Here is a 57,671-nt window from a genome sequence, read left to right as displayed (position 1 = left end):
GGCCCAGATGAATGACCTCCGCTCCGCTGGCCTGCAATATCCGGCGCATCACGTTAATCGAGACGTCATGACCGTCAAACAAAGCGGAAGCGGTAACAAACCTGGCCTTGTGCTTTGTTCGATACACTCGTGCAGTTTCCAAACAAATCTCTCCTCATAGCGAAAAATCGAAGCACGTAAGCGGAAAACGAAGCAATCCGTTCGCTTCATTCGGGGCTGTACATAACACAAGATGTAAGGTTAGTTACAGGCAGCATGCGCCCCTCCGCTCCAGAACGATCAAAATCCCCTCATTGATTCTGCCTATAAAAATTATTTTCATTATATATTAGACCAATAGAATGAAATGCCATATCATGGATTCATCCTAAATACCGTAATTAAAGGAGGAACGATCCGGTGTCTGTTTATGATTTCAAGGTGAACTCAATGGATGGCAAGCCTGTTGATTTGTCTATTTACCGCGGAAAAGTTCTCCTTATTGTCAACACGGCGAGCAAGTGCAGTTATTCTCGGCAATTCGCGGGTCTTCAAGAACTTTACGAAAGCTACCGTCAAGAAGGGTTTGAAATTCTCGGATTTCCTTGCAACCAATTCAACGACAAAGAGCCGGGCAGCAGCTCGGAAATAAAAGAATACTGCGAAAGCAGCTTTGGAGTGATGTTTCCTTTGTTTGAAAAAATAGAAGTCAGAGGGCCGTCCGCTCATCCTTTATTTGAATATCTGACGCAGCAAGCACCCTTTCAAGGCTTCGATACGCATACCCCGAACGGCCAGTGGATACAGGATTTTTTGCAGCAAAAGTATCCGGAAATCTACGCCGGCGACGGCATCAAGTGGAATTTCTCGAAGTTTCTGATCGATCGTAGCGGCCATATCTACGCCAGATACGAAACGACGACGGAACCATTCGATATCGAATCCGTTGTTAGATCGCTGCTTTCGACGGAGCCGGTCTAGGACTTTATTTTTACCAGACAACTTCCGCCGCTTACGACTTCAACAGCTCGTTGGAAATGACGATCCGGTGAATCTGGTTGGTCCCCTCGTAAATTTGCGTCACTTTCGCATCGCGGAACAATCGCTCCAACGGATGCTCGTTCGTCCATCCGCTGCCGCCGAGCAGTTGCAGCGCTTCCGTCGTGACCGACATCGCGGTATCGCTCGCGAACATTTTAGCCATGGAAGCTTCCTTCGTACAAGGCTTGCCGTTCTGCCGCAGCCATGCAGCCCGGTATACGAGCAGGCTTGCGGCTTCGACCCGGGCCGCCAGCTCCGTCAGCACGGGCTCTACCGCACGCTGCCGCTCTTTTGCATACCGCGCTTTCACCAAAAGCTCGGTATGCTCCAAGGCCGCTCCGGCAATGCCGAGCGCCTGTGCGCCGATGCCGATCCTGCCCCCGTCCAGAATCGACTTGGCCAAGACGAACCCCTGTCCTTCCTGCCCCAGCCGCTGTGCGGCAGGAAGACGGACCTGGTCAAAGGTCAGCTCGCAAGTATTGGAGCCGCGCAGCCCCATCTTCTTTTCCTTCTTCTCTACGCGGAAGCCGGGCGCAGCTTTGTCGGCAATAAAGGCGCTAACCCCGGAAGACCCTTGTCCCGGACCGGTCACGGCAAAAACGATATACACGTCCGCTTCGCCCGCGTTCGTAATGAACACTTTCGATCCGTTCAGGATGTAGTCTGTGCCGTCCCAAACAGCAGACGTCCTGATTCTGGCCGCATCGGAGCCGGCATGCGGTTCCGTCAGGGCAAACGCCCCGAGCCATTCCCCCGAGGCCAATCTTGGAAGGTATTTCTTTTTTTGCTCCTCCGTCCCGTAATACAGAATAGGCAAGGTTGCAACCGAAGTGTGGACGGACAGAATAACGCCAACGGTGGCGCTCGCTTTGGATATTTCCTCAATGGCGATCATATATGAAATCAAATCCGCGCCGCTTCCGCCCCATTCCCGGGGAATCGGCAGCCCCAGAAGACCGCAGCCGCCCATTTCGTTGACGAGCACACGCGGAAAAGCATCGGTTTTCTCCATAGCCGGGACGGACGGAGCGATCCGGCTAACGGCGTATTCGCGCACCTTGCTCCGGAAGCGCTCCTGTTCGTCCGTGAAGCACAGCTCCATCAGGCGTCAACTCCCCCTTATTCGTCCACCCGAAGCAAAATCGCATCCCCTTGTCCGCCTCCGCTGCAAATGGCCGCGATTCCGAGTCCGCCCCCGCGGCGTCTCAGCGCATGAATCAGGGTCAGAACGATTCTTGCCCCGCTGGCCCCGATCGGATGCCCGAACGCGATCGCCCCGCCGTTGACATTGACCTTCTCCTCGTCCCAGCCGACGAGGCCGCCGCTGGCAAGAACGACCGCTGCGAACGCTTCGTTGACTTCGAACAAATCGATCTCCCGCAACGATTTGCCGGTTTTTTGTAGCAGCTTTTGAATGACGAGTCCGGGCGTTATCGTATAATAAGGCGCTTCGGCGGCAACGGTCGTGTGCCCGATAATGGACGCAAGCGGCGAGTAGCGCTCGCGGACCGCTTTTTCCTCGGACATCACCACCAGCGCGGCGGCGCCGTCGCTAATGCCCGAAGCATTGCCTGCGGTCACGGTACCTCCCTGCACAAAGGCGGACGGCAGCTTGGCGAGTTTCTCCGCACTCGTATCGGCGCGCGGAGCTTCATCCGTATCGACATCCGCGTAAGAGCCTGCCCCGCAAGCAACGGGCACGATCTCGTCCTTGAATAGCCCTTGCCGGATGGCCTCCATGGCACGTTTATGGCTCCGCAGCGCCCATTCGTCCTGAAGCTGGCGGCTGATGCCTTTCTCAGCAACGATTCTTTCGGCGTACTCTCCCATATGGACATGCTGAAAAGCACAGTGCAGCCCGTCTCGCAACATCAGGTCCGTCACTTTCTTGTCCCCAAGGCGGCAGCCCCAGCGCGCATCCGCCGCCGCGTACGGCGCGTTGCTCATGCTTTCCATCCCGCCGGCTACGATCGTTTCGGCATCGCCGGCCCGGATGATTTGATCGGCCAGCGTAATGCTGCGCATGCCGGAGGCGCATACTTTGTTGATCGTCTCCGTCTGCACGCGCCAGTCCAATCCGGCCAGCCGCGCCGCCTGACGCGACGGGATTTGTCCGGCGCCGCCCTGCAGCACCATACCCATAATGACCTCATCGACTTCGGAGGGAACCACCTTTGCTTTGTCCAAAGCCCCTTCGATGGCGATGCCCCCAAGCTCGACGGCCTGCTTGCTTTTCAATGCGCCGCCGAATTTCCCGAAAGCCGTGCGGGCTCCCCCGACAATCACAGATTCTCTCATCGCTTCTCCTTCCGGGCTTTCCGCAAGAAAGCCGCGTGATCATAAAAAATGGCTGCTCCCTAGTTCCACTCTTCCCGCCTTCCAGCTTCGAAGGTCATCCGCTTCCGGCCCATACGTCCATGCCTTTGAGCATGTGCAGCGCTTTGGCATCGCGCATGTACCGTTCGACGCGGTACTCCTTCATATAGCCGTAGCCCCCAAGAATCTGCACCGCATTCGTCGTCGAACCCATGGCGGCATCGGCCGCATAAGCGAGCGCCCGGGCGGACGGCTCGGCATAGGCCAACCCCTTGTCCTCATTCCACGCGGCCTTGCGGGCAAGCAGACTCGAAGCCTCGGCAGCCGCGCACATCTCGGCCAGCATGAACGCCACCGCCTGATGCCGAGCAATCGGCTTGCCGAACTGCGTCCGCTCCTTGGCGTAAGCCACCGAAGCCTTCAAAGCGCCTTGGGTAATCCCCGCCGCCAGCGCAGCCAAGCCGTACCGAGCGCTGGCCCATGTCTCCCCGGCGATGGCGGCCCCTTGTCCGACACTGCCGATCAGCTGTCCCCCGGAAATGCGGCAGCGATCGAAGGCCAGATGGGCCATGCCGGAGGAGCGTAGGCCAAGGGCTTGGGTGACGGGCCGTACCTGCAAACCGGCCATCCCCCGCTCAACGAGAAATGCAGCGGCCCGCTCGGATCCCCCCTCGCCTTCGCCTTCCACATTCGCATAAACCAGGAACAGATCGGCTTCTTTGCCATTGAAAACGAACTCCTGCCTCCCGTCGAGAACGTACCCGTCCCCATCCGGCTTCGCCTCCACCGTGAAGGCAAGCGGAGAAAGCCCTCCCGGTCGCGGGGGAAGCGCCCCGGCCCCCAGCTTCCGGCCCTCGATCAACGCCCGCAAATGCCTCGCTCCGCCATTTTGCCCGAACCTGTACACCGGCCACGTCACAAGCTGAACATGCGTCCACAGCGCTGCCCCTAGCGAAGCGCTCCCTCCGGCCAACTGCTCCAGCAGCAGGACGTAGCTTGCGAAGCCTCCCCCGGCCCCGCCGTCCGATTCGGGCCAAGGCAAGCCGGTAAAGCCCAGCGCCCCCATTCGGTCGAACAGTTCGCGGTCAAACGCTTCCGCTTCGTCCAACTGCTCAGCCTTCGTTTCCACTTCCCTGGCAACAAAATCGCGCACCACGTCACAGATCATTTCCTGCTCTTCCGTCAACTCGAACCTCATGAAATCTCTCCTTTGCACATACAAAGGGACTTACGGCAAAACGGCATTCTACCTCCATGGTATGAAATATTTGGGATAAATATGATGTCATAATGGAAATAAAACGTTGGATTGAGACAAGCACACTGAATCTGCGCAACAAAAAAAAAGAAATTATGCGAGGCGGCCGCCTGCATAATTTCTTTTTTTAAAACATCCAGCTCCAGAGTTATTGGGACTTGTCCGCTTGTTTTTGCTTTTCGATCTCCCTCAACATAAATATGGTTTCCATAATCGTATATAGGTCATGATGGCCGAAATTCGGGTACCGCCGTTCTTCATGTATTCCAATTGGTTTATGGTGCATATGATCAGGTTCGGTTACAGTTTGATGCTGCGTCTTATCGTGAGGTTCATTGTGCCATTTCCATAACTTCCCGCGCTGATACTCCCAATCATACTGGTACTTTTTCTTCTTGCCAGTCCTAGTTTCGATTAACTCAAACACCGTCATGTAAGTTCCATCCAAGAACTTTATCGTTTTACGCACAAAGGGTCCCTTACTAGGCTCATCACCAAAAAAACCGTCCTCAATCGAATCGATCAGATCAGGGAAGGCACGCTTCAAAAACTCAAAATTCGTACCGTGAAGATCGTCATTTTTTCGCTTCATTCATTTCCCTCAACTCGTCAAGCAGCGCAAGCCAAATCGACGCATCCCGATCCTCTTGGATTGTCCGTTTTGGTTTTGTACCAAGTGTCATTTCGTATGTTCCGCCGTATTTTTTCATCAACCGAGAAATTTCATCTAGTACGGCATCCCTGTGCTGATCCGGTGTTAGTTCCACTGCTTCTTGTTCATGATTCTGTCGGTGGTACATGCCAACAACCTCTTGTACCGTAACCATCTCTCCTGTTCTCATGACAAAAGAGATCGTTTCAGGAATCCTGTTATGCCGTTTGTTCCCCTCCCGCTTGTACCCCAGAAAACGTCCTTCATCGATCCACTTATTGATGGCTTGCACCGAAACACCGAAAACTCTAGCCAACTCACCTGTCGTATATGCTCTAACAGGCTGGGCATGGTTTACAACTTCCGCCATCATACGGATTAAGTCCCCCAGGTCCTTGCGGTATTCTATATTCTTGCGGGGATTAGTCACTACAATGTAATCATGCAGCATGTTACTCAGTGCATGATAGAACTCTGGATCCATTTGCTTAATTGTACGTTCAAGTATTTGCTCGCTCTTCTCGACAACCAATTGGCGTTCTTGTTTTGTAGACATGAGCATCACCTCTTACCTCCATCCTACCAAACTTAAACTTCAACTTCAACTAAACTTAAACCAAAAATTAAACTTATTTTATGCACAAGTGTTTCCCCGAAACACCAAAATATTCATTTTGGCATAAAAAAAAGCGCCTGAATCAGGCGCCACTGTTACTAGCTATTTCAAGTTGTTCAAATCCGCCGCTTTTTCGTTCATCAAATAAACAACGATCTCCTCCTGCGGCACTCCTTCTCCCTTGAAGACGACTTGGAAGCAGACATCGCCCTCTTTCCAGTAATAGCTGACGAAATCAATCTCATCCGGTCTGCTTAGTTCCCCGTCGATCTTGTATTTCGCCGTTTTGAGCACCTCTCGTCCACCCAAAACCATCGGACTGACCGGCGCCGTATGCTTCTTTCCGTCGATACGGTAAAAAACGGCGTTCCCGTTCTTCTTCATATCCTCGTAAATTGTTCCGTTTTTGATCTGCATGAAAGTAAAACTTTGTATGCTATCCTTGTCATCCGTCCGAATAAACCTCATATGCAAGAGCCTGCTCTTCCGATCTTCGTCGTTGTCGGGATAACCGAAATTGAGCTTTTGTACGATAGAAGCGTTGGTCGCTTTAAACTGCCCCGGCGTCTGCAACGGAAACTTGGGCGTAGACCCGATGATTTCTGTGGCCCGCCACAAATCACCGGTATCATAGATTCCCACACTTAGCAGATCATGGTTCACATGAGTTTTATACATCTCTTGATCGGGATATTTCATAGAAGCGATTATGGCCAAAAGATCTTGATCCGAAAGATCCCCGTCCAACCGATAGAGAAGACCGTTGTCCAACCAGAAATAGTACAGCTTCTCATAGGTATTCTTGGTGAATTTCGTACTGTAGACTACTTTATAGGCTGGCATTCCATGAAGGGTAAGGGGTTCTTTCCTAATCTCGGTTTCGCCTTCTGTCGTCTTTTTTTCCGACTTTTCTAACGCCGCAAAAACTTCGTCCAAATAGGTGCTGTTCGAATCAATGCGCAGAATGAAGTTGCCATAGCTCTTGTCTCCCATACGAAGAACATAACTTATATCTGCTTTGGTTACTTTGGCTTCATCCTTGGTTTGTGAAGCAAGCGAGATCTCTTCGAACTTATAGCCCTCCGGCAAAACCGCCGGGATTTTGAATTTGAAGTCGGCCACCTTGGCCGCTTTTTCCAAGTTGTCATAGCTCCGATAAGAAGAATGAAACAAAATCCGGTCCTCTGTCTTGGCTATGGCGATGACAGGAGCTTGTTCCACACCGTCTGTCGCCGGCGCAGCCGCATTGGTCAGTGTCGCTGCGCTCAGAAGAACGACGCCCAGGACGGCAACCGCAGACAATTTATAGGAGCCTGCTCTGAACGATTTGATCATTTCAATCCTCCTTGCGAGTTGATTCGTATTCGTCGCCCCGTCAAAATACAGCAAATTCGGCTGGTGGCGCCGGGAAGAAAAGCGCTGTATAAAACCTATAATCGTCATGCCGTACGGTATGGCCTCGGCTTCGCCCAGAACCTCCAATACACAGGCGTCGCACGCCAGCTCTCTGTCGGCTTTCATTCTCTTGATGCTCATCCATACCACCGGATTGATCCAGTGGACCGCCAGAACGAAGCTTCCCAGCAGGTTCCAGGCCACATCCTTCCGTTTATGGTGAGCCAGCTCGTGCGAGAACACATGAGTAAGCTGCGATGCGTTTAACTCCTTGTTGATGCCTTCGGGAAAATAAATCCACGGGCGAAACAGCCCGGAAATATAAGGACTTCTCGCATAGCTCCCCGTGTATACCGGGATCGGCCGCTTGATGCCGAATTTCCTGCGGCAATCGTCGACGACGGACAAGATCCGGGGATCGGTAACGAGCGTAAGCGTCCTGAACCTTCTGCGCATCTTCAGCATGTAGACGAACAAGTAGATTAAGAGCGCAACCGTTCCGGCAAGCCAGACGGCTGCAACGATTTTTAATCCCAAGGGATGGGAAAAATGCGCCGAATCTTCCACCCCAGCCGGCAACTGGGCATCCGGAACGGTGTCCTTCTCCCGACGAAGCATGCTATAATCGTTCTGAACATATTCATTCTCCTGGCTGTTCCAGGATCGTTCCGCAGACGGGTTGTTCTCTTTCTCCGTTAATGGGATGATCAGGGAAACAGCTTTTTTTATGTCTGTGCCGAAGTGCAGCATATGAAACAAGCTGACAGGACTATCCGGAAAAACTGGCAGCAGCAAGCGCACCAGCACGATGAGCCACAGCGCATGCCGGATGCGGGCGCTAATACGGTGGCGAAACAGCGCCTGAATCGCCATAACCAACAGCGCAACCGCGCTCGCCGCCAAGGTGGAATACCACAGTCCTATAAAAATCTCGCATAGTATCTCCATGTTTTACCTCAATGAAATGATTTTCGGCGGCTCCGTCACATCTTGGGGCGGCGATCCTTGTTCTCCTGTTTTTCCGTAAGAATCCGCTGAAGCCGCTCGATCTCTTTGTCCGACAATTGGGCCTCCTCCAAAAAATTGGTAACCATAAGGTCTGCGGCCCCGCCGAACACCCTTTTCAAGAACGACTGACTCTCTGCGCGAACGCATTCCTGCTCGGACACCAACGGGTAGTAGTGATAGCTCCTTCCGGATTTTTCGAACCCGATCGCGTTCTTCTTCAACAGCCGATTAATAAAGGTCCGAACCGTCTGGTCGCTCCACTCGATGTCGGCAGGCAATTGAAGCGCGATTTGCTCGGCGGTTATGGGATTGCTCCTCCAGATCACCTTCATGATTTCCCACTCCGATTCGGAAATTTTCGGAATACGCGGCATACGTTTCACCTCCTCTGCATTCGTGGAATTACACTTGTAAAAGAAACCGACTGTCCATTAATATTACGAGTGTAAATATAAAATGTCAAATTGTGGTCCTACAACCTCCTTCCGCCTAAAAAAAGAAAGGGCCCGGAAGCCCGCCGCACCGCGTTCGGCACAGCAAGCCCGTTCCCCCTTCTGCCGGTCCCGGCAGTCTGCCCCGGCCATCGTTACTCGGCTTGTTCCAACAAAGCGAAGAGATGATTTTTCGTGAAATCGTAGGCAGGTTTGTCTCCCTTCTTCGCGTAAAACCGCAAGCCGTCCAAGCCTTTGAAGAGCTGGTACCCGAGCAGTCTTTCTTCGAAGTAGGGGATGGAACGCCCTTCTTCCGCCCATGCCTCGCGGACTCTGTGCGGAAATTGCGCTTTCGGCGCCCACAGATGCAGGACGGCCAGGTCAAACATGAAATCTCCGTACATCGCCATCTCCCAATCGACAATGCCGGTTACGACATGATTCTGCGATAACATATTCCCGAAGTGGAAATCCCCATGAACCAGGTAACGCTCCTCAGGCGCATAGCCGATTCGTTTCATCATCGCGTCATAGATTCGTTCGAACACGTCTTTCTCCAAAAAGCTGCTTTCAAAAAGAGAAGTCCAGCCATGATAAAACCCTTCCTGCTCCTCATCGAAAGACGAAGCCAGAAATTCCGTCCATGTCCTAGACGAAGCCTCTCCCGTAGGCGTGATCCATCCGAAGCCTGAAAATGGCTCCACCCGGATCTGATTCATCCGTGTAAACTGGCGGACCAGATCGGGCAGAACGCCGCGGATATCCGGTCCGGCCTGGGAGATGATCGGGATCCCCGCCGCTTTTTCCGCAATTGAATAATGGGCGCTACCGCAGGTCCCAACTTCGAAGATCCGGGGCATCAGTACCCCGCAAGAGGCATATTGGTCCGAAATAAATTTGACCTTCTTCAGCGTCTCTGGGTCGTTCTTAAAATGAATGACCAATTCCTTGCCATTCTTCGTGTAGCTGTACACCTTGCTCAGCTCTCCCATGTCAATCGGGGTTACATCGGAAACGCCCTCCCCTTCGATTTGCCGCAAATAGCCGAGAGCCTCTTCCGTATTCATTTCCGGTTTGAATGAACGCATTAGTCATTCCGCCTTTCTCACTTGTGTTATTGGATTATGGTACGAAAACCAAAAAAAGCCGCAGATGAACATTGTCCATCCACAGCTTCCTATGCGTAAGAATACGGAAACAAAGCACGCCAAAGCGGCCTTGGTTCATCGATTCATGCATAGACGGTGATGATCGGGTTCATAACAGGAGTACACAAGCGGACACACGGCAAAGCAGCCCTGCCAAATCCGGCAGAGGGCCCGGTCACGCTTATGGTATTCGGTTAGGACTTAACCGTTCACTTCTGTCAAGAACACAGCCATCATCATCACTGCACGTATCCCACCATTTCTACGATTTCCTTTTATTATAAAATAACGATTCGGAAGGAAGCAAGGCCGAAATGAAGTTCCGGGCTTCCGCTTCAACAAGACTCTCGCAGCAGCTCCTGCAGCTGCCGATCCGTTCCGGCGGGTTCGACCGGCGTGTACACCCGCATCAGAAAGTCGCTATTTTCCGAGAGGGGGAACGTATTGTAACGAAAGGTCAGCAGGCCTGCTTTTGGATGCCGGATCATTTTGTCCCCTTCCAGACTTCCGGAAACCTCATGGCGTCCCCACAACAGCCTGAACTCCTCACTCCGGTCCCATAACCTGCAAACCAATTCTTGGTACCACGGATCGTTCATATAGATGGCGTAACGGCTTCGGAAATGGGCCAGCATCGAGGTGGCGACGTTTTCCCAGTTGACAATGCGTTTCTTTTCATGGTCCATCGTGAAGACGCGCCAAAGAATATTGCGCTCGATCTCTGCCATCCGGTTAAAGTCTCCACAAAGAGAACTGGTAATTTTGTTCCAAGCGAGAACGTTCCAGTGCTTGTCGATGATATACGCCGGGTAAGTTCCCAGCCTGTCGAGTATCTGTTGAAGGGAAGGAGACAAGGTTTCATTTTCCGTACCCTTGGACACGGCGGAATGGTTAGCCAAGACGAGAAGGTGGTTGCGCTCGTCCTTGCTCAGCCGCAGCGTCCGCACCAAGCTTTCCAGCACTTGCTCCGACACTTGAATATCCCGCCCTTGCTCCAGCGCGGTGTACCATGGCAAGGAAATGCCGGATAAACTTGCCACTTCTTCCCGTCTCAGCCCCGGCGTGCGGCGGCGCGAGGTGTTCACCTGCAGCCCCAATTCCTGCGGGGATAAACGCAAGCGGCGAGTCCGGAGGAAATCGGCCAACTCTTTCCGTCTTCTTTCGTTATTCATCACGATGATACCACTCCATATCCTGATACAATTTATAGCAGTATCCGTACGATTAGTACTCCGAATAGTACTACAAATGCAGACCTATTTGCCAGTGATAAAACTAATTATAATCGACTCATCGGCCGCAGTGAAGGAGAAAAGGCGTATAGCAGCTATTCCGCAAGTCCCGGGCAGCCATTACTTAATCCAAAACAAAGGAGATCAAAACATTATGATAAAACCGGAACAAAACGAACGCCGAAGTACATTAAGAGGAAAACGTGTGATTGTCCTCGGAGGAACGTCCGGAATGGGATTTGCGACAGCCGAAGCCGCAGCGCACGAAGGGGCGTCCGTCGTCGTCGTATCCAGTCGTAAAGAGAAAGTGAACGCGGCGGTCTCGCGTCTGCCCCAAGGCGCCGAAGGGCACGCGGCCGACCTGACGAACGAGGCGCAGGCACGCGACTTTTTCAGCCAAATCGGCGAATTCGATCACCTGGTGTTCACGGCCGGCGATCCGCTGCAGCTCGCCAATCTCGGCGAAGTGGATCTGGATGCGGCGCGTCAAATGTTCAACCTGCGTTACTGGGGCGCGCTCATGGCCGCAAAATACGGCAGCGTGAACATCCGGCCAGGCGGCTCGATCACGCTCGCTTCCGGTACGGCCGGCGTCCGGCCGCAGAAGGGCTGCACGGTCGCAGGCAGTGTCTGCGGCGCAGTCGAAGCGCTGACCAAAGCGCTCGCCGTCGAGCTCAGCCCGCTTCGGGTCAACGCCGTGTGCTTCGGGCTGATGCGTACCGAGATGTGGAGCGGCATTCCCGAAGCAGACCGCAATGCGATGTTTGAAGCCGCCGGAAAGTCCCTGCCGCTTGGCCGGATAGGCGAACCGGAAGATGCAGCAGAGGCGTTCCTGTATTTGATGCGCGAGAGACATTCCACCGGACAGATCGTTGTCGTGGACGGCGGGACGACATTGGTGTAACGAATATGGAATGCCAACGGCCCCGTGCCATTATTCCGAAGCTTTCTTTTCATGCATGGCCTCCCGGTATTTGCCGGGGGGCATTCCTATTTTCCGGGAAAATGACCTTGTGAAGTAATGAATGCTGGAAAATCCGGATTTCTCGGCAATTTCGATCAAGGATAAATCGGTGTGCTTCAATAAATACACGGACCGGCGAATTTTTTCTTGTTGAACGAAGTGGATATAGCTCATTCCGAGCTCCTGTTGAAACAACCGGGACAAATGGCGGCTGGAAAGATGAAGATAAGCGGCCACTTCCGCCAACGTCATCGAGTGCGAAAGATTGTCTTTCACGAACCGGATCGCCCGATTCAACGCGTAGGCGGCTGGCTTATAGCCGGAAGTGCCAAGGCCCGAAGACGGTGCTTCGGCTTGAAAGGTGGAACAGAACGAGAATAACAGCGACAGGGCAGCGCTCTTCACGTAGTGCTCCGTGATGGGGACCGGTTCTTGTAAATGCTTCAGAAGCGCGGTCCAGATTAGTGTCGTGGGATTCGCATATGCATCGGTGATCACAATACGATCGGCAACCGCAAGCTGCCGAAAGTGCCGGACAATATCAGGGTCCGTGTTCTCTTCGTCGACTTCGAAAGCGACGTACAGGAGAAACATGCCTTTCGCACTGCGAATTTGGTGGCGGATGCCAGGCCGCGATAAAAATAACGTTTCCTTGCGCAGGGGAAAGAGATCGTCACCGTCCATATACAGCCCCTCTCCTTCCCGGACATAGCAGATTTCAAAAAAGGAATGCTGATGCACGGGGTTGTCAAAATGAGCGGGGTCGATTCCCCAATAATGGATAGTGAAGGAGGCGGATTGGTTCTGGAGACGCGGGACGCTTTCGTTTAAATAGGCTTGAATTTTATGCGGATGATCGAACATGATCCGGCGTCCCCCTTGGCATGGATGTCCGAAATGTGCAACGACTTGACTGATTTGATCAAATACAACCAGCCGGTTTCTCTCTACAATAACATCATGGATAGCGATCCATCAATGTAGGGGAGGCTGACAGGATGATTACCCAGGAGCAAGTTGATTTTTATCATGAAAACGGATATTTGCTAGTGAAAGGCGTATTCAACAGTGAGGAAGTAGAAGCGATGCGAACCGCCACGGATGCGATTATCGACCGCGCGGCCAAATCGAAGTTCGATCGAAGCGATACGTGGCAAGGCGATTATTTGCCGCCGGAGCAGTTGAAGAAGCTCGTATTAAAGGGCTTCCACGATGTACATTATCATGACGCGGTATTTACCCGGGCGCTGTGCCATCCTAATATGGCGGCCGTCCTATCCAGCTTGATTGGCCCAAATGTGCAAGTTCACCATTCGAAGATGCTGGTCAAGCCCCCGGAAAAAGGCGCAGCGTTCCCGATGCATCAGGATTACCCGTATTTCCCGCATGCGAATCATTCGATGATTGCGGCAAGTATCCACTTGGACGATTCCGATATGGAAAACGGCTGTCTGTGCGTCATTCCCGGAACGCACAAAAATGGCCCGATGCCGCACGTAGGAGCCCACTATCTGAATCATAAAGAGTACCCGATCTCGGCGGGCACGCCTTGCCCGGCAAGTGCGGGAGATGTTCTGTTCTTCAATTACTTGACGATTCACGGCTCCGACTTCAATCGAAGCACACGGCCGAGAAGAAACGTGTTGGTCCAATACCGCGATCCCGAGGATTTGCCGACGGAAGAAGTTCACGTGAACTGGGGGCAGGGACTTATGGTTTGCGGTCATAATCCGATATTCAAGGAGTATAAAGGGGCTCATTAGATTAGCTTTTGCAAGCAGAGCAAGAGGCTGTCCCATCAGCCTCAAAGTGTTGAAAAAGAGCTTTTTGATTGAATAGAGAAACATACGGTGGTGGGGTATCTACTGGAGGAGCGGTAGCGTTCGCCTTTGTCTGCGGGAAATACCCGCTGCTAAGCGGATTCCAATAAAAATTTCCTGCAGACAAGAGCGACCGGAAGTAGATACCCCACCCCCTCGTACACCTCTATTACTTCAGCTGACCACTTTCACAACACTCTAGGGCTGTCCCATCTGGACAGCCCCTTTGCGCGACACCTTCACAGAGAAGCCGAAGCTTGACCTAACAGCGAAGCTAATTGATCGTAATCCACGTCTTGGCCGCTGCGGAGCTTGATCGTTTTTCGCTCGGGAGGGCCGTCGAACTGGCTTTCGGGGAATTCAATAACGCCGGGATTAAAAATCGTAAAGCTGACCGCATCCTTTGACGTCGAGATCACGGCAGCGTACTTGCCGTTTTTCAAGAAGTGAGGCTTCTTGTATTGGATACGCTCTTGAACGTCCGGTATCGTTTGAAGGACCATCTCGCGGAGACGCGTAGACATTTCCGCCTGCCACGGTTCTTTGATTGCGTTAATAAATTCGATAACTTCTTGACTCATCATATATTCCTCCTTTATTGTCCTTGCTTTACAATCTGCCAAGTGATCCCGAACTTGTCAACGACCTCGCCGTAATACGCGCCCCAAGGCTGCAAAGCGAACGGATATTTGTCCGTGCCGCCCTTTCCTAAATTGGCGTAGGCTTCCCGCGCTTCGGCTTCATCGCCGAACGACAGCGCCATCGCGATTCCGCCGTTCTTGCTTACCGGTCCGAAGGAGTCGGACATGAACAAAACATTCCCTCCGGCCACCGTCATCGCCATGTACATCACTTTGTCTTTATGCTCCTCCGGCGTGCCGGGGATTTCGCCGAACGTGATCGTGGATTGAATCTCCCCGCCAAGCGCCTGCGAATAAAATTCGGCTTGCGTTCTTGCGTCCTCCGAAGAGATGAATGGGGTGAGGTTGGCTTTCATATGCAGCATCCTTCCGTTGATTGGTTTGTGCCGGGATTCAAAATGAAATGTTGAAAACCGGCCTTTATTCATACGACGATCGGGATTCGACGAAATCGACACGATCGCAAAATATTTTTTTAAAAATGGACACTCATCTCTAAAGACGGTCTCCCTCCGTACCCGCAGTGCAATCGGAGGCGCGCCCCAGAAGCAGTGCCTGCTCGCGCGCGTTATGGGTCAGCGATGCGGCACGCTTGAACTCCTCGCACGCTTCCTTGAACCGGCCCAGCTTGAACAAGAAATCGCCACGAACGCTCGGCAGAAGATAATAGCCTTTCAACGACGGCTCCGATGCCAGCGCATCGACGATCTCCAGCCCCACCTCCGGGCCAAACGCCATCGCGAGCGCAACGGCGCGGTTCAGCTCGACGACGGGGGATGGCGCTACCTGACACAGCGCTTCGTACAGCGCTGAAATACGCACCCAATCGGTCTCCTCGGGCGTACGGGCCCGCGCATGGCACGCCGCAATCGAAGCCTGCAGCGCGTACGGGCCAAGCATCCCGCCGATCCGTTCGGCGCGCTGCAAGGCGACGAGACCGCGACGGATCAGGAGATGATCCCACAGCGCCCGGTTTTGATCCATCAGGAGGATCGGCTCTCCTGTCGGACTTACCCGCGTCTTCAGCCGCGAAGACTGAATTTCCATAAGCGCCACCAGACCGTGTACCTCCGACTCTCCCGGGACGATTTCCGCGAGAATCCGTCCAAGACGCAGCGCCTCCTCGCAGAGCACCGGGCGAATCCAATTCTCCCCGGAAGTAGCGGAATAACCCTCATTGAACATAAGATAAATGACCTCGTACACCGACTGGAGCCGAGCCTTAAGCTCGGTCCCCTGAGGCACCTCGAAGGGCACGCGCGCGGCCTCAAGGGTCCTTTTGGCCCGGACGATCCGCTGGGCGACGGTTGCCTCCGGAATGAAGAACGCGTGCGCGATTTCTACGGTGGTCAGTCCTCCCAGCAGCCGCAGCGTGAGCGCCACGCGGGCCTCGGACGAAAGCACCGGATGGCAGGTCGTGAAGATCAAGCGCAATAGATCGTCACTGACATCGCCGTCCATAACCGCATCGAAGTCGTCTTCGTGGCGGGACTCCATCTCGCGGCCCAGCTCTTCGTACTTGCGTCCGAGCAATTGGTTCCTACGCAGCATATCCAACGCCCGGCGCTTCGCGGTGGTCATGAGCCAAGCCCCCGGGTTGTCCGGTATTCCCGTCTCCGGCCACTTCTCAAGCGCGATGACGAGCGCATCCTGCGCGAGATCCTCGGCCAGCCCGACATCCCGTACGATTCGTGCGAGGCTCGCGATGATTTTGGCCGATTCGATTCTCCAAATGGCATCGATCGTGCGATGGGTCGAGGACGGCTTCACGATCTCTCCGGCTTCCCTTGCTCGCGGATCATGGCGTGTAAAGCCAGGTTATCCGGGTCCTCGGTCAACTCCATCGTCTCGATTACCTGACGCAGCTCAATGACCCCCTCACCGTTGCCGTGCGGGTCCGGCATACGCATCGCCCACTCAATTGCCTCTTCCCTCGATTTCACCTCGATGAGCGTGAATCCGGCGATCAGCTCCTTCGACTCGGTGAACGGGCCGTCAACGACCCTGGGCTTGCCGCCGGGCTCCGGGTAGGAAATACGAATCCCGTTCGAGCTGGCATGAAGTCCTTCCGCGGCTAGCAGCACGCCGGCCTTCACTAATTCCTCGTTATACTTCATCATCGCGTCAACGAGCTCCTGGCTTGGCATAACGCCTGCTTCGGAGTCTTTCGTAGCCTTTACAATCATCATGAATCTCATGGGTAATTCTCCTCCTTTTTTCGAGCTCAGAGACCTGAATTAGGCCTCCCGAATTTGGTTTCTATTTACACGACGAACGAATCTCGACCCAATCGACACATCCCCAAAAAAATATTTTCAAAGACGGTCGAATGTTCATCCACGACTCCCTATGTAAGATTTACTAAAGCAAACTACATGTTAATTCTATCAAATCATCGTTGGAAGTGTGAAGGGCTGCCCCATTTGTCGACGGAGCTTGATACTTAAGGGAATCTTTAAGATAAATAGTAAATTATATCTATATATAATAGATTTTGTATTTCATATACTAGAAAGTGAAATTAATCCAATCGTAATAGGAGGTTAATTATGAAACCTAAGCTCACCCGCAAGAAGGCGGTGCAAGCAAGCGTCGCCGCGCTGTCCGCCCTGTTGGCGCTCGCACCTTTGGAACCGGTTACAACCATCGCTTCCGCCAATGCCGGACAACAAGCGGCCTTAGCCGCCTCGCCTTGGGTCGCCACCCAAGTGTACGTGGCCGGCAACGAGGTCAGCTACAACGGGAAGATATACCGGGCCAAATGGTGGACGCAAGGCGACACGCCGGGCACAGGCGACCCGTCAAGCTCGCCGTGGCAGCTGGTTGGTCCGGACACAGGTGGCGGCAACGATGCTACCCCGCCGACGGCTCCGACGAATCTTGCATCGACGGGGCAGACTGCGGACGCGATCACGCTGACTTGGACTGCGGCTACGGACAACATCGCTGTAGCCGGTTACGATATTTTCCGCAACGGGACGAAGGTCGGCTCCTCGGCCAACGCTTCCACGCTGACCTACACCGATACAGGGCTGCAGCAGGACACCGAATATACGTATTACGTCTCCGCGAGGGATGGCGCCAACAACACGACGGCAAGCTCCAGCATCAAAGTAAAGACGTCGCTGGGCGGTCTGAACGTCGGCCAAAGCCGCGTCCTGACCGATTCGCAGATTGCGTCGATCTGGGGCGGCATCGATCCGCAATATTCGCCGGCCAATGCCGTTGCCGCCGTACAAAGCGCACTGCCGCAGACCGAGTACGAAGCGCTGTTCCCGATCCGCATCGGCTCGCCGGAGTGGCATACCTTCGCCGCTTCCAAGCCGTATTACAAGCCGGGGCAAGGAGACTATTATTCGTACAATAACCTGATTGCCGCCGTATCCGAGGTAGCGAATATCAAGTACAAGCTCGAATACCGGCAGGGTGCGACTTGGAACCACCGCATATTCCGCTTGGACAAAGCGACGAAGACGGAAACGCTCATCTATCAAAATGCCGATTTCAACGCTTCCTGGAACTTGACGGTGCCGATCGTCTCCAAAACCGTCGATTTCGGATCGTTCCTCAAAGAAGACTCTGCCGTTAACCGCAAGCGCGAGCTGGCGGCCTTCCTCGCCAATATTGCGCATGAAACGGGCGGAGGCTGGGCGACGGCGCCCGGCGGCGAGCTTCGTTGGGGCTTGTTCTGGAACGAGGAAGTGGCGTACATTAACAGCACCAACATCGGCTACGTGCAGACGCATGCCGATTATCCGCCGGTTGCGGGCAAGTCGTATCATGGACGCGGGCCGATCCAACTGAGCTGGAACTACAACTACGGCTTGTTCAGCGGCATTATATACGGCAATAAAAACACGCTGCTCCAGCAGCCGGAACTCATCACCAGCGACGGGAAATTGGGCTTTATGACCGCGATCCTGTTCTGGATGACGCCGCAGCCGCCGAAGCCGTCGGCCCACGACGTCATGGTCGGCAATTGGACGCCTTCGGCGGAGGAAATTGCCAAAGGGCTAACCCCGCCGGGCTTCGGAATTACGATCATGATCATCAACGGTAATCTGGAGGGCAATAAGGACGAAACCGACAACCGGATCGGCCGCCGGGTCGGCCATTATCGCGATATTACGACGAAAATGGGCATCGACATCACGGGCGAGAAGCTGAACACGCTCGGCATGAGTCCTTTCTAGCACGCGCTCCCCTGCACAAGAGGCCAGCCTACACCCGAGTGTACTATATAAAAGAGCCGTCGCTTTTGCGACGGCTACGAGCTTGTTGAGAAAGTGGACTTAAACAAAAATAGAGATGCATACGGCGGTGGGGTATCCAATGGAGAAGCGATAGCGGCCGCCTTTGTCTTCGGGAAATACCCGCCGTTAAGCGGCTTCAATAAAAATTTCCCGATGACAACAGCGGTCGGAAGTGGATACCCCACCCCCTCGTAACCTCTATTATCCCATTTGACCACTTTCTCAACACTCTGAGAGCCGTCGCTTTTGCGACGGCTTTTCCGCTCTTTGTCCCGGTAGTTAACCCAGGGGGACAGCACCTATGATTTACCTCCATTGCCAAGAACGGGCGTTTATACGATATTCTCCACTCGCGCTAATTCAATGGCTTCTTCACGGTTGCTGACACCGAGCTTCGAGTAGAGAGTCGAGCAATAATTGCGTACCGTCCCCTCCGATAAAAACAGCTTGGCGGCGATGGACTTGTAGCGCAGTCCGTTCGACAAATGCTGTAAAATCTCCATCTCCCGTTTCGTAAGCCCGTACGGATAGATTTCTTGCTGCGGGCCGTACTTCTCCAACTGTTCACGCTGACGCTTCATCTCTTCGAATACTCGCGTGGCGATCGACTGATCAATCCACGTTCCTCCGCTATAGATGAGCTTCAAGGCTTCGGTCATCTCTCGCGGATGAATCGACTTCAGCATATAGCCTTCCGCTCCGTGTTCCAGTGCGGTCGCTGCCTGTATGGAATCCTCAAACGTCGTCATGAGCACAACCTTCATGTCAGGCCAGCGTTGTTTCATCTCAAGCAAGGCCTCAAGTCCGTTCATCCCCTGCATCCGAATGTCCATGAGCACGATATCCGGCCGGGACCGCTCGCAATGTTCCAATGCCTCGTACCCATCCCCGGCCGTACCGACGACGATAAAATCAGCATGCTGCTCTAAAATATGCTGCAAGCTATTGGCAATGATCGCCTGATCGTCAACAATCAGCAGGCGGATATGGCCATGCAGAGGCGCTGCCTGCAAAGGAATATTACATATAACGACGGTTCCTTGTCCTAATTGTGAATGAACGGACAGTGTACCGTGAAGCTGATCAAGCCGTTCCTTTATCCCATTTAGACCGAATCCGAACCGGATAGATTCCGCGCCGATGCCGTTATCTTCGATTTGTAACCGGAGCTGGTGACTATCGAAATGCAGCTGAACGGATACCGCACTCGCTTGACCGTGACGAACCGCGTTGGTGAGCGATTCTTGCAGGCAGCGATATAAACAAAAGTTCATTTTCTGCATCACAAGAGCCTCGTTGCCGATCACGCGGAGGTTGACCATTACCCCTGTAGACTTCCTGAATTCTTCGGTTAATTGCAGCAATGATTCACTTAACGAATAGCTCAACGGACCATGCGAAAGCTGGTGCAGATGGTTTCGGATATCATTCAGACTGCGCTGTGCGATGCCGACAAGGGAATCGATCCGTTCGATCTGTGCAGCGGGTACGGATAAGCGGAGCGATTCAACGCCGACGATCAGCGAGGTTAACGCATGGCCAACCGTGTCATGCAGCTCATGTGATAGCCGATGGCGCTCCTCCATCAGCGTAAGCTCCTCGATTTGTGTAATGTGCCGCTCCAGCAATTGCTTCTGCTCTTGAATGATTTGGGCTTGCTTGTGGGACTGAATTAATATACTAAACGCGAAGCCGATGGCGAAACCAAAGCTGCAGCTAAACATAAACTCGTAGGGGAGACGATCGGCAAGCCAACCGTTCAATGCCGGAAAAACGAGGCCGCAAGGGATACCCGTCCACATGTACGTTCGCCGACTGCTGGCCAAGCCGATAATTATCGCGAATAAAACGAAAGACCATAGCAACCCTGGTGCTGCATAAGCCAGATAGAGATGAAAGAAGCCGACCGCCATAACTTCGACTGCCAGATACCAGCTTCTTTTCCGATACTGGACAATTGGCGGGATGAGGTAAACCAAGAGAGCAAGCATCCATACAATCCATAACGGTACAACGATCAGTGACGGGTTGATGAAACCGGAGATGACGATAATGGCCAGCCAAGTGGTCCGTATAGCAAGAACCACCCAATCATACCAAAACCATTTTTTTAGTATCGATAACACGGATCATGTACACCTGCTTGCTTTTTTATAAGTAAGAATAGTTCCGGATAATTCAGACCTATCATGCACCATACCTTCCCGATTCGTCAAGCGACAGAGGGGAGGGAACATTTAGAATTCGGCCGTAGAAAGCACGTCACATGAGATAGTTGACAGTTTGTCATACGGTAAATGTGACAGGGCCAAGTACGATGTCATTAGAAGCTTGGCGGTTTCATCACTGTCCAATTTAACAACCTCGGGGATAAGGTTAGGGGGTGAAGCAACACAACATTCCAAAATAATAGGAGCGATGCGTTATGAAATCATTCATCATTCAAAAAGGGACTGCACTTACATTAACAGCCATATTGGCGGGTACGCTGGTATTCCCTGCTTATGGCTCTCTACACGCGGCAAACGCGGTACACGTGGCACAAGCGACGGTTAAGACGCCAACCCAACAAGCTATCGATAAAGCCGCCAATACCGACAATATTCCAGGCGTTATCGTTACCGTGAAGAAAGGAGATGCGAGCTGGTCCTATGCTTCCGGCGAAGCGAATATCGAAAAGAACCATAAGGTGGACGCCGACTCCACTTTCCGGATCGGAAGTACATCGAAGTCGTTTGTCGCTACGGTTGCCTTGCAGCTTGCCGGCGAGAAGAAGCTAAGTCTCGACGATACGGTGGAGAAATGGCTGCCGGGACTTGTAAAGGGCAATGGGTTCGACGGCAATAACATTAAGATTCGTCAATTATTGAATCATACAAGCGGAATCCCGGACTACTTGACTCCGGAATTCAAGACGAATTTACTCGCAAATCCGGGCGAAAATTATACAGCCGAACAGTTAATTGCCCGCGGCTTGGAGCTGAAGCCAGTAACGGGTTGGCAATATTCGAACACGAATACGGTTATTATGGGGCTCATTATCCAGAAGGTCACCGGAGAAACCTATGCCGAGCAGATTAAGAAACGAATCATTGAACCGCTTCAACTTAAAAGAACGTTCCTCCCCGGCAGCTCGACGGATATTCCGAAAAAACATGCCCGCGGCTACCTGAACACTGGAGATAAATTAGTAGATATTACTGTGCTTAACCCATCATTTACTAACGCCGCCGGGGAAATGATCTCGACAGGAGAAGATATGACGACGTTTTTCCGCGCCTTATTGGGCGGAAAGCTGTTGACACCGGAGATGCAGAAGGAAATGCTGACCAGCACAGCCGACTCCCCATTGGGAAGGTACGGACTTGGCATACACGGAACAAAGCTGCCGGACGGCACCATCGTATGGGGGCATGGCGGAGGTATTCCCGGATTTACCAACTTTGCAGGCGGAACGGAAGACGGTCAACATGTCATCTCGATAAACATCAATGTGTTGAGCGATGCGGAAAAACATATCAACAATATTTTAGCGTCGGAGTTCGCAATAGAACCCCAAAAAGAACTCACGGAGAAGGAAAAGAAAAGCAAGCATCGGGAAGATGTCAAACGCGTCATGGATGAGGTCGTAACCATCAAAAGAGTTCCAAGTGTCATCGCTGGCGGGCTCAAGGATGGGGAACGCTGGTCCTACGCTGCAGGTACAGCCAGCTACGAAGTACCAAGCCCGGTGCAGCCGGATTTTTCATTCCGTATTGGAAGCATCACGAAGACGTTTACCGCTACCGTTGTATTGCAGTTGGCTGAGGAGAAACAATTGAACCTGGACGATACGGTCGAAAAATGGCTGCCGGGAGTCGTAAAGGGAAATGGGTATGACGGCAACAAAATAACGATTCGTCAGTTATTGAACCATACTAGCGGGATTGCGTCCTATACAGATAATGACATGCGAGATATTACCATTCCTCAAAATCCATTCCGTTACTATACCGTCGACGAGCTTATCGGCTTGGGACTTGCAAAGCCGCCTGTATATGCGCCAGGGGAGGGCTGGAACTATTCCAACACCAATACAGTGCTGGCTGGTCAAATTATTCAGAAGGCAACCGGGGATACGTACGCGGAGCAGATCCGGAAACGGTTCATCGAACCGCTCGGGATGACAGAGACATTCGTAATGGAAAGTAGTCACGATATTCCGGGCAACCATGCTACAGGATATAATCTGGACAGATCGGGTCGTTTGTATGATTTAACAGAAATCAATCAATCATGGGCAAATGCAGCCGGAGATATGGTTTCATCAGTCAAAGACTTGACCACCTTCTTCAGTGCGTTGTTGGGCGGAAAGCTTCTAAATGAAGAGATGATGAAGCAGATGACCACAACAGTAGATACGCCTTTAGGTAAATTTGGACTAGGGATTTATGAAGGAAAAACACCGGACGGGCAGTCCTATTGGGGGCATTCTGGCGGTACTTTCGGATTTGAATCGAGAGCCTTCGGATCTCTAGACGGGAAGCATATTATGGTAACGTGCATCAACGCGGTAGGCCCGGATGTGTATCCGGCTCACGATAAAATACTCAATAAGGAGTTTGGCCGTTAAATTTAAAACCGGCATCACGCCCTTTATTCGAGGACGCGATGCCGGTTTCTTGCAACTGTAAGCTTATTAAATCAGATCGGACTTCTGAAGAAGCCGCTGCACAATAACTGCAACTTCCGCTCTTGTGATGAAGGCTTTCGGAGCCAGCTCCGTGCCGCTCCGTCCCGAAAGGAGCCCGGATTGCAAGGCGTCGGAAATTCCGCTCTTCGCCCAATCCGATACCGTCCCCGCGTCGGCGAAGGAGTTCAGCAGCGGTTCCGCGGTTGGGGAAGACTTCGCGCCAAGCCCTGTAATGGTCATCGCTCTTGCCAAGATGGTCATCGCTTGTTCGCGCGTAATCTTCTCATTCGGACGGAAGGTGCCGTCTTCGAAGCCGCCGATCAGGTTGTACGCATATGCCGTCCCAACCGCACCGGCGAACCAATCCTTCCGTTCAACGTCGGAGAAAGGCTGTGCCCCTTCTTTTGCTTTTAACCCTAATCCGCGAATCAGGATAGCCGCGAACTCCGCACGCGTAATATCTTGATCGGGATGGAATGCGCCTTGGCCGACGCCGCTCACGACCAGACGCGATCCCATATCGTTTACGGCTTGCTCCGCCCAGTACCGCTCAACGTCCTTAAACGCAAGCGGATGCCATATGACGGAATAGACGCTATTCGTCAGACTGTTGATCTTGGCATAATACTTGCCGTTCGACAGCACGACCTTCGTCGGCACATGGCGCAGCGTGCCATCCGTCTCTATCGCGACTCCCGTCGTGATTTTGTTCGGATCGACGCCGTCCGGAATAGCCATGGTGCGTTCGACATAAGCTTGGAACTCGGTCACTTCCACGGTTTTGTCTTTATAAGTAGCTCTCACCGCAAAATCAAGCGGCGGAGCGACAATCGCAATCGTTCCTTCAGGCGATGGAACCGGCGTTTTAGGCACGGCGATTTCGATCTGTACCTTAATATCCTGCAGCGCTGGCGCTTTGCCCACCTGATTGGAGATCGATTGGATGTTGATCTGCCGGGCCGGTATACGATAAGCCGCTTTATCCGTTTTTATCTCCAATACCGCTTGCTGCGCTTCCATTCTGCTAACCATCTGCCCGTTAAGCTCTCCGATCACGACATCGGATGCGGTATTCACCGGTATCGTCACCACGGCGGATTTCCCTTCCTTGGCGAGCCTCTCTTCGAGCTTATTCTGGTCAAGCGTGACGGTCGTTACTTTCCGCAAATCGACAGTCGTTACCTTTACCGTTCCTGCATTCACCGATTGGCCGTTCACAAGAACGACGGCACCCGTTTTATCGGATTCCGATGCTGCCGCAGGCGCCGGCTGTGAAGACGTACCTCCCGAGGACGGCGTATTGTCGCTGCTGCCGCTATCGGATGAGCCTTCTGGCCTTACTGCGTTGGAAACGTCGGCAGCGGCGCCGCTGCCGATACTGTTGGTCGCAATCACCGTAAACGTATAGGTTACGCCATTCGTTAAGCCGGTCACCGTGATCGGGCTGCCCGTGCCCGTTGCCGTTCTGCCGCCCGGACTAGCAATGACCGTATAGCTTTCGATCGGACTGCCCCCATGGCTGGCAGGCGGGGTGAAGGTCACGGTCGCTTCCCCGTTGCCCGCAACAGCTTTTACGTTCGTCGGTGCGCCCGGCACGGTCGCAGGCGCGGTCAGCGTCACACGATTGGATGGAACCGAAGAGGCCGAGCTTCCTACGCCATTGATGGCAACCACGGTGAACGTATAAGTGGTGCCATACGTTAAGCCGGTTACGGTGATCGGACTGCCTGTGCCGCTAGCCGTCAACCCTCCCGGACTTGCGGTGACGATGTAACCTGTAATCGTACTGCCTCCGTTGCTGGCAGGCGGGGTAAAGGTCACGGTCGCTTGCGATTGACCGTGCTCTACCACGGCCGTTACAGCCGTCGGCGCGCCGGGTACCGTAGCAGGCGCTGTCGATGCTGTAGGCGTTACGCTGTTCGATGGCAGCGAAGCTTTAGAATTCCCCACGCCGTTCGTGGCAACGACGGTGAATGTATAAGCCGTGCCATACGTTAAGCCCGTCACCGTGATCGGACTGCCCGTACCGCTGGCCGTCAACCCTCCCGGGCTTGAAGTCACGGTATAGCCAGTAATGGGGCTGCCTCCATTGCTGACAGGCGCCGTAAACTTGATGGTCGCTTGCGATTCGCCATTCGCTACCTCTGCCGTTACATGGGTCGGAGCGCCGGGCGCTGTCGATGCCGTAGGCGTTACGCTGTTCGATGGCAGCGAAGCTGTAGAGTTCCCCAAGTCGTTCGTCGCAACGACGGTGAACGTATACGCCGTGCCGTACGTTAAGCCGGTCACCGTGATCGGACTGCCTGTGCCGCTAGCCGTCAACCCTCCCGGGCTCGAAGTCACGGTATAGCCAGTAATGGCGCTGCCTCCGTCGCTAACAGGCGCCGTAAACTTGATGGTCGCTTGCGATTCGCCATTCGCTACCTCCGCCGTTACATTCGTCGGTGCGTCTGGAGGAGTGTTCTCGCCTTCCAGCTTTTGCACCCGATGATTGCTGGAATCGGCCACGTAGACATTCCCGCTGCTACCCACCGCTACGCCTAACGGACTGTAAAACTCGCCTAAGCCGCCTCCTGCGCCGCCGCCTCTTCTCTTCCACTCGCTCCACTTCCCTGTAGCTGCCGTCAGCTTCTGGATGCGATGGTTATTGGAATCGGCTACATAGACATTCCCGTCGCCGTTTACCGCCAAGTGGTACGGCTCAGCAAACTCGCCCAGGCCGTTTCCTGCACCGCCGCCGCTCTTCTTCCACTCGCTCCACCCCCCTGTAGCTACCGTCAGTTTCTGGATGCGATGGTTATTCATATCCGCCACATAGACATTCCCGCTGCGATCTACCGCTACATCGGTAGGATAATCAAACTCGCCCAGGCCGTTTCCTGCGCCGCCGCCGCTCTTCTTCCACTCGCTCCATACGCCTGTAGCCGACGTCAGCCTCTGGATGCGGTTGTTACCGGAATCGGCCACATAGACGTTCCCGTCGCCGTCCACCGCTACACCGCTAGGATAGTTAAACTGTCCAAGGCCGCTTCCTGCCCCTCCGCCGCTCTTTTTCCACTCACTCCATGCGCCTGTAGCAACCGTCAGCTTCTGAACGCGGTGGTTATAAAAATCGGACACATAGACATTCCCGCTGCTGTCCACAGCAACATCGGTTGGCCCGTCGAACTCGCCTAAGCCGCTTCCGAACTGTCCGTTGCTCTTCCCCCACTCGCTCCATACGCGTGTCGATGCATCCAGCTTCTGGATGCGATGGTTACCGTAATCAGCAGCCACGTAGACGTTACCGCTGCTATCCACCGCTACGCCGTTTGGATACTTAAACTCACCCAGGCCTTTGCCAATCACACCTCCAATATATATCCACTCGCTCCATGAATTGGATGAAATATCTAATTTCTGAACGCGCTCATTATTGGAATCGGCCACGTAGACATTGCCGCTGCCGTCTACCGCTACGCCTTTGGGATTATTGAACTCGCCCAGGCCGCTTCCGGCCCCTCCAGCGCTGCGCTTCCACTCGCTCCACACCCCTGTAGCGATCGTCAGTTTTTGGATCCGATGGTTACCCGCGTCGGCCACGTATATGTTCCCGCTGCCATCGATAGCCACTTCGGAGGGATTGCTGAACTCGCCCAGGCCGCTTCCCGATCCTCCCCCGCTGCGCTTCCACTCGCTCCATACGCCTGTAGCTGCCGTCAACTTCTGAATGCGATGGTTACCCGTATCGGCCACGTAGACATTGTCGCTGCTGTCTACCGACACGCGGGCCGGACCGCTAAACTCCCCAAGGCCGCTTCCCGACCCTCCGCCGCTGCTCTTCCACTCGCTCCATACGCCTGTAGCTGCCGTCAACTTCTGAATGCGATGGTTACCCGTATCGGCCACGTAGACATTCCCGCTGCTATCCACAGCCACACCGTTCGGATTTTTAAACTCGCCCAAGCCGCTTCCCGATCTTCCATCGCCGCTCTTCCACTCGCTCCACACCCCGGTGGCTACTGTCAGCTTCTGGACACGATGGTTCTCCCTATCGGCCACATAGACGTTCCCGCTGCGGTCGACCGCCACGCTTGTTGGATTGGAAAACTCACCCAAACTGGTTCCGAATGCTCCGCTGCCCTTTCCCCATTCGCTCCACATGCCTGTAGCCGCCGTCAGCTTCTGGATACGATTGTTACTCGTATCGGCGACATACAAATTCCCGCTGCCGTCTACCGTCAAGCCGCTCGGTCTCGAGAACGCTCCGGCAATATCATTGCTGCCACGCCCTATCTTGGCGTATTGACTCCATTGTTCCACCGCTTGCACGGGATAAGTGAATAAGGTTACAGAGACCATCATGATTGCAATGCCCCATACCCACAACTTCCCTGGAAACGAATTGAAATATCTCCGATTCGTCACTTGTCCTTTCCTCCTCCGAAGCTTACCTCATATGTATAACCCCCCTGCATCTTACCAGACGCTTCTCTCAAAATTCTCACAAGCTCACGATCCATGACTCCGCCGAACCTGGTCAAAAATAAACCGCTGCATGTCGTCAGCCAAAGCTATGGCGCTCGCATCCTTGCCGTTGTGTAAAGTCCAATGAAGCAGCGCCATGGCATTGGCCGCGTACAGCTGCGCCAAATAGTCTATCGGGACGGCAAACGCGGCCGGTTCCTTGTCCAGAAAGGCGAAGCAGGCATCGTATAAAATCGCTTCGAATTCCACACGCAAATCCGCTGCGGACATGTGTACGTTCAGCAGTGCGGCAATCTCCGTTTTATGGGCCGCCGCTTGATTCACGATCGTTTCAATGACTTCCCCCACATTGCCATGCTTTATGGATTCAAAGCGCCGCGCAATTTCTCTCTCGAACGTGTCGGCATGCTTCTTCACCAGCTTTTCCAGCAGGTCGTATTTATCGAGAAAGTGACTGTAAAAAGTCGATTTGCTGGTCAACGAACGGGTACAAATGTCCTTTACCGTAATGTGATTGAAATCTTTTTCGTGCAGCAGCTGGACGAACGCTTCGGAAATGCTTTTTTTGGTTTTATACACTCGAACGTCTTCCTCCATCTCGTCCATTCCTTTCTAAAAGTCGCTTTTCGAACCACGGGTATGCATATCGTCCGATTTCGTACTTCTTGAACTTTTTTGCTTATGGTTAGACCGGGCCGGGCCCTCTACTATAGGTTTTGTAACCCAATCAAGGAGGGATAACGATGTTTAAATCCTATGTTGACAACGAGCAATTCAATTTGCAAATCAACCGTTTCTTGAATGACTTCTATCAGGAGGATGAACGGGCTAATCAGGATTTGCAAGGGATTGTTCCAAGATTGACGGATGCGCAAAGCTGGTATGAGACTTGGCTGGACTATGCGGTCATGCGGGAAGAGCGGCAGGATTACGATCTTGCTTCCGTTTATTATCAGGCCGCCGAATTTTATCTGGCTCCGTCCGATCCGCACAAAGAAAAGATGTATCGCAAGTATCGCGAGACTTTCTACAAAGGCTTTCGTGATTTCGATTATGAATCCTATCAGATCCCCTATGAGAATTCGTATCTTCCAGCGGTAAAGCTAATTACGCCGGGCGCCCGGAAAACGTTGCTCGTCTTCGGCGGCTACGATTCCCACATGGAAGAAATGCTCAAAATGCTGAACTTTTTAAGAGGGATCGATTATCATATTATTGTCTTCGACGGTCCCGGACAAGGCACGGCACTAAAAAACGGCTTGAAATTCATTCCGAACTGGGAAAAGCCGGTGGCCGCCGTCATTGACTATTTCAAGCTTGAGCGTATCGGTATTGTGGGAGGTTCGTGGGGCGGTTATTTGGCGATGCGCGCGGCCGCTTTTGAGAAACGGATCGACAAAGTCATCGCTTTCAATATTTTCTACTGCGGCCTCGATGCGCTGAAAATGAGGATGCCGGACGATGTCTGGAACAAGCTGGCCTCCCTATTGGCTGCCAATGAAGCCGATCAGATCAATGCCATGTTTTACAGCATGATGGCCTCGAATATCGATCTAAACTGGAAAATCACAAAAGGCATGGAAAATACGGGCGAGACCACCCCATTCGGCTTGCTTAAAAATTTCGAGAAGCATACGATGGCCGGGCTCGGTCCGTTGATCAACCAGGACGTATTGCTGCTGGCCGGAGAGGAGGATCAGTACGTTCCGATCAGCCGTCTGCCGCAAATCCAGCAAGAGCTGTGCAATGCGGCGTCTATCACGACAAAGGTCTTTACCAGAGAAACCGGCGGCGAACAGCACTGCCAGGCCGGCCATCGTCATCTCGCTTTTAACGAGATGAAAAAGTTTCTGTAACGTTGGCCAAGCAAAGGGAAACATATTCATGTGCAGCTTCGTCGTAAAACATAGATGTTCATGTTTCATACCATTTTGACGAGGTCATCTCATGAAAATGATGAAGATATGATTATAAGACGGTTTATGAAAAAACTAATGTACAAAGATGGGAGAGTGGATATCTTTGAACAATGTCAAACATATTGTTCATGAAGCGAAGATACTTTATGGTATCAGCCTGAAACACAATTTAAAGGAAGACCAGACAGAGCATATTGTGGATGCCATGAAGGCATATGTTAAGCAGTATATAGAACCGAACTATCTCATTCAAATTTACATTTCAGATGATTTTACCGAAAACACAGATTTCATTACATTTGTGGGAAGCGATCAAGGTGGACATGCCGACTTGAATGTATTGAATATTCCGGAAGGTGAATATCTGGCTTTTGAGCATCCTGGTGATGAGTCGGAAATCGATCTGACTCATGCCGAGATCCATCGTTATCTGAAATCTCAGCATATAACCGTGACTTCAAATTTCGATTTTGAAAAATGGGAACGATCGACAGGCAAAATATTTATATTTATTCCTTTAGAAACTGCCGTAATCGAAATTCCTGATATTATCGATAAAGTGCAGCTATTGGAAATACCGAAAAACAGAAGAGCCAAAACCCACCTGCAGAACAAGACAGATTGAATGACAAATCAACAGTTTTTATTATCGAAGCCGCAAGTTGAACGAAAGGAATAAGCGCAAGTACTGTCGAACTTCTTCGTATGATGCGAATGAAAAATAACACCACGCCTAAGTATATAGCGACCATTATATTATTTCTCGGCATCCTCCTCGGCCTGCGCTGGACTTGGACCGAAATTTTCCCCACATTGGAGCACCCCCGCGCCGTCCATGGCGTGCTCGATTTGCGCGGTGTGGACCTGGATCAATCCCCTACCATCTCCTTGGATGGCGAGTGGCAATTCTACCCTGGAAAATTGGCATTTCACCGGGACGCAGCGTTGGCGGAAAACGAATTCCGCCCTATTCAGGTTCCGGGAGATTGGAGCAGCCAACTGACGAATGGCCCGGACTCCTCGTATGGCTACGGAACGTATCGGCTGCGCATTCTGGTCGATCCGCTGAAGCAGCCTGTCGCTTTTTGGTTGCGAGGCATACAGGCCTCATCCGGTGTGGAAATCAACGAGCAGGTTAAACCCAATATCGGAAAGCCTGCCGAACATGCGAATGAGTATACGCCCGAAAACGTCTCCTACACGGCCTCCTACGATACAATGGGGGCCACAGAGCTTGAATTGCTTATCCGGGTGGCGAATTTCGACGACCCTTATAACGGTGGGATCTTGCGCCCCATTTACTTTGGTTCCCAAGCGGCGATCGACTATGCACGCTGGTATTCCATCGGGTTTCAACTGGTTACGTTTATCGTCCTGATGCTTCACGGTATGTATGCCTTTGTCCTTTATACGTTTAACCCGCATGAACGGACGTTGGTCATTGTCTTTCTGTTGACGCTGGCAACCGGAATTTCCATTACGACCGGTCATGATAACCTGCTTTTGCTATGGCTGCCGATCAACTATACATGGGCGTTGAAGCTCAGACTGATTGCCCTGCTATGGCATTCGTATCTTATGCTTCTACTCTTTAGGAGGTTCTCTTCGGCTCCTCCGAAGAGTGTCGGCTTGCGGGTACTCACCGCGGTGCTCCTTGCTTATACGTGTTTTCTGTTCGCTGCAAATGCGGCATGGGTGAATGGATCGGTTGACCTGGGGATATTTGCTTGCTTCTATTTGCTCCCCTTCGTCTGGTTTGCTTATACGGCGGGAACCATGATCTTCGGGAAAAGAGCCGTCAACGACGGCGTCTTTTTAGTGATGTCCGCAGCCGGCATTATGTCGAGTTTTCTCTGGAGCCTATGGAGCTCCTATAATCCCGTTTACTATCCGATCGATATTATTGCGGCGATTATCGGTTTTTCGGCCTACTGGTTTAAACAATATTTCCGCAACGCCAGGGAAAACGCCATCCTCAACGATCAGTTAAGGAAAGCCGACAAGCTGAAGGATCAATTTCTGGCCAATACATCGCATGAGCTGAGAACGCCGCTGCACGGCATTATCAATATCGCTCAGAGTGTCGTGACCAAAGAGAAAGCGAAGCTGAACGAGCGCAGCCTGAAAGACATGGAGCTGCTTATTACCATCAGCCGCCGCATGTCGCATATGCTCGGCGATCTTCTCGATGTCGCACGGCTTCAGGAGCACCGCATCGTACTGCAGCAAGAGCCTCTGCACATTCAATCCGTCGTGCTCGGCGTCATCGGCATGCTTCAATTTATGCTTGAGGGCAAGCCTGTCCGACTGCATATGGACATCACGGAATCGATGCCGCCGGTTATGGCCGATGAGAAAAGGCTCGTGCAAATTTTATATAACTTGGTGCATAACGCGCTCAAATACACGGAGGAAGGAACCATTTCCGTTTCCGCCGAGACCCGGGAAGGACACGCCGTGATCCATATCTCCGACACCGGGGTCGGCATGGACGAGAAGACCCAAGCGAGGGTGTTTCTCCCTTACGAACAAGGATCTTATGGAATAAGCGACGGACGGGGCATCGGACTTGGGTTAAGCATATGCAAGCAGCTGGTCGAATTGCACGGCGGTGCATTGACCGTCCGCTCCGAACTTGGAAAGGGTTCGGTATTCAGCTTCGACCTTCCGTTAGCTAATGTGCCGCATCTCCCGTCGCTGCCGCAAAATCCGCTTCAGTCTCCACTGATCGCGGATGCAGCGGAAAAAGTGCGCGCCGCGGTAATGGCTTCGGACGCCTCTATCGGCGAATTGGCCGCTTCCATACTTGTCCCGCCGCTTGAGAATGACGGGAAGGCGAATATTTTGGCCGTGGATGACGATCCCGTCAACTTGAATGTGCTTGTTGGCATCCTTTCGTCGGAGCCGTACCGCATCACAACCGCTCATTCCGCCCGCGAGGTGCTGGAGCTGCTGGGTACCCAGCAATGGGATCTGCTGATCGCCGATGTCATGATGCCGCAGATGTCCGGCTACGAGTTGACGCAGAAGGTAAGGGAGCAGTACTCCTTATCTGAGCTTCCGGTGCTGCTGCTGACCGCGCGCAGCCAACCTGCCGACATCTATACCGGCTTCAAGTCGGGAGCCAACGATTACGTGACCAAGCCGGTAGACGCGTTGGAGCTGCAATACCGGATTAGGGCGCTGATCACGCTGAAGCAATCCATCCAAGAACGTTTACGTATGGAAGCCGCCTATCTGCAAGCACAAATTCAGCCTCATTTTCTGTTCAATACGCTGAATTCCATCATGGCCCTGAGCGAGATCGACACGGAGAAAATGCGCGAGCTCGGCGATGCGTTTGCATCCTTTTTGCGGATCAGCTTTGATTTTCTCAATACCGGAAAGCTTGTAGAGCTGTCGCACGAGCTGGAGCTTGTGAAAGCCTATCTGTTTGTTGAACAAGAGCGGTTCGGCAGCAGGCTGTCGGTCTTGTGGGAGGTTGACCCGGGCATCGACCTGCTTCTTCCCCCGCTTTCGATCCAGCCGCTGGTCGAAAATGCCGTCAAGCACGGCCTTCTCAGCCAAATTAAAGGCGGGCGAGGGGGGCATCCATGTTGAAGTCGCGGATGACGGCAAGGGCATGGAGCCGGACAAGGTCAAGCAGCTGTTGAATCCGACGGCCAAAAGCAGACGCGGAATCGGACTTTCCAATACGAACCGGCGCTTGACGCAATTGTATGGTCAAGGCTTGTCCATTCGCAGCAAGCCGAATGAAGGGACTACGGTGTCCTTTGTCATTCCGGACAATATGAACAAAGGTCTTGACCTTTCCCCTGGGGCAATCTTGTAGGATGGGATCAGACCGATGCGAAAGGAGAATCCGCCATGCTTACCGTTGGGCAATTGGCGCGCATTTTTAACGTGTCCGCCAAAACGCTCAGACACTATGATGCCGTTGGCTTGTTCACCCCCGTCAAAGTCGGCGAGGAAAACCAATATCGCTTCTACTCGCCTGAGCAGCTGCCTGAGCTGCGCCGAATTTTGTTTCTGCGCTCCATGGGGCTCGGCATCGAGATCATACGCGAGCTCAAACAAAACGGAACGCTGGGGGATGCCGAAAAGCTGAAGCCGATCCTCTTGGAGCACACAGACAGCATTCGTGACGAAATTGGACGCCAACAAAAGCTTCTGGCTGCGGTTCAGCGCATGGTCGATTATATTTCCATTACGGGAGGAACGAACATGGAACCGAAGCTGGTGAAGAAAGCCGCTTTTACCGTTGTCGGGATGGAGTGGAACAACAAAAGCAGCGAAGGCGGCATTCCCCAATTGTGGGACCGATTCGTACAGCGGGAGGATGAGATTCAGGGGAAATTGCAGCCGGACGTCTCGTATGGCGTCTGCATCCCCGGTTCGAACGGAGATTTCTCGTATATTGCCGGCTATGAGACGGCGGGAGAGCACATTCCGAACGGTATGATGACATTCACGGTGCCGGAACAAACCTATGCCGTGTTTACCCACACCGGTAGTCTGAGCCGTCTTGGAGAGACGATGGAATTAATCTATAGCAAGTGGCTTCCCCTGCACGGCCTCGAGCCGTCGCAAGGCATAGACCTCGAAGTATATGACGATCGGTTTACCGGGCCGGAAGATGAACAAACCCAAATCGATTTGTACATCCCGGTGAAGCCTTAAGCTCTCTCCCCGTCAAACGGCGGTATGGATCGCCATCTATCAAAGGAGGCAAGGATCCCACAATGGTCAATCAAAAGACGCTTTCGCACGTTTCCTACACGGGCTCCGGCCCGTACTGCTACGCGAATTCCTTCGCGATGATGTTCGGCGCAGGCGCGCCCTCTCCGGCCGTGATCGAGTTCGCTACCGGCAGCCCGTTCGGAATGCAGCTGATCGGCGGCACGCTGCCGTTCTTCGATCCGTACGGCTGGGACCCCGAGGCGGGCTTCGACGACGCGCTGACCGCCCTGGGCTGGACATCCGCAGTCGCCAAAGGCGGCGACGCCGACGAGGCCCTCGCCCGCCTCAAGGCGGCCCTGTCGGACGGTCCGGTATGGATCGGTCCGGTAGAGATGGGACATCTGCGGCATCAACCGGAAATGACCGGACCGATCGGCGCCGACCATTACGTCGTCGTCCTTGAGGTGAACGACGAGCGTGTGCTCATGCATGACCCACAGGGTTACCCGTACGCTTCGCTGCCGCTGAGCGACTTCATGACGGCCTGGCGAGCCGAGACGATCAACTACGGCGAACCGTACACGATGCGCACCGGCTTCACCCGGCTCGCGGAAGTCTCTGAGGCAGATGCCATAAGAGCGTCGATCCCCGCCGCGATCCGCTGGCTGTCCATGGACGGCGGCCACAACACGCCGGCAGGCACCCTCGGCAACGGCCAAGCCGCCGAAGGGCTCGCAGCGCTCATCGAGAGTGGCTGCGACAGGGAGCTGCGCGGCCATTTGATTTACTTCGCGGTCCGGGTCGGCGCTCGCCGCGCCGCGGATGCCGCGACCTGCCTGGCGCGCGTCGGATACGCCGAAGCCTCGCGGATCGCGGCCGAGCGGGCGCGGATCATCGGCTCGATGCAGCACCCGCTGGTCATCGGCGACGACGCGGCGGCAGTTACCGCGCTGCGGGCGCTCGCGCCGACGTACGCCCCGCTGCTGGCGGCGCTGGAAAGCGGAAGCTGAGCACAAGCACAACAAAGAAGCAGGCCGATCCTCAGCTCTTGTAGCGCAAAGGATCGGCCTGCTTTATTCTTGCTCAAGGCGCGACATGCGGATGAAACCAAATCTTATGGAAATCAAGCCAGCCTGAAGCGTTAATGGTAACTCCGCGAACCGATTTATGAAACGAAGTATTGCTTTTCTTTTGGATAAGGTACAGGACGGAATATGTCTGCCATATCAGATTTTCCACATCCGCCAGTTTGCACTGGCGTTCTTTCTCGTCGGATTCGCGAAAAACAGATACGGCCGCTTTTTTTACAGCCTCCGTCATGGGCTCGTCAAACGCAGACAAGAAGTAATTTTTTTGCAGATACATCTCCAACTCGCATACCTCGTCATCGCTAAAGATGTTCCCAAACAAGACACAGTCATGCTGCGGCAAAGAAGGGTGTACCGCAAATTCGGACGGATCTGTAATTTCTATTTCCATATGGACTCCAAAAGACTCGCAGCGCTCTCGAATCCAAGCGGCGTCTTCCTCGTGATATTCGGTTGTCAGCAAACGGAACGTTTCCCCCTGGTAGCCGCTTGCCTTCAACAGGGCCAAAATTTCCGAGCGACTTACGCTGGAATTCGCTGCCGTTATCTTATCGGAGACTGGACGGTAAGGACGGAATCCCTGCGCGGGAAAAATCCGGTCGCCCCCCAACTCGGCAATCATCTGTTCTCTATCGATGATATGGTGAAGAGCTTGCCGGAATTTCGGATGGTTTTGCGGACCGCTCTTCCGCTGATTAAATACAAGCAAACTGCAGCAGCAAAAAAACGTTTCCATGTCCAACCACTCGCTGTTCCTTTTTATCAAAGCATCCCGCTGCGCTTTGGAGGCATCCCCGTGCGAAATCATAACCGATGTCCAATCAGGCTCCTTCAAGCGGCCTGTTTCCATTTCGGGGAAGATGAGAATCTCGACGCGATCCAGGTGCGGCCTGCCTTGAAAATGTGCCTGGAATGCCTCCAAAATACAGATGCCCTCATTTAGACGAACCATTCGAAAAGGGCCCGTTCCTACCGGTTTTTTCCCAAATTCCGCTTCGCCTGCCCGTACAATCTCTTCGGGAACAATACTTGCGGGAATGGTAGAAAGAAACCGCAGAAACAAATAGTTCGGTTCTTTCAAAAGGATTCGTACCGTTTTGTGGTCGATTGCCTCGATCCTCTCAATGTCTTGAAACATCCAGCTCGATTCAAATCGTTCAGGGTTCAAGCGAAGCCGATCCAGTGAAAAAACGACATCGTGAGCAGTCAGCTCCCGGCCATGATGGAACATGACGCTTTTTTTCAAATGGAACGTCCATTCTCTGGCGTCGACGCTGCTTTCCCATGAATGCGCGATACAAGGTGTGACGGTTCGACTTTCCTGATCATATTCAACCAACGTATTGAACAACTGGCTTATCATGTGAGCATCGAAATCATAAAAAATCAGTCCGGGGTCAAGCGTTAAAATCGAACGGTACACAGGAAAACGCAGCGTATCCTGCAGCTTATTCGAAACGGCCTGTGTGGAAAAACCCATTCCTTCCGACAGCCAATCCATAAACTGCTCTTTGACAGCGGCCGCCCCGAAACGGTTCATCAGCTCCATCGCTTCCTTTACATTCCCCTGCTCCATCCTAAGCTTAACTTCCCGTAGGAGAATTTCACCCGAATCCGTAAGCAATGTCAAAACGGAAGTATGACCGCGGCCCCGCCCGGCTTTCCACTCAATCCAGCCCAACTCGCAAAGCTTACGGACAATCAGCTTAGCGTATCGGGGCGTGCAGTACCATATCCCGGTAAGCTTGTCGACCGTAACCGAGAAGGGCTTACCGACTTCATGATTGTTAAAATATTGGCGAAGCTCTAAAAAGTGCGGAACCGTCAGCATAGTGAACCTCATTTCTCACTAAAAAAGGTGAAGTGATTTAATCAAATCATACTCTTTTTATCCCTTTTTTGATAGCTATACTGAGGGTTAGGGAAGACGAAACAGCAGAGGTGATGAAGAGGATGAACATGATCTTAAAAAAGCGGTTAAACCTGCCCCGATTTCATCCGGTAGCATGGGGAGTCATTATCGGAACCTTCCTGTCACGCACAGGATTTTTCATGACACTTCCATTTTTAGGTATTTATTTAGGGAAATTCAAGGGTATCGATCCGGCAACCGTTGGAGCCATTTTAGCCGTAAGCTTATTGGCCGGAACCCTAAGCAGTTTTGTCGGAGGAGCATTATCGGATCGTATGGGCAGATATCCGGTTATGATTTCTTCGATGGCCGCCTGGAGTCTTGTCTTGATAGGCTTCGCCTTTGCCGCCGAAACTTGGGCTTTCTTCTTATTGAGTGCGATCAACGGTCTTTGCCGCAGTGTTTTTGAACCGACCGCCAGAGCCCTGTTGGCCGACGTAACTCCTTCCGAACATCGTGCTGACGCCTTTAATGCGAGATATTTTGCCATCAATCTGGGAGGAGCTATAGGGCCATTAGTAGGCTTAAAGCTTGGTGCAGGCAGCTCTTCATCGCTTTTACCGTTTTTCGCAAGTGCTGTGATTTTCTTTATTTACGTCATGGTTTTGGTGTTTTTCATGGTAACGTTCAAGCAAAAGCTTCATGAGAAATCAGCATCGGTCACGATGAACCAAATGGCACGAATTATTTTTACCGACAAAATATTCCTCTATTTTCTTCTGGGTAATGTATTTGTAGCAGGAGCCTATTCACACTTGGATACCACCTTATCGCAATTTATTGGTCATGACCGGGTCGAATCGTATTCGTTTCTTTTCGTTATTAATACGCTTTCTGTATTGGTATTGCAATATCCTCTTGCCAAGCTGATGAAGCGCTTCTCTTCATTAACGGCATTGAAAGCCGGGTGCCTGTTATTTGGATTGGGTCTGTTCGGGTTTGGGATTTTTGACAATATCTTGATGCTTGCCTTATCGATGGTCGTTTTTACAACTGGCGAAATCTTATGTTTTGTCATTGGAGATGTGCTTATCGGTGAAATTGCACCGGAACATTTGAGAGGAGCCTATTATGGCGCCAGCGGATTGGCATTTATCGGACAGAGTGTGTGCGCTTGGATTGGCGGTATTTTACTGAGCGTATTAGGTTTCGGGCAAGGTCCCGTCCTATTCGCCATCCTCATGCTTTTGGCATTTATCGCCTTTCCATTCTTCCATAGGGGGCAACATCTTTGGGAACAACGGCAGGGGATTGAGAAAACAAATGGTTTGATAGCGGGGATCGAGCAGCAGAAGTAACTGTCTCCCTTAAAAAGGCTTCGCAAATGATAAGATCATCTTGCGAAGCCTTTGTAGGTTTGTGCAGTCGGTTACTCGTGAAAATCAAGTCCTGAACGAACTTCTTTCACGTATCCGGCGCGAATCGCGAAGTCGCCGAAATGCTCGCCTTCCTCGCGTTCCTTCGCATAGCGGTTCAAGATGGGTCTTAGCTCCGCAAGAATTTGCGTCTCGTCAATATTTTCGCGGTACATTTTATTCAGACGGTTGCCGGAGAAGCCGCCGCCCAAATACATGTTATATCTCCCCGGGGCCTTGCCGATAAAGGAAATCTCCGCAAGCGCAGGCCGGGCGCATCCGTTCGGACAGCCGGTCATCCGAATGACAATCTCCTCTTCGCGTAATCCCGCCTCGTCCAAGATCGATTCGATCTTGTCCAGCAGCGTAGGTAAATAGCGCTCCGATTCGGCCATCGCCAAACCACAGGTCGGCAAGGCAACACAGGCCATCGAATTTCTGCGCAGCGCGGAATATTGAATGCCGTCGGTCAGCCCGTATGCCTTGATGATTTCCTCGATTTTTTTCTTCTTCTGGGCCGATACGTTGCCGATGATCAGATTCTGATTCGGCGTCAGGCGGAAATCCCCGTTGTGCACCTTGGCAATTTCCCGCAATCCGGACATTAAGGGGTAATTGTCCTCGTCCTTCACCCGGCCGTTCTGAATAAAGAGGGTGAAATGCCATTTGCCGTTGCTTCCCTTTACCCAGCCATAACGATCGCCATTGTGGTCAAAATGATAGGGGCGCGCTTCCTCCAGCTTCCACCCTAAGCGCTGGTGAAGCTCATCGATAAACCATTCCAAGCCGCGGTCGTCGATGGTGTACTTGAACCGGGCATGCTTTCGTACAGAACGGTCCCCATAATCCCTTTGGATCGTGACGGTCTTCTCGGCCACGTCGACGACCTGCTCCGGTGTGACAAAACCGATCACCCGCGCCAGCTGCGGATACGTTTGCGGATCGCCGTGCGTCATCCCCATGCCTCCGCCGACAGCTACGTTGAAGCCCAGCAGCCGTCCTTCCTCATGAATCGCGATGAAGCCAAGATCCTGAGAGAAGACATCGACGTCGTTGGAAGGCGGCACGGCTATGCCGATCTTGAACTTACGCGGCAAGTAAACCGGCCCGTAAATCGGTTCTTGTTCTTCTCCGTCGCGGCTGTCGACAACCTTCTCTTCATCCAGCCAAATTTCGTGATAAGCTCTGGTTCGCGGATCAAGATGATGGCTGATCTTATTGGCCCATTCGTACACTTGCTCGTGGATCTCGGAAACGTACGGGTTCGGATTGCACATCACGTTACGATTGACGTCCCCGCATGCCGCAAGCGTGCTTAACAGCGCTTCGTTGACTTCCTTGATGACCTGTTTCATATTCCACTTGATCACGCCGTGAAGCTGGAACGACTGGCGGGTCGTGAGACGAATCGTTCCGTTCGCATATTGCTGCGCGATCCGATCCATCATCAGCCATTGCTCCGACGTAACGACCCCACCGGCCGCCCTCACGCGCACCATGAACTGATAGGCCGGCTCCAGCTTCTGTTTATTCCGCTCGTTGCGAAGATCCCGGTCATCCTGCATATAGCTTCCGTGAAATTTCATCAAGCGGTTGTCATCCTCGGGAATGGAGCCCGTGATTCTGTCCGTGAGCGTGTCCGCAAGAGATCCCCGCAGGTAGTCGCTTCGCTTCTTGATCTCCTCCACATCGCTATGAGGCGCACTATTTGCTGAAAGTAAATTGTTTTCGCTCATGTCTCTATCCCCTCTCGTTATCTTTGAGCCTGAACTCAGTAGACATCTCGCTGATAACGTTTGTCCTGTTGCAATCGTGCCAAATACTCCGCAGCAGCCTCTGAGCTAAGTCCGCCCTCCCGCTCGATAATGGTGGCGAGAGCGGTATGAACGTCATGCGCCATGTGCTTTTCGTCTCCGCACACGTAGATGCTGGCTCCTTCCTCAAGCCATTGATACAATTCCTTGCCATGTTCAATAATGCGGTGCTGCACATAGACCTTCTCATCCGTATCGCGGGAGAACGCGACATCCATGCGGGTCAGCACGCCATCCTTCAGCCAGCGCTGCCACTCGACTTGGTAAAGGAAATCCGTGGAGAAATGGCGGTCGCCAAAAAACAGCCACGTCTTGCCCTGCGCCCCGGTTTCTTCCCGTTCGCCCAGGAAGGCCCGGAACGGAGCAGCGCCAGTGCCGGGTCCGATCATGATGATCGGCGTATCCGGATTTTGCGGAAGCTTGAAGTTCGGATTGTGCTGGATAAATACCGGCAGCGAATCGCCCAGCTCCAAATGCTCGGCGATATAGGTCGAGCATACCCCGCATCGTTCCCGTCCATGTGCTTCGTATTGTACCTTCCGGATCGTGAGATGCACCTCGTCCGGGTACGCCTTCGGACTGCTCGAAATGGAATAAAGACGCGGCGGCAGCTTACGAAGAATCGATACAAATTGTTTGCCCGATACTCCCTTTAGCTGGTAATCCTGCACCAAATCCAACAAATCCCGATTTTTGATATACGCTCGAAGCTCCTGCTCACGTCCCGGCGCAAGCAGCTCCTGTAGGCCGCTGCCCGGGAACAGAGTTGACGCTTGCTCCAAAAGCGGCTTGGTCAGAACCGTAATTTCGTAATGGCCGGTCAAAGCTTCAAGCAGCGGGCGCTCGGTTCCGTTTTTATCGACCGGAACGAGCTCCTCCCGGTTCCAATCCATCGCCTGGATCAGTTCATCGACAAGTCTTGGATGATTCTTGGGATACACGCCCAAACTATCGCCCGGCTCATACTGGAGATTGGACCCTTCCAGCGAAATCTCCAGGTGACGCGTTTCCCGGTCCGATCCGCGGCCGTTCAAATTCAAATTTTCAAGCACTGCGGCTTGAAACGGATTCGACCTCGAATATTCCGTCTGCTGCGTCTCGCTCCGGACCGCTGCACCGCCGCCGCTTGCCAAGGACGGAGCCGCCGCGGCCTCGTTCAGCGAGGCCAGGACCTGATTCATCCACTCCGCCGCAGCATCCTCAAAATCCACATCGCAGTCGACGCGTGCAGTAAGCCTTTTGCCTCCGAGCTCCTCAAGGCGTTTGTCAAAATCCTTGCCCGTTTGGCAGAAAAATTCATACGAAGTGTCCCCCAAAGCCAATACGGAAAACCGTAAGCTTTCCAATTGAGGCGCTCTCTTGCTGTGCAGAAATTCATAGAAAGACAGCGCATTATCCGGCGGCTCGCCTTCCCCGTGCGTGCTCACCAGAATGAGCAGGTTTTCAACCTTCTTTAACGTATTCGGCTTGAAGTCGCTCATGGAGGAAAGCGTTGGCTGGAGGCCCTGCTCCTTCAGCTTCTCGCCCAGCTTCTTGGCCAGCTTCTGGCTGTTCCCGGTCTGGGACCCGAACAGCACCGTGACCTCCTTGGAGAGGACCGGTTGGTTCACGGCCGGCGCAGCCGCCGAAGCTTCGGTTTTGTGCAGAGCCGTCAAATAACCGCTCAGCCAAATCTTCTGCACCTCTGTCAGCGTAGGCAGCAAGCGGTTGAGAAGCTCCACCTGCTCTTGATTAAAAGGACTGTTCATCACCTGTAATATCAACAATATGCACCTCGCATAGGATGAAAATAATTCCAAGTATTCTTATATACTTAATTTTATCTTATCTCCAAGCTATCACAGCCGGGCTAACGGATCAATTAAAAGGATTTTATAGCTTTTATTAGTTTTGCTGATAAATCGCCGATCGTCGCGGCTCACAAATAAGTATTGCCCAACAAACCAATATCCGATATATTGGTTTTATGAAAAAAGATCAGATTCAACCCATTCAACGTCTGTCGTTTAGAGATGAAGTCTATCAAACTTTAAAAAAGTGGATTATCACCTTGGAATTGCATCCCGGAGAACGCTTGAGCGACAAAGAATTGGCGGAGAAATTCGGCATTAGCCGGACGCCGGTCAGGGAAGCGCTCAAAAGGCTCGAAGATGAAGGCCTGGTCCAATCCCTCCCGGGGTCGTCCACTTACGTAGCGCCATTAAATGTAACGGAGGCGAAGCACGCGTTTACGGTAGTCGCGGTCTTACACGCATTAGCGGCAAGGCTTGCATGTCCTGTTTTGAAGGAAACGGATCTTCAAACGCTAGAGGCGAGCAATAACGCCTTGCAGCTCGCGATTGAACAAGGCGACGTAATTCAGGCCATCGAGGCGGATACACATTTTCATAAGGTGTTCTTGGACGCGGCGGGGAACCCTGAGATTGTGCTGGCATTAGAACGCAGCATTCCCAAAATTCAACGACTGGAGATTTCCCAATTTAATACCTTAAAAGGATTAAATTCCGTGGAGCAGCACAATCACATTATGGCCGCCTGTCGAAATGGGGAGTGTGAAAAGGCTGCCCGTCTTGTCGAAGAAAACTGGCTAAGTCTCGGCGAATTGCTTACCCAACCGACGGAACCGAGGTGAGCCCCGTTGAAGCCCATTTTGATCGGTATAGGTTCGGCCTTCTTTTTTGCTTTTACCTTTGTTCTCAATGCCTCAATGGAGCTGTCCGGCGGGAGTTGGATTTGGAGCGCTTCGCTGCGCTATCTCTTCATGGTTCCGCTGCTCTTGGGCGTAGTACTGGTTAGAAAAAACCTTCGTCCACTCTTCGCGGAAATGAGAAAACAACCCGGAACGTGGTTATTGTGGGGTACGGTGGGATTCGGGTTATTCTATGCTCCCTTATGCTTCTCGGCCGCGTATTCGCCCGGCTGGCTGATTGCCGGCACATGGCAAGTTACGATTATTTCGGGCACTTTGCTTGCGCCGTTATTTTGGGAAACGATCTCTACCGACAAGGGACCCGTGCAAGCCCGGGGGAAAATTCCCGTTAAAGGTCTAATCATGTCGCTCCTCATCCTGCTAGGGATAATTCTGATGCAGATCGAACATGCCAAAAGTCTTTCCTTGGAAAGCCTATTGCTCGGCGTAATCCCTGTGCTGATCGCGTCGTTCGCCTATCCTTTGGGCAATCGGAAAATGATGGAGCTCTGCGAAGGGCGGTTGGATACGTTTCAGAGGGTATTGGGCATGACGATTGCAAGTCTGCCTTTCTGGCTGGTCCTTTCCTTGTATGGCTTGTCTACCGTAGGATTGCCGAGCAAGGAGCAGAGCTTTCAAGCGTTGCTGGTCGCCCTTTTTTCCGGCGTCGTGGCCACAGTCCTCTTCTTCAAAGCAACGGATATGGTGCGGGGAAATATGCGGAAGCTGGCTTCGGTTGAAGCCACGCAGTCGATGGAAGTCCTGTTCGCCTTAGCCGGGGAGCTATTATTTTTATCGATCCCCCTGCCCTCGCTTTTATCCTGGTGCGGGATGATTGTCGTCGTTCTCGGCATGATTTTGCATAGTTACGTGGCGAATAAGCAAGAGGAGAGTCAGTTGAAACCGTCAGCCGCGCTGAACGAAAGAGTATAAAAATATCGCCGTCCAACTCCGACAGAGCGTGTGAACGGCGATATTTTTAATTCATCCCATCGCATAGCTAGGAGGTCATTTCTTCCAGCACCCTGCCTAACCGGTCGAGGTTCTGTTCATTAGCTTCCATACAGAAAGTCTTGACTTGTTCGAATTCCTCGGTTAGCTTGAAAAGCTGACGGAAAGTAACTTTGGTACGGCCTTCCAGGTTCTCGAAAGTACCCGTTAACCGAAATTCGTGACCGGATAGATGGTCAATCACGATCCGTTCAAACGGAACGATCTCAACAAAGACGTTATGGTTCGGGTAATCCGTACCGTCCGGTCCATGCATGGTGAGTCGCCACGTGCCGCCCGGCCGGATATCGCACTCGTGAAATGTATTCGTGAAGCCATTCGGTCCCCACCAACGAGCGAGCAAATCAGGGGTTGTCCAAGCCCGGAATACAAGCTCCTGCGGCACATCGAATTCGCGTGTGGAAATAAGTTCATTTTTCCCCATGATCATGACCATTCCCCTCTTCAAAGACCTTGCCGAGTGCGTCCAGCATGAGATTGGTTCCGTGCTCCCGTATTTCCGGCGTATCGTGCCCGTCAAAGAATGCCCCTTGCTCCGTAAAAATAAGCTTCGTGCCGCCCTCCAGCTTGATCAGCTCGACCGTTGTATTCGAGACGGAGACGCGGGTGCTGCCGGAATCCAGGGTGTACGTATAGACAATGCGCTGCTCCGGAACAATTTCCTGGTAACTGGCGTCGAACGTAAAGACCGGCCCTTCCGGCGGCCCGCCGCTGCTGTACTCGCGCCCGCCAACCCGAAACTCGAAGATCTCCGGCTTCGAAAACCACTTGGCTTTGGCAACCGGATCAGCCCAGGCTTGGTAAACCCGCTCCGGCGAGGCGGCATAAGTCCGCTCGACGACGAAGGTCGCATGCTTAACAAATCGTTCATTCATTGATTTTCCTCCTTAGGTTTCGGCATTGTCTCCTCGGCAAGAAAGTCCCCCAACAGATCCAGGTTTCGCTCCCAAATCGTTTGCCGCTCAATGACCAGCTTCTCAAATGACATTTTCATCGCTTGCAGAAGGCTCGTAAAATCTTCCACCGTTAATTGCGCCTTGCCCTGCATAAGCTTGGATACGTGTTCGAGCTGCTCCAATAGTTTCTGCTGCAGCTTGATCTGCTCTTTGATTCGGTTGATCTGCAGGTTGACGATCTCAAGCGGACTAATTTGCCTGCCGGTCAAGACCGATTTAATCTCTTCGAGAGATAACCCCAGCTCTTTAAGCGATAAAATCTGGTGCAAACGCGACAGGTCCGATTCATTGTACAGCCTGTGGCCGGATTCCGTATGTTCCGACGGAGAGAACAGCCCGATTTGATCATAAAAACGCAAGGTTCGTACGGTAAGCCCCGTCAGATTGGCGAGGTCTCCGATCTTCCAATAGCTCTTCATTCATCATCTCCACTCTTTGGCGCTAGCTTTATACCGGTAGCTTCATTATAAAACCTTACGTTACGTAAGGTGCAAGCATTGCTTTTCCTTGCACAATCTATACATTTCCAAGCTATCGTTCAAATAACTTCATTCGTATGGCCCGCCTAAACGACAAGTCCTTCCTCCTGCGCTTTCCTCACCGCATCTTCCCGGTTATTCACGCCCAGCTTGGCATAAATCATCGTAGTGCAATTACGAACGGTACCTTCGGAAAGAAATATTTTCTCCGCAATCGCTTTTATGCGAAGCCCCTTCACTAGGGATGCCAGAATTCCCCGCTCACGCTCCGTCAACCCGTAAGGGCAAACGCGCCCTTGCAATTTACGCAGTCCATCCAGTTCTTCCTGCTGCACTTTCATCTCTTTGAAGAAGACATCGGCGATGGACTGGGTAATCAGCGTTTCCCCTTGGTGGACGACCCTTATCGCCTCCACTAACTCAATAGGGGAAACGGATTTCAACAAGTAACCGTTGGCGCCGTTCTTGAGCGTATCGGCGGCCTGCGAAGCCTCTTCGATGGTTGTCACCATAATAACGCGTAAGGCGGGCCATCGTTCGCGTATCGCTCGCAGCGTGCTCGGTCCGTCTAATACAGGCATTCGGATGTCCAGCAGCACCACATCGGGATTCACGTTTGGAATCATGTCGAGCGCTTCCTGCCCGTTTCCGGCGAGCCCAACGACTTGCATATCCTGTTGTTGTTGTAAGATCAGCTGCAAGCTTTCTCTGATGATCGGCTGATCGTCAACGAGAAGTATGCGAATGCTTGCTGCTTGTGGAAGAACCGTCTGATGAGGCAGGCAGCAAATAACCGCTACACCTCCTTCATCCAGACAATGAAGAGATAAATGTCCATCAAGGGCTTCAAGCCGCTCTTTCATCGATTGCAACCCGAATCCGAATTCAATATCCTTGTTTCCATTCCCGTTATCTTCAACCTGCATTCGGATTTGGGCTTCTTCAAAGTACAATCCCACCTGTATAAGTGAAGCACCGCCGTGGCGCACGGCATTGGTCAGCGCTTCCTGCAAGCAACGATACAGGGGCAGCTTCCGGGACCGACTTAATTCATACTCCTTGCCGTAGATGCGCAGCTTGACGATCACCCCGGTTGACTGCTGAAATTGCTCGATCAATTCGCGAAACGAGGACTCCAAGGTCGTTAACGATTCCCCGGTGGTTTGCGCCCAATTGTGAACGATCCCCCTGGTTTCATTCAAACCGCGACGCGCCATGTGAAGCAGGGTGTCCAGTCGATTCACTTCGGTATCGGGCAAGCGCGGCCGAAGCGTCTCCATGCCCATAATTAGCGATGTCATCGTGTGTCCGATCGTGTCGTGCAGCTCTCTGGATATCTTGTCTCTCTCCTCAAGCAGCGTTATTTGCTCCACTCGACTCGCATATTGCTCCAAAATTTGGTTCTGTTCCTTAATGATCAGGCTCTGCTTATGCGTACGGACCAACAATTGAAAGCCGAAGCCGAACCCATACATTCCCAAATGGTACAAGATGGCTTGAAAAGCGATACTATCGAAATCCAGACGAGCGGTATTCCATGCGAGAAAGGGGACAAGAAGAATCGTAACAGGCCCCGTCCAACGGTATGTTCGTTCCGTGCTATGGAATCCCACGACAAAAGCGATGATTACAAACTGCCATTGGGTCGCTTCAAAATAGTAGTTTACAGCAATGTAAAGGCTCCCGCTCAGCGCAATCTCAGCAATCAAATAAGCGCTGGTGGAATACCGGTAAAACCAATAAGGAATAACAAACGCAAGAACCGAAACGAATAGCACCGCCTCTACAGGGTACGGCAAACGGTCGTGATATCGAACAAGCCCGATGACAATCGTGATCCACCACATGAAGCGGATCGTGAAAATGATCCAATCGAACCATGCCCATCGGTTGGCAAATGTCAACAGGATGAACACCTCATTTCCGGATTTAACTGTCAACCATTATAGCATGTGCCTCCACGAAGCGATATCACGAATACGAATGACAATGGACAACTTCCCAAAATGACAGGTTCGACCTCATACTCAGCCTTATCGCTACAGCCTGCGATATCCATCGCTCAAAACGAAAGGTGAAGATGATGAATATGTCGGATACACGGAAATGGTTGGCTGCTCTACTCGCTTCTTGCTTGTTATTCATATTGTGCATGCCACGTGCGAATGCGAATGAGGCTTCGCCGTTCTCCGCAGAAGTGTTAGAACAATTGATTGATCCTCTCATGAAGGAGGAAATGAGCAAGCTTCATATTCCCGGCGCAGCGGTTGTCATTACCCAAGGCGAACGCATCATGTATAGCAAAGGGTATGGCTTCGCCGATCTGGAACAACAGGTGCCCGTTAACCCGGCAAGCACGGTGTTTCGGCTAGGCTCCTTAACCAAATCCCTCACCGCTACGGCTGCTATGCAGCTGGTCGAGGAGGGAAAGCTCTCGTTGCATGACGATATCAATACAGCCCTGAAGGATTACCAGGTTAATGGAAATTATGGCCCGATTACACTCCATCACCTGCTCACGCATACGGCAGGTCTGGATGTAATCATGTATGAAAGAGATAATCGACAAGGGTTGATCCCGCAATGGTCGACGGATACGGTTCGGACGTATTTGGAGAGGCAGCCGACGGTGTTTGCCCCGGGAAGTAAATTCCTATACAGCAATTCCGGGATAGGACTTGTGGGAAGTGTGATCGAACAAGTAGCCGGACTTCCCTTGAATGATTACATGCGGGAACGCTTGTTCCAGCCACTCGGCATGAGCAGCGCGAACTTGAATCTCCCGCAGGATCGGACCACGTTGGCCAAGAGCTATGCTTATACGGATAACGGTTATCAAGCGGTTCCTTATTCGGGAATTCATTTTCCCGGAGGAGGAGCCGTCAATATGACGCCGAATGACTTCGCCCCCTACATGATCGCACATTTGTCCAACGGCTATTTCCACGGTCAGTCCTTGCTTAAGCCGGAGACGGTCCGGATGATGCATGCGAAGCAATTCTCTTCTCATGAACGCATGTATGGGATTGGGTATGGTTTTTTTCGGTCGGAGACGGTGAATGGAGTTCCCTACTTGTGGGCGAATGGAGGAATTGACGGATTTAATTCGAAAATGGTGCTCATTCCTTCCCATTCGATCGGTATCTTCATTACCGCCAACACCGGAGGTAGCGGGATGGAAATGCACGGGAAAGTTGTTCACGCCATATCCCAAACGATCAACTCGAAGGTAGCCCGCAAGCCACTTCCTCCCCTTGAAAGTTCAGGGAGTGCGATCAAGGAACTGGAAGGACGATACGAGCTGTATTTGACAGCGGAGCATGGCTGGGCCAAGGGACTTCGCTTGCTAGGCAGCGTACCGTATACGGTTGAAGCAAAAGACGATCGAACATTAGTGGTGACCGGCTTATTCCAGAACGACGGGCAACAGATGATCAGGAAAGAGTTTACCCAAGTAGATGAAAGGTTCTTCCAAGAAGTCGGCGGGGAGGAACAGCTGTACTTTCATAAAGAACAGGGGAGATGGACGCTGACAGGGCCGATGAACTTCTCAATCCCGCGCACGGCTTCGTTTGAGTCAGGGACTGTCTTGTTGGCTCTGTATGTGGTACCCGGCATTTTGTTTACGCTTATTCCGCTCCTATGGATCGTGAGGTACGCGATACGGCAATGGCGCAAGCAATCGCACAGCATCTCTGTAGTTATTCCAATCATCGCTCTCCTTCAGAGCATATTCTTCATTGTCCAGTTCATCTATGGGAATGGAGAGATTCTATACGGATACTCGCAGTTCTATCAGGTCGTCGTGGCTTCGATGCCTCTTATTTCGTCGGCCGCAGCGGTTTATTTCTTGATTCGAATCTTTACTACCAAGGAGCTTGACCGATGGAAGATCGTAAACGTTGGTATCGCCGTGCTTACGCTCCTTTATACGGCTTACTTGTTCTATTGGAACTTTCTTTCCGTACATTACTCTTGGGATTAGGAGGATAGAACGATGTCCCTTAAACGAACGATTGTCTATTATCTGGGGTAACGCTTGGGATTACTTTCATTATGCAAGCGGTGATCGGGGCGGCTTACACCCCCGCAAATATCCTCTTGATGATGTGGGTGCCAGGCTTGGCTGCCGTGGTATTCACCTTGCTGGGCAAGGCGCCGCGGCCCGGAATGCTTGGTTTACGGTTTTGCCGTCCCTATGATTTGATTATGGCAGCTGCAATCCCCGCCCTAACGTTTGTCATTACCACCGCAGGCTCGGCTTCATTATTCGAGGGCAGCATCAGATGGGGGGATTACAAGCTTATAGCTGTAACGGACAGCTTCACGCTGAATCTCCTCGTCACGATCCTCGTGGCCGTAGCTAAATCTTGCCTGTTCGCGTTTGGCGAAGAGTTGGGCTGGAGAGGGTATGCGCAAAGCCGGATGATCGCTTCTTTCGGTTCCGTGAAGGGGATTGTGATTCTGGGTATCGTATGGGGATACTGGCATTTCGGGGTTACCCTTACGGGAGCTACCTTTAAAGGCGCGCCGTTGCTAGGGGCACTTGTCTTGATGCCGCTAGTATGCATCGGCATGTCGTTCATGTTCGCATGGTTGACTCTGAAGTCAGGTTCCGTATGGCCTGCTGCTGTGGCTCATGGAATAACGAATATTCTCTTTGATTTCTCGTTCCTCTTAACCGATTATAAAGGGAGCGCGTCTCTGTACTATACTTGGATTGTCGCGGTGATGTTACTCATGGGAGGCATCTTTATGGGCTTGATCCAAAGAATGCGGCCCCCGGTTACGGAAGGCACGAACAGCGCTGCCTGACGCAAATTAAGGAATATTTTCTTGGGCCCGGGTACGATCGAATAGACACTCGAACGTACTCGGGACTTTTCGGCGCTTCTGGAGGCTGAAATCGATTATTCTTATACTTGGATATTGTGGTAAAATCGATCCCGATTTTTTGGGCTACTTATTCTTCATTGGAAATCATAAAATTGGATATTGAGCTTGACATCGGTAGTGCCAGGGTAGTACATGACATTTGTAACATCGAGACGATAAAACGTTGATGAGTCACTCCCCAAAATTTCACTGCGTACCCCATTTCCCGAAGCATTATATTCCTTTATCGGTTCCCAATTCCCATTTTTGTAAATGTAATGTTGATATTTTAAATATGGAATACCACCGAGTACACCCTGTTGATTCGCTTCATATGTGAGCGTTCTATTGCTAACAGGTGATAACCAGTAAAATGATTGAGTTTCCCACGGTTTAAGAGTATAACTCCCGCTAGGATCACTGGCGAGTGAAATGATATTGCTTGTCTCAGGTGTTTTATCAGCGAAACTTGCCGGAACATTCACATCCACAGCACTAACAGGTACTGCAAAAGCTAAGCATGCAAGTGCCGAAACCATACAAATTTTTTTAAAAATTTTCATTTTAATCACTCCCATGGAATAATAAGGTTATTTTTTCAGTGAAATTATAACATTACATCACTATTAAGTAAATAGTTGGAATTTTTGTAGTTTATCAGAAAATAATAGTACCTGAGCCATATCTCATTCACAATTAACAATCGCCCGATTCGAAACGTCCTTGGATCCTTACTGTACGAATAATTTAGCCGTCACTTGTGGTACGGTTCAGTTTATCGGGTCTATCGGCGGAAAATGCGAAAGGAGCGTGCCTCCGCAGCTCCTTCGTTGTTTGTAATAAACACTTTTTTAATAACGGCATGTCCCGTCAGCTTAACCATCGGTTCAGCCGCTCGCATGCTCGTCGATCAATGGTGAGGAGGAATGCCTCGTTATATGTAGAATATTTCCAAGCTAGGGATAAAGAGCTCTTCCCGACCATTCGTTAATACGAGTTGAATCCTATAGGAACGAGGAAATGACCGATGAAACTACAATTGCTATATAACGAATATCTGAATCTAAAATTCAACAGGGGATTACCGTCCGTTCAAACGGACTGCTTTGAATACTGCCTTTGTGAAGACGATAGCGCAGAATTATTTTTTGTCGGTCGTGAGAATGAGTCGTTTATCGAGTGGGTGGATGAATTACAACCGAAAGATCCGAATTACATCGCAAACCCGGACTGGAAGCCTGTGCTCTCGGCTTTTTTTGAACATCTGGATATCTATGATGAACTGATCCTCTATTATCTGTTGTTTACGATCAACAAGACGATGTCCATCGTCAAGGTCAATCCGTACAATGCCATGAATGATTTTATGAAGAACTATTGTTTTTTTCAGTTAGCTCAATTGTCGGATGCTGCCAGCTTGAACGATGAACAGAAACAGCAATTGCGAGACTTTTTCTTCTTTTTCTACCTTTATGCTCACCCGGTGAATGAGGAGACCCTCTACTCCTTTTCATTCCGCGGGCAAGATCTGGTTCATACGAAAACCGATATCCATATGGAGCATTATTTTTCTGTATACCACGATTACTACAGCGAGCACCTCGACAAGTATCGAGATACATTATTCATTGCTCCACATGAAATAAGCGCCTGCAAACATCTTACGATGGAGCTGTTAAGGTCAATAGAGGGGAAATCGCCCAAGCTGGTCATGCCTCCGGAAGAAGGATTAGACGATGTATTACGGCTGATCAACGACGTTGATTATTTAATCCATAGTTACTCCAAGAATAAAACAATGGTATTCGGGATGATGAGAGACTTTCTCTCTGACCACCGCTCTACCCCTTATCGCGAGCATTGTTTCCGCACGCTGCTTCAGAATTATGTTTGTTATATCCTTTATTTTAAGTTTGATGAAATCAATAATTTGGTGGATTACTTTAAAAGCACTCCGTCATGGTGCGAAACGATCATCAATAAAATCTTTACGGATGCCATCTTTATTCAGAAGATTATGAGGCAGAACCGTATAGATATAACCGAGTATGAGAATGTAGTCGAATTCTTCGGTGAGGAGGCCCGAAGGATCTATCTGTAAGCAGTTTAACGGGGTTATCGGTGAAAAAAGCGAAAGAAGCTGCCGCGGCAGCCCCTTCACAACATGTTAATTTATCATATGAAGAATGGTTTTGTTTACACATGCTCTAGCTAAATCCACAGCTGTCTTCCCATCCCGATCTTTAGCATGAATGTCCGCACCATATTCTAACAGCATTTCAATCGCGGCAACATGTTCCCTACTAACCGCTCGATGCAAGGCGGTTTGTTTACAATCATTTCTACCTTCAAGATTAGCTCCGTGATCGAGCAGGAATTTAATCCCCACAATGTTATTGAAATCCACAAAGCTATGTAGAGGAGGGAAGGGCTTCTTTTCTTGGTTCACATCACAGCCCAACCTTAGAATATCTTCCAGCAGAGCTTCGTCTCTACAATGAAGAGCAATCCCGAAGCCCTTCTTATTCACCTCTTTTTGATAAACATCCGGAAATTCTAGACGAATATAATTCACAATATCGCTTGAGTGTTTAAAAGCAATTTCCAGAGGTGTTTGAGTCAGAGAACGTTTTCCTACGTTTGCCCCCTTCTCGGCCAATAGTATAAATGCCTCCAAATTATTGTGTTTACTACAAAACTGCAATGAAGTACCGCTATATTTAAGAACTTTGTCCAAATCGGATTTGCTCGCGTGGGTGACTAGCTCTTTAATCTTCTCCATGTCATTCATATAGCACGCAAATACTAATGTATTCTTAATTTTCTCCGCCTTTAACGATTGCTGTAAGATTTCTTTTCTTTCCTCTTCCTCTGGTTCCAAACCATATCTCTGGTAAATGATTAACTCAAAGGCATCCGTATCAAAAAGCTCAGGATTCGTATCGTTCACAAGGCCATGCTCAACTAATTTACCAGCGTCGACTTTGATACAAAGAATGCCTTTTCCCAGCATGAGTTCCTTAATTTCGTTCCTATACTTCTTAAAAAGAGCAACAGTGATGTGACCATCATAGGAAACTTCGTTTTCGAAAATGGGAAAATATCCGCTCGTAAACGAATTCTCCGTGCCTAAAATTAAATAGGTATACGTTTTTTCACTTAGCATAGGTTCGTTGATAATCGCGTCTACTAAATCAGTAAGGTTGTTCATCTGTTTAGGCCTCCATGTCTTTTCACGATTTTAAGCATTTTTGGAGCATTCGGAGCAGGAGGACTTCCATTCGCGCTGATGGATATATTGCTCGCCCCACTCGCCCAACTGGTCTAATATGGATTTCAATGATATTCCTAATTCACTCGGTTCATAGACCACTTTCGGCGGCACTTCATTATATACCGTTCTCATGATGATGCCGTCTTCCTCCAGCTCCCGAAGCTGCTGAGTTAACACTTTTTGTGTAATCTCGGGAATGGCCTTTTTTAGTTCACTCGTTCTCTTCGGCCCGGGGCCGCAGTTTAAATGACATAAAATCAGCAGTTTCCATTTCCCCCCTAACACCTCCAATGTCGCTTCTGCGGGGATGTTAAACGTCCGTGTCATCTGCCTTTGCATGGGATAACCATCCTCTCGTCAGTTCTTAGGTATAGTTACTTTTTGGTTCCTATATTACTTTTTGGTGCTTATAGAACATAAAAGTGCGTTCTTCCCTTTTTTTCCTGCATAAGAGATAATTTCATCGTACCTCATTCGAAGTAAAAAGTTGAGAGATGGAAGGTGAACTCGATGAAAATCTTGACCGTTGTATCGCACCCCAGGGTGAATTCCTTAACCTTTTCTGTTGCAGACAGGTTTCTACAAGGACTCGCTGATGCGGGCCATGAAACGGAGATGCTGGATCTGCATCGCAGCGGCTTTAATCCCGTGTTGTGGGAAGCGGATGAACCCGATTGGTCGTCCGATCACAAGACCTATTCGCCTGAGGTTGAGGCCGAGATGGAACGAATGAAGAAGTACGATGCTCTCGCCTATATTTTCCCGATCTGGTGGTTCAATCTGCCTGCCATGCTCAAGGGATATATCGACCGGGTATGGAACAATGGTTTTGCGTACGGCTCCAATAAATTGCATCATAAAAAAGTACTGTGGCTTGGTCTGGCAGCGGCTCCGAAAGAACTCTTCGAGAAGAGACAATACGATAAGATGCTCTCCCAACATCTGAACATCGGAATCGCAAGTTACTGCGGAATCTCGAATAGCCAGGTTGAGATATTATACGACACCTTGGATTCAAGACCGGAAATTTTTGAGAATCTCCTGATGCGAGCTTACCATCTGGGACTCTATTATGACAACGATTCGAGGACGTGATTTGCGTCTTTTCATGCACGCACAGCAAAATCTGTGGTTTGCTCGAATAGCAAAAAGGACACAGTCCGTTTCAACGGTCGTGTCCTTTTTGTTTTTTATATAATGGCTTCATTAATATAAATTAATAGCGAGGACATAAATACAATCAATATATGGTGCTTCGCATCGCCAAACTAAAAATGACATCATGTATCCACCTTCACTGAAGCCAAGTATATCACGATGTCATTTATCTTCAATTTTTAGCTTCCTTACTTCGCTTTTCCTTGAGCAATCTATACATTTCCAGGCTATCCTTCAAATGTCCGGCTTCATCTGTTGTTAGCTCTTCCGGCTCCCCATTAATAATCAGTCGGTTTATCTTTTTCTTGTCCCCGGGTTCATTCAAACTTCCTACCAAAAGCCAATCAATCGACACGCCATACAATTGCGCTAGCTTCTGCAGCACTTCGTTATCGGGTTGCGATCTATCATTTTCATACTTGGATATTGTGGTAAAATCGATCCCGATTTTTTGAGCTACTTGCTCCTGTGTCATCTGCTTTCGATTTCTGGATTGTTTTAATCGTTCTCCGAAAGTCATCGGCCCCACCTCTGAGTTCAAGTATACGAAACTTGAATTTTCTTCAAAATAAATTTGACGAAAATTCAATTTATATTTATAATATTGAAGTATCATCAAGTTTCGCATGCAGTAAAAAATTGTATTGGAGATGGTACTATGATTTATCTTACTTGGTTTGGAATCATGGGTCTCATTTCATTAGTTCTTGTTATGATCTTTAAATTTCAAGCCCGAAAAAAGCCCCAAATTAAAATTATATGGCTACTTCCCGACGAATCAATCCACGAAACAACCGTGCAGAGCATTGACGAAATTATACCTTTACTACACTCCGTGCAAAAAATCAGTATCCATAACCTATCGTATCGCTACAGGGAGTCCGAGCTTATGATTGATGAAGATGGTTTTAGTCTGGCGGTATCGCTCAAGTGATGCCGCTTTTTCATTATTTTTCTGATTCGTTCTTGCATGGATTAATATCAAATATTTGCCACATATATGATATGAAATTTTTTCGTTATGTTTATAACGACATTAAAATCAGATAGCGAAGGTTAGTCACGAAACGTGAATAAGATACTAGGTCAAATTGCTTCATTCTTTGCTCATGCTACCCAGTTCTTCTTTAAGAGATTTTTTCATATCTTTCATTAAACTCTTCATACGTTTATTAATATACTTGTTAGTCTCATTGCTTGTTTCCGTATAATGGATTTGTAATTGATCTAACCCCTTTTCTAATAGGTTAATTGAATCTTTAACAAGTTTATAACATGACTTTTCGGTTCTAACATCCTTAAAATCTTCACCTTCAACAGTAACTATAAGTTCAAAAAGTTTGGTAAATATAAATACAACAGTTATTCTAGCTAGCAATGTATTATTAACTTTTGATATTGTAAAAGTAAAATCATCATTTAAATAACTCGAAACAATGCCAAAATTACAATGAGCATATGTTGAAAGCAGATCATAAAAATAATAGAAGTATAGTTTGTCTTTCCCCGTTTTAAATTTACTTGGATTTTTTATAGTGCCAACAGTTTGGTTATTTCTATCCAATATTAAACCCTCAGAATTAACATTATAATGCGCAAGAGAAATCTTAATAGGGTGCTCAATAAATTCATCAATTTTTTCTTCATTTTCATGTAGGTATCTACAACTTAAATAATTTTCAAACATACTTCTTGATAAAATAAATACTTCTTCATTCAAATCGTCTTTCAATAGCTTTCTTATCGCAACCAGAGTTTTAAGACTTTTTGCAAATACAAAATATTCATAATCATAGATCAATTTCTTTGTTTTCTTATTTATCATTAGATTGTCCAGAAGACCATAGGGAAATGCAGAGTATTCAACAAACTTTTTAGATTCCAAGATAAACTTGTTTATAATTTTATCCAATTCCTTATTGAGATTATCTTCCAAGTAATTATTCCCCCGTTATAATAGTCTGATTTAAATTTACTTATAAGTTCTTATTCACAATTATACGCCCCAGGGATGGCCGCACTGCGGTTGGGTGGTTCGGAATAACCCCCTAACCTCTCTGAGTCCCCTAACTCCTGCCGGAACGAGACGCATATGCTCCGAAGCGTGTTATTTAAGTAATTATTTCTCTAAATCTGCATTGTTAGCATTTTGCCTCAGTATATTATTTTTATGCTTTACATAAACAATCGCCATGGGAAAATTTGATGGAGACCCTTTCCCCCCTCTAGCACTCTGATTTCACGTGCACCAAAAACGTAGTAATCATTATCTAATAACTCCTTGATCATTTTGGTTATTTCAAAACCAAATCTAACTCTTTCGCCAGATTCAAAATCACTTAGTAAATCTCCGAAATCAGGTAGGTATTGTAGAAAGCCCGAAATCAATTCGACTTCAATTTCATTACTTGGCTCATCATGATCAAAATCATATCCCATTGCTCCATCCAGAATATTAATTATTTCTTTGCCAGTCGTAATTCTAGGTAGAGTTAATGGAATGTTTCCCCTAATTCTTTTAATTCTAGGTGGTTGGATCTCTTTTGGACTAAGTCTTTCAGAGACCCA

The 57,671-nt window shown here is 50.8% G+C and carries 47 protein-coding genes and 1 pseudogene (1 of these 48 running past the window's edge); 17 read left to right on the top strand and 31 right to left on the bottom strand.

Translation table 11 applies throughout. From position 1 onward, the window contains the following. Positions 1-142, bottom strand: the beginning of a protein-coding gene (icmF, locus tag NI000_RS26835) for a fused isobutyryl-CoA mutase/GTPase IcmF (RefSeq protein WP_253414438.1). 3,116 nt of this gene lie to the left of the window's left edge; the window shows 142 of its 3,258 coding nt (coding positions 1-142); it begins with the start codon at positions 140-142; its stop codon lies beyond the left edge, outside the window. A gap of 257 nt (positions 143-399) precedes the next feature. Here icmF and NI000_RS26830 point away from each other — a divergent pair, with 257 nt between their 5' ends. After that, positions 400-960, top strand: a complete 561-nt coding sequence (locus NI000_RS26830) for a glutathione peroxidase (RefSeq protein ID WP_253414437.1) — start codon at positions 400-402, stop codon at positions 958-960. A 31-nt stretch (positions 961-991) separates the two neighbouring features. On the opposite strand, the gene NI000_RS26825 is transcribed toward NI000_RS26830, so the two are convergent. From NI000_RS26825 to NI000_RS26785, 9 genes are all read right to left on the bottom strand, one after another. Further along, the gene (locus NI000_RS26825) at positions 992-2,122 is read right to left on the bottom strand and encodes an acyl-CoA dehydrogenase family protein (protein ID WP_253414436.1); all 1,131 of its coding nucleotides are present in this window, start codon (positions 2,120-2,122) and stop codon (positions 992-994) included. A 17-nt stretch (positions 2,123-2,139) separates the two neighbouring features. Further along, positions 2,140-3,318 (bottom strand): acetyl-CoA C-acetyltransferase, encoded by a 1,179-nt coding sequence (locus NI000_RS26820; protein WP_253414435.1) that lies wholly within the window; start codon positions 3,316-3,318, stop codon positions 2,140-2,142. A gap of 94 nt (positions 3,319-3,412) precedes the next feature. After that, the gene (locus NI000_RS26815) at positions 3,413-4,534 is read right to left on the bottom strand and encodes an acyl-CoA dehydrogenase family protein (RefSeq protein ID WP_253414434.1); all 1,122 of its coding nucleotides are present in this window, start codon (positions 4,532-4,534) and stop codon (positions 3,413-3,415) included. Between the two features lie 208 nt (positions 4,535-4,742). Further along, on the bottom strand, positions 4,743-5,186 hold the full coding sequence (locus NI000_RS26810) for a toxin-antitoxin system TumE family protein (RefSeq protein ID WP_253414433.1): 444 nt from the start codon (positions 5,184-5,186) through the stop codon (positions 4,743-4,745). Then, positions 5,170-5,802, bottom strand: a complete 633-nt coding sequence (locus NI000_RS26805; RefSeq protein WP_253414432.1) for a helix-turn-helix domain-containing protein — start codon at positions 5,800-5,802, stop codon at positions 5,170-5,172. Before NI000_RS26805 ends, NI000_RS26810 begins: the two co-directional genes overlap by 17 nt. Positions 5,803-5,964: 162 nt before the next feature. Further along, a complete protein-coding gene (locus tag NI000_RS26800; protein WP_253414431.1) occupies positions 5,965-8,205 on the bottom strand; it encodes a M56 family metallopeptidase in 2,241 nt (746 codons plus the stop codon). A gap of 35 nt (positions 8,206-8,240) precedes the next feature. Continuing rightward, positions 8,241-8,639, bottom strand: coding sequence for a BlaI/MecI/CopY family transcriptional regulator (locus NI000_RS26795; RefSeq protein WP_253414430.1), 399 nt, complete (start codon positions 8,637-8,639; stop codon positions 8,241-8,243). A gap of 212 nt (positions 8,640-8,851) precedes the next feature. Next, complete coding sequence (locus NI000_RS26790; RefSeq protein WP_253414429.1) at positions 8,852-9,784, bottom strand: phosphotransferase family protein; 933 nt, start codon at positions 9,782-9,784, stop codon at positions 8,852-8,854. A 395-nt stretch (positions 9,785-10,179) separates the two neighbouring features. After that, positions 10,180-11,016 carry a helix-turn-helix transcriptional regulator gene (locus NI000_RS26785; RefSeq protein WP_301292719.1) on the bottom strand — a complete coding sequence of 279 codons (837 nt, stop codon included), beginning with the start codon at positions 11,014-11,016 and terminating at the stop codon, positions 10,180-10,182. 214 nt (positions 11,017-11,230) lie between these two features. Here NI000_RS26785 and NI000_RS26780 point away from each other — a divergent pair, with 214 nt between their 5' ends. Next, positions 11,231-11,980 carry an SDR family oxidoreductase gene (locus NI000_RS26780; RefSeq protein WP_301292713.1) on the top strand — a complete coding sequence of 250 codons (750 nt, stop codon included), beginning with the start codon at positions 11,231-11,233 and terminating at the stop codon, positions 11,978-11,980. A gap of 30 nt (positions 11,981-12,010) precedes the next feature. Here NI000_RS26780 and NI000_RS26775 read toward each other — a convergent pair whose 3' ends face one another. Beyond that, on the bottom strand, positions 12,011-12,904 hold the full coding sequence (locus NI000_RS26775; protein WP_253414426.1) for an AraC family transcriptional regulator: 894 nt from the start codon (positions 12,902-12,904) through the stop codon (positions 12,011-12,013). Between the two features lie 134 nt (positions 12,905-13,038). Between NI000_RS26775 and NI000_RS26770 the strand changes: the two genes are divergently transcribed. Beyond that, positions 13,039-13,803: a phytanoyl-CoA dioxygenase family protein gene (locus tag NI000_RS26770; RefSeq protein ID WP_253414425.1), complete on the top strand. Its 765-nt coding sequence runs from the start codon at positions 13,039-13,041 to the stop codon at positions 13,801-13,803. Positions 13,804-14,099: 296 nt separating this feature from the next. On the opposite strand, the gene NI000_RS26765 is transcribed toward NI000_RS26770, so the two are convergent. From NI000_RS26765 to NI000_RS26750, 4 genes are all read right to left on the bottom strand, one after another. Next, positions 14,100-14,441, bottom strand: a complete 342-nt coding sequence (locus NI000_RS26765; protein WP_253414424.1) for a DUF1801 domain-containing protein — start codon at positions 14,439-14,441, stop codon at positions 14,100-14,102. 14 nt (positions 14,442-14,455) lie between these two features. After that, positions 14,456-14,857, bottom strand: coding sequence for a VOC family protein (locus tag NI000_RS26760; protein WP_253414423.1), 402 nt, complete (start codon positions 14,855-14,857; stop codon positions 14,456-14,458). A 139-nt stretch (positions 14,858-14,996) separates the two neighbouring features. Further along, entirely contained in the window at positions 14,997-16,271 is a 1,275-nt protein-coding gene (locus NI000_RS26755; protein WP_253414422.1) for an RNA polymerase sigma factor, read from the bottom strand. Further along, the gene (locus tag NI000_RS26750) at positions 16,268-16,699 is read right to left on the bottom strand and encodes a YciI family protein (RefSeq protein ID WP_253414421.1); all 432 of its coding nucleotides are present in this window, start codon (positions 16,697-16,699) and stop codon (positions 16,268-16,270) included. The genes NI000_RS26755 and NI000_RS26750 overlap by 4 nt, the downstream gene beginning before the upstream one ends. A 351-nt stretch (positions 16,700-17,050) precedes the next feature. Here NI000_RS26750 and NI000_RS26740 point away from each other — a divergent pair, with 351 nt between their 5' ends. Continuing rightward, a complete protein-coding gene (locus NI000_RS26740; protein ID WP_301292712.1) occupies positions 17,051-18,694 on the top strand; it encodes a glycoside hydrolase family 19 protein in 1,644 nt (547 codons plus the stop codon). A gap of 392 nt (positions 18,695-19,086) precedes the next feature. On the opposite strand, the gene NI000_RS26735 is transcribed toward NI000_RS26740, so the two are convergent. Next, entirely contained in the window at positions 19,087-20,880 is a 1,794-nt protein-coding gene (locus NI000_RS26735) for a response regulator (RefSeq protein WP_253414420.1), read from the bottom strand. Between the two features lie 299 nt (positions 20,881-21,179). On the opposite strand from NI000_RS26735, the gene NI000_RS26730 reads away from it, so the two are divergent. Continuing rightward, on the top strand, positions 21,180-23,366 hold the full coding sequence (locus tag NI000_RS26730) for a serine hydrolase domain-containing protein (protein WP_253414419.1): 2,187 nt from the start codon (positions 21,180-21,182) through the stop codon (positions 23,364-23,366). Between the two features lie 66 nt (positions 23,367-23,432). On the opposite strand, the gene NI000_RS26725 is transcribed toward NI000_RS26730, so the two are convergent. Continuing rightward, on the bottom strand, positions 23,433-27,833 hold the full coding sequence (locus NI000_RS26725; protein ID WP_253414418.1) for a fibronectin type III domain-containing protein: 4,401 nt from the start codon (positions 27,831-27,833) through the stop codon (positions 23,433-23,435). Positions 27,834-27,917: 84 nt separating this feature from the next. After that, positions 27,918-28,490: a TetR/AcrR family transcriptional regulator gene (locus NI000_RS26720; RefSeq protein ID WP_253414518.1), complete on the bottom strand. Its 573-nt coding sequence runs from the start codon at positions 28,488-28,490 to the stop codon at positions 27,918-27,920. Positions 28,491-28,636: 146 nt separating this feature from the next. On the opposite strand from NI000_RS26720, the gene NI000_RS26715 reads away from it, so the two are divergent. The 5 genes and pseudogenes from NI000_RS26715 to NI000_RS26695 all read left to right on the top strand — a co-directional run bounded on the left by NI000_RS26715 (position 28,637) and on the right by NI000_RS26695 (position 35,502). Beyond that, complete coding sequence (locus tag NI000_RS26715) at positions 28,637-29,749, top strand: alpha/beta fold hydrolase (RefSeq protein ID WP_253414417.1); 1,113 nt, start codon at positions 28,637-28,639, stop codon at positions 29,747-29,749. 166 nt (positions 29,750-29,915) lie between these two features. Continuing rightward, positions 29,916-30,437 (top strand): GyrI-like domain-containing protein, encoded by a 522-nt coding sequence (locus NI000_RS26710; RefSeq protein ID WP_253414416.1) that lies wholly within the window; start codon positions 29,916-29,918, stop codon positions 30,435-30,437. 80 nt (positions 30,438-30,517) lie between these two features. Continuing rightward, a pseudogene (locus tag NI000_RS26705) lies at positions 30,518-33,644 on the top strand (ATP-binding protein). Positions 33,645-33,679: 35 nt separating this feature from the next. Next, entirely contained in the window at positions 33,680-34,492 is an 813-nt protein-coding gene (locus NI000_RS26700; protein WP_253414415.1) for a MerR family transcriptional regulator, read from the top strand. Positions 34,493-34,554: 62 nt separating this feature from the next. After that, positions 34,555-35,502 (top strand): hypothetical protein, encoded by a 948-nt coding sequence (locus NI000_RS26695; RefSeq protein WP_253414414.1) that lies wholly within the window; start codon positions 34,555-34,557, stop codon positions 35,500-35,502. A gap of 73 nt (positions 35,503-35,575) precedes the next feature. On the opposite strand, the gene NI000_RS26690 is transcribed toward NI000_RS26695, so the two are convergent. Beyond that, complete coding sequence (locus NI000_RS26690; RefSeq protein WP_253414413.1) at positions 35,576-37,411, bottom strand: SgrR family transcriptional regulator; 1,836 nt, start codon at positions 37,409-37,411, stop codon at positions 35,576-35,578. A 122-nt stretch (positions 37,412-37,533) separates the two neighbouring features. On the opposite strand from NI000_RS26690, the gene NI000_RS26685 reads away from it, so the two are divergent. Then, entirely contained in the window at positions 37,534-38,790 is a 1,257-nt protein-coding gene (locus tag NI000_RS26685; protein ID WP_253414412.1) for an MDR family MFS transporter, read from the top strand. Positions 38,791-38,861: 71 nt separating this feature from the next. On the opposite strand, the gene cysI is transcribed toward NI000_RS26685, so the two are convergent. Both cysI and NI000_RS26675 read right to left on the bottom strand, forming a co-directional pair. Then, a complete protein-coding gene (gene cysI, locus NI000_RS26680) occupies positions 38,862-40,583 on the bottom strand; it encodes an assimilatory sulfite reductase (NADPH) hemoprotein subunit (RefSeq protein ID WP_253414411.1) in 1,722 nt (573 codons plus the stop codon). Positions 40,584-40,618: 35 nt separating this feature from the next. Then, the gene (locus tag NI000_RS26675; protein WP_375541006.1) at positions 40,619-42,409 is read right to left on the bottom strand and encodes an assimilatory sulfite reductase (NADPH) flavoprotein subunit; all 1,791 of its coding nucleotides are present in this window, start codon (positions 42,407-42,409) and stop codon (positions 40,619-40,621) included. Between the two features lie 218 nt (positions 42,410-42,627). Here NI000_RS26675 and NI000_RS26670 point away from each other — a divergent pair, with 218 nt between their 5' ends. Together NI000_RS26670 and NI000_RS26665 are read left to right on the top strand one after the other, a co-directional pair. Then, positions 42,628-43,293 (top strand): GntR family transcriptional regulator, encoded by a 666-nt coding sequence (locus NI000_RS26670; protein ID WP_253414410.1) that lies wholly within the window; start codon positions 42,628-42,630, stop codon positions 43,291-43,293. A 6-nt stretch (positions 43,294-43,299) separates the two neighbouring features. Beyond that, positions 43,300-44,283 (top strand): DMT family transporter, encoded by a 984-nt coding sequence (locus NI000_RS26665; RefSeq protein ID WP_253414409.1) that lies wholly within the window; start codon positions 43,300-43,302, stop codon positions 44,281-44,283. 67 nt (positions 44,284-44,350) lie between these two features. Here NI000_RS26665 and NI000_RS26660 read toward each other — a convergent pair whose 3' ends face one another. The 4 genes from NI000_RS26660 to NI000_RS26645 all read right to left on the bottom strand — a co-directional run bounded on the left by NI000_RS26660 (position 44,351) and on the right by NI000_RS26645 (position 47,736). Continuing rightward, positions 44,351-44,791, bottom strand: a complete 441-nt coding sequence (locus NI000_RS26660) for an SRPBCC family protein (RefSeq protein WP_108532856.1) — start codon at positions 44,789-44,791, stop codon at positions 44,351-44,353. Beyond that, positions 44,772-45,236, bottom strand: coding sequence for an SRPBCC family protein (locus NI000_RS26655; protein WP_253414408.1), 465 nt, complete (start codon positions 45,234-45,236; stop codon positions 44,772-44,774). The genes NI000_RS26660 and NI000_RS26655 overlap by 20 nt, the downstream gene beginning before the upstream one ends. Then, the gene (locus NI000_RS26650) at positions 45,233-45,736 is read right to left on the bottom strand and encodes a MerR family transcriptional regulator (RefSeq protein ID WP_253414407.1); all 504 of its coding nucleotides are present in this window, start codon (positions 45,734-45,736) and stop codon (positions 45,233-45,235) included. Before NI000_RS26650 ends, NI000_RS26655 begins: the two co-directional genes overlap by 4 nt. 146 nt (positions 45,737-45,882) lie before the next feature. Further along, a complete protein-coding gene (locus NI000_RS26645; RefSeq protein WP_253414406.1) occupies positions 45,883-47,736 on the bottom strand; it encodes a helix-turn-helix transcriptional regulator in 1,854 nt (617 codons plus the stop codon). A gap of 140 nt (positions 47,737-47,876) precedes the next feature. On the opposite strand from NI000_RS26645, the gene NI000_RS26640 reads away from it, so the two are divergent. Then, positions 47,877-49,781 (top strand): serine hydrolase domain-containing protein, encoded by a 1,905-nt coding sequence (locus tag NI000_RS26640; RefSeq protein WP_309247936.1) that lies wholly within the window; start codon positions 47,877-47,879, stop codon positions 49,779-49,781. A 119-nt stretch (positions 49,782-49,900) separates the two neighbouring features. Further along, positions 49,901-50,611, top strand: coding sequence for a CPBP family intramembrane glutamic endopeptidase (locus NI000_RS26635; RefSeq protein WP_253414404.1), 711 nt, complete (start codon positions 49,901-49,903; stop codon positions 50,609-50,611). A 155-nt stretch (positions 50,612-50,766) separates the two neighbouring features. Here NI000_RS26635 and NI000_RS26630 read toward each other — a convergent pair whose 3' ends face one another. Continuing rightward, positions 50,767-51,234, bottom strand: a complete 468-nt coding sequence (locus NI000_RS26630) for a hypothetical protein (protein ID WP_253414403.1) — start codon at positions 51,232-51,234, stop codon at positions 50,767-50,769. Between the two features lie 464 nt (positions 51,235-51,698). Between NI000_RS26630 and NI000_RS26625 the strand changes: the two genes are divergently transcribed. Then, a complete protein-coding gene (locus NI000_RS26625) occupies positions 51,699-52,772 on the top strand; it encodes a hypothetical protein (protein ID WP_253414402.1) in 1,074 nt (357 codons plus the stop codon). 66 nt (positions 52,773-52,838) lie between these two features. Here the strand turns inward: NI000_RS26625 and NI000_RS26620 are convergent, their stop codons facing one another. Both NI000_RS26620 and NI000_RS26615 read right to left on the bottom strand, forming a co-directional pair. Continuing rightward, on the bottom strand, positions 52,839-53,882 hold the full coding sequence (locus NI000_RS26620) for an ankyrin repeat domain-containing protein (protein WP_253414401.1): 1,044 nt from the start codon (positions 53,880-53,882) through the stop codon (positions 52,839-52,841). Positions 53,883-53,912: 30 nt separating this feature from the next. Next, positions 53,913-54,284, bottom strand: coding sequence for a winged helix-turn-helix transcriptional regulator (locus NI000_RS26615; protein WP_253414400.1), 372 nt, complete (start codon positions 54,282-54,284; stop codon positions 53,913-53,915). Between the two features lie 171 nt (positions 54,285-54,455). On the opposite strand from NI000_RS26615, the gene NI000_RS26610 reads away from it, so the two are divergent. Further along, on the top strand, positions 54,456-55,040 hold the full coding sequence (locus NI000_RS26610) for an NAD(P)H oxidoreductase (protein ID WP_253414399.1): 585 nt from the start codon (positions 54,456-54,458) through the stop codon (positions 55,038-55,040). A gap of 235 nt (positions 55,041-55,275) precedes the next feature. Here the strand turns inward: NI000_RS26610 and NI000_RS26605 are convergent, their stop codons facing one another. The 3 genes from NI000_RS26605 to NI000_RS26595 all read right to left on the bottom strand — a co-directional run. Continuing rightward, positions 55,276-55,731 (bottom strand): helix-turn-helix domain-containing protein, encoded by a 456-nt coding sequence (locus NI000_RS26605; protein WP_253414398.1) that lies wholly within the window; start codon positions 55,729-55,731, stop codon positions 55,276-55,278. Positions 55,732-56,199: 468 nt separating this feature from the next. After that, positions 56,200-57,039 carry a DUF5677 domain-containing protein gene (locus NI000_RS26600; RefSeq protein ID WP_253414397.1) on the bottom strand — a complete coding sequence of 280 codons (840 nt, stop codon included), beginning with the start codon at positions 57,037-57,039 and terminating at the stop codon, positions 56,200-56,202. A gap of 239 nt (positions 57,040-57,278) precedes the next feature. Next, on the bottom strand, positions 57,279-57,671 hold a 393-nt coding region (locus NI000_RS26595; protein ID WP_253414396.1), incomplete at its 5' end, for a hypothetical protein.

Origin of the sequence: Paenibacillus tyrphae (assembly GCF_024158745.1) — a bacterium.
GTDB lineage: Bacteria > Bacillota > Bacilli > Paenibacillales > NBRC-103111 > Paenibacillus_G > Paenibacillus_G tyrfis_A.
This window is presented reverse-complemented; position numbering and strand designations above follow the sequence as displayed.

What these genes read in the sequence shown, in the direction of transcription:
- NI000_RS26825 (WP_253414436.1), bottom strand. Translation starts at nt 2,122, where the DNA reads ATGGAGCTGTGCTTCACGGACGAACAGGAGCGCTTCCGGAGCAAGGTG.
- NI000_RS26820 (WP_253414435.1), bottom strand. Translation starts at nt 3,318, where the DNA reads ATGAGAGAATCTGTGATTGTCGGGGGAGCCCGCACGGCTTTCGGGAAA.
- NI000_RS26815 (WP_253414434.1), bottom strand. Translation starts at nt 4,534, where the DNA reads ATGAGGTTCGAGTTGACGGAAGAGCAGGAAATGATCTGTGACGTGGTG.
- NI000_RS26810 (WP_253414433.1), bottom strand. Translation starts at nt 5,186, where the DNA reads ATGAAGCGAAAAAATGACGATCTTCACGGTACGAATTTTGAGTTTTTG.
- NI000_RS26805 (WP_253414432.1), bottom strand. Translation starts at nt 5,802, where the DNA reads ATGTCTACAAAACAAGAACGCCAATTGGTTGTCGAGAAGAGCGAGCAA.
- NI000_RS26800 (WP_253414431.1), bottom strand. Translation starts at nt 8,205, where the DNA reads ATGGAGATACTATGCGAGATTTTTATAGGACTGTGGTATTCCACCTTG.
- NI000_RS26795 (WP_253414430.1), bottom strand. Translation starts at nt 8,639, where the DNA reads ATGCCGCGTATTCCGAAAATTTCCGAATCGGAGTGGGAAATCATGAAG.
- NI000_RS26790 (WP_253414429.1), bottom strand. Translation starts at nt 9,784, where the DNA reads ATGCGTTCATTCAAACCGGAAATGAATACGGAAGAGGCTCTCGGCTAT.
- NI000_RS26785 (WP_301292719.1), bottom strand. Translation starts at nt 11,016, where the DNA reads ATGAATAACGAAAGAAGACGGAAAGAGTTGGCCGATTTCCTCCGGACT.
- NI000_RS26780 (WP_301292713.1), top strand. Translation starts at nt 11,231, where the DNA reads ATGATAAAACCGGAACAAAACGAACGCCGAAGTACATTAAGAGGAAAA.
- NI000_RS26775 (WP_253414426.1), bottom strand. Translation starts at nt 12,904, where the DNA reads ATGTTCGATCATCCGCATAAAATTCAAGCCTATTTAAACGAAAGCGTC.
- NI000_RS26770 (WP_253414425.1), top strand. Translation starts at nt 13,039, where the DNA reads ATGATTACCCAGGAGCAAGTTGATTTTTATCATGAAAACGGATATTTG.
- NI000_RS26765 (WP_253414424.1), bottom strand. Translation starts at nt 14,441, where the DNA reads ATGAGTCAAGAAGTTATCGAATTTATTAACGCAATCAAAGAACCGTGG.
- NI000_RS26760 (WP_253414423.1), bottom strand. Translation starts at nt 14,857, where the DNA reads ATGAAAGCCAACCTCACCCCATTCATCTCTTCGGAGGACGCAAGAACG.
- NI000_RS26750 (WP_253414421.1), bottom strand. Translation starts at nt 16,699, where the DNA reads ATGAGATTCATGATGATTGTAAAGGCTACGAAAGACTCCGAAGCAGGC.
- NI000_RS26740 (WP_301292712.1), top strand. Translation starts at nt 17,051, where the DNA reads ATGAAACCTAAGCTCACCCGCAAGAAGGCGGTGCAAGCAAGCGTCGCC.
- NI000_RS26730 (WP_253414419.1), top strand. Translation starts at nt 21,180, where the DNA reads ATGAAATCATTCATCATTCAAAAAGGGACTGCACTTACATTAACAGCC.
- NI000_RS26720 (WP_253414518.1), bottom strand. Translation starts at nt 28,490, where the DNA reads ATGGAGGAAGACGTTCGAGTGTATAAAACCAAAAAAAGCATTTCCGAA.
- NI000_RS26715 (WP_253414417.1), top strand. Translation starts at nt 28,637, where the DNA reads ATGTTTAAATCCTATGTTGACAACGAGCAATTCAATTTGCAAATCAAC.
- NI000_RS26700 (WP_253414415.1), top strand. Translation starts at nt 33,680, where the DNA reads ATGCTTACCGTTGGGCAATTGGCGCGCATTTTTAACGTGTCCGCCAAA.
- NI000_RS26695 (WP_253414414.1), top strand. Translation starts at nt 34,555, where the DNA reads ATGGTCAATCAAAAGACGCTTTCGCACGTTTCCTACACGGGCTCCGGC.
- NI000_RS26690 (WP_253414413.1), bottom strand. Translation starts at nt 37,411, where the DNA reads ATGCTGACGGTTCCGCACTTTTTAGAGCTTCGCCAATATTTTAACAAT.
- NI000_RS26685 (WP_253414412.1), top strand. Translation starts at nt 37,534, where the DNA reads ATGAACATGATCTTAAAAAAGCGGTTAAACCTGCCCCGATTTCATCCG.
- cysI (WP_253414411.1), bottom strand. Translation starts at nt 40,583, where the DNA reads ATGAGCGAAAACAATTTACTTTCAGCAAATAGTGCGCCTCATAGCGAT.
- NI000_RS26675 (WP_375541006.1), bottom strand. Translation starts at nt 42,409, where the DNA reads ATGAACAGTCCTTTTAATCAAGAGCAGGTGGAGCTTCTCAACCGCTTG.
- NI000_RS26670 (WP_253414410.1), top strand. Translation starts at nt 42,628, where the DNA reads ATGAAAAAAGATCAGATTCAACCCATTCAACGTCTGTCGTTTAGAGAT.
- NI000_RS26660 (WP_108532856.1), bottom strand. Translation starts at nt 44,791, where the DNA reads ATGATCATGGGGAAAAATGAACTTATTTCCACACGCGAATTCGATGTG.
- NI000_RS26655 (WP_253414408.1), bottom strand. Translation starts at nt 45,236, where the DNA reads ATGAATGAACGATTTGTTAAGCATGCGACCTTCGTCGTCGAGCGGACT.
- NI000_RS26650 (WP_253414407.1), bottom strand. Translation starts at nt 45,736, where the DNA reads ATGAAGAGCTATTGGAAGATCGGAGACCTCGCCAATCTGACGGGGCTT.
- NI000_RS26640 (WP_309247936.1), top strand. Translation starts at nt 47,877, where the DNA reads ATGATGAATATGTCGGATACACGGAAATGGTTGGCTGCTCTACTCGCT.
- NI000_RS26635 (WP_253414404.1), top strand. Translation starts at nt 49,901, where the DNA reads ATGATGTGGGTGCCAGGCTTGGCTGCCGTGGTATTCACCTTGCTGGGC.
- NI000_RS26630 (WP_253414403.1), bottom strand. Translation starts at nt 51,234, where the DNA reads ATGAAAATTTTTAAAAAAATTTGTATGGTTTCGGCACTTGCATGCTTA.
- NI000_RS26625 (WP_253414402.1), top strand. Translation starts at nt 51,699, where the DNA reads ATGAAACTACAATTGCTATATAACGAATATCTGAATCTAAAATTCAAC.
- NI000_RS26620 (WP_253414401.1), bottom strand. Translation starts at nt 53,882, where the DNA reads ATGAACAACCTTACTGATTTAGTAGACGCGATTATCAACGAACCTATG.
- NI000_RS26615 (WP_253414400.1), bottom strand. Translation starts at nt 54,284, where the DNA reads ATGCAAAGGCAGATGACACGGACGTTTAACATCCCCGCAGAAGCGACA.
- NI000_RS26610 (WP_253414399.1), top strand. Translation starts at nt 54,456, where the DNA reads ATGAAAATCTTGACCGTTGTATCGCACCCCAGGGTGAATTCCTTAACC.
- NI000_RS26605 (WP_253414398.1), bottom strand. Translation starts at nt 55,731, where the DNA reads ATGCGAAACTTGATGATACTTCAATATTATAAATATAAATTGAATTTT.